This is a genomic window from Carboxylicivirga taeanensis, assembly GCF_051851475.1.
GTDB classification, from domain to species: domain Bacteria; phylum Bacteroidota; class Bacteroidia; order Bacteroidales; family Marinilabiliaceae; genus Carboxylicivirga; species Carboxylicivirga taeanensis.
The window spans coordinates 115,343-173,013 of the sequence record NZ_JBPUSJ010000010.1 but is presented as its reverse complement, the minus strand read 5'-3'; the positions used below and the strand labels follow the sequence as shown (position 1 = coordinate 173,013).

Here is a 57,671-nt window from a genome sequence, read left to right as displayed (position 1 = left end):
GTTGAGGGATGATGAAAATACTGGAACCATTATTGAGTACGAAGGAGATATCTAATGGTTCAATTTAGAAATAAAGAAAAGCAAACTGGAATAAGGTTAAATTATTATTTCATTTGCTTTTTTTTGTTTTTTAGTAGTACTCATATTTTTGCCTTTAGTAGTGATGTCAAAAAGGATGAGTTAAGTGGTTTAGCACAAAAATGTTTGGTATGTAATAATTCCAGTGAATTCAAGGAGAAAATTAATGCAGTTAAGGAGGAAGTTTCAAAACTGAGTGAGAAACAATTATTGATTGTTGGTATTGATTCCCCAAATGTCAATCTTGAGGAAGCCTTTATACTTCAATTCAGTTACTGTATTTATTTATATGAGCAAAAAGAATATGAGAAATCATTATCGCTCTTACCAATTGAGGTAAGTGGAATTCAACTGGATGATTGTGTTTTTGCCTACTATTATGAAATTAAGGGGAATCTATACAGATACACAAAACAGTATAAACAAGCATTAAATTGCTTCATTAGATCAATCGAATTTTATAATGGTTTGGAAGATGATATTGAATTGTCAAGGCTGCATTATAAGGCTGGTGTTTTAAATCTTGATGTAAAAAATTATATTCTCGCAAAAGATTATTTAGAGAAAGCCGTAGAATATGCAAAGTCCTCTCAGAATAAACGTTTAATTAAAACAACAACCAGTACACTAGCATCATATTTTCAGTCGCAAGGAGAAAATGACAAAGCTTTAGTTCTTTATGAAAAGGTTATAAATAACATGCCTATTAATACTAGAGATTCTGCTAGGCTATTAATGAATATTGGAACATTACATAAAGTTAAGAGAAATTTTAGTATTGCAAAGGAGAGTTATGCTGCCTCATTGGAATTGCGTTTAAGGCTTAATGATAGCATAGGAATCGCAAATGCATATAATAATATTGGTCAACTCTATATTGAGTTGAAGGACTACAAAACGGCTTTAGGATATTTAGATAAGGCATACGATTATGCTATAGAAAACGGGATAAAAAATATTTCACTATCTAGTTCTTTTAATTTGATTGAACTATATATGCAGTTAGGTCGGAAGGATTCTGCGATAGCTCTACTGCATAATTATATTAATTTAAGATCGGAGCTCGATAACAATAATATAAAGACTCAGTTAATTGAGTTAGATAAGAAATACAAAACCCTCGAAAAAGACACGCAAATTGCTCAATTGCAAAAAGAAGATGCCCTCAATCAGGCCCGCCTTAAGAATAAAAACATATTAATTATAGCCGCTTGCAGTTTTTTGTTACTGTTTTTAGTGGTTGCCTACCTCATAAACCGTCAGCGCAAAGAGCTGGTTCAATCGCGCAAGCGTCTGCTGCGGCAGAAAGAGGATATTACCGGCATGAACGAGCAGCTGCGGGTATCCAACCTGGCTAAAGACCGTATTCTCTCGGTTATTGGGCACGACCTGCGCGGACCCGTTGGTGGTTTAAAAGAATTGATTGAGCTTTACCTGGAGCTGCCCGAGTATGAACCTAACGATATTAAAAACCTGCTCACCACGGCCTGCGAAGCCTCTACCAGTACCTACCACCTGCTCGAAAACCTCTTGAGCTGGGCTAACTCGCAACGTGGCGATATTGAATTTAATCCAATGCTCACGCCCATAGTGCCGCTTATTAAGCAGAGTGTGCAGTTATTGGACCGTTCCATTAACGTGCGCAATGTGCGGTTCGAGTTTGATATACCTCAGGCTCTGGTGGCGCCTGTCGATGTTAATATGTTGCGCACAGTTATTCGTAACCTCGTGTCTAATGCATTAAAATACTCACCCGAAAATGGGCTGGTAAAAATTATTGGTGTAGAAGAAGACAAGTGGGTCAAATTAGGTATTTGCGACCAGGGTAAAGGAATGTCGGAAGGTGAGGCCCGGAACATTTTTAAAAAGAAAGAAACCTATTTTATTGGTTCAGAACTAACGGCCAAAGGCACCGGATTGGGGCTTATCCTCTGCAAGGAGTTTGTAGAGCGGCATGGCGGTACCATCTGGATTAACTCCGAAGAGGGTGTTGGTACCCAGGTTTGGTTCAGCATCCCGCAAAAAGGTGTGACAACAACCCAGATGGTTGAATTGCAGCAAACTGAAGTGCAATAAGCCATGGAATTACATAAAAAATATTTGTAATTTGAGGGCCCTTAGTGAGTTGGTATTTTAATCTATATCCCTATGTTAGCGGCCTGGAAAAAGTCTTTTTTACTGATTGTCTTCAGTTATTTAAGTAGTTACCTATGTGCTTCAGAGCAGGATTCTTTATCTGCCAGATATTTAAAGGCCAAGGATGATGGACTGGCTTTTATGGCTCAGATTGGTGGTCATCCCTTCGACACTCAGCTGGCTTTTTTAGATTCCGCGGTCAATCAAACAGATGATCTAAAGAAAGCGGCGTACCATATTCAGTTTGTTAAAAAGTACCTTAAGCGTCATGAAGCTGTTGACTCACTTCTACTCTTGGCAGAACAGCATTTACTGGCCCTCAACTGTCAGCGTGGTGCAGCAGAAGCAATGTTTTATAAAGGGCTTCGGGCCATGCAGAGCCATCAAACAGAGGTGGTGCACTCCGCACTAAACGAAGCAGCTCGTTTATTTAGATTGACCGACTATCCTGAAGGAGTATTCTATTCGTTTTCGCGGTTGGCCAATTACTATTCAAAACTGGATAATTTTCAGCTGGCCAATAAATACAACCGCGAAGTATTAAGCCTGGCTGATACAATAGGGGATGTTAATTTAAAGGAATCGGCCTATCTCAATGTAGCCAATTGTTACTCTGAGCAAGGCGCGGTGAACGAAGCCGTTATTTATTATAATTTATTGGAAAAGAGTCTTGAACAGAGCCACAATTCAAAACGCTACAAACCCCTGTACAATAACCTCGGCGTACTGTATATCCATCAGGAGAATTGGGAAAAAGCAAATGAATACCTGTTGAAATCTCTGGCAATAAAAGAGCAGGAAGGTGACTCATTGGGAATGTTTGGCAGCTATCAGAACTTGTTCAGAATTAGTTTGAAAACGCAGCAACTTAAAAATGCCACTTCGTACTATTCAAAGATGAATGCCTTGAAGCCTCGCCTGACTATACCTATAGATCAGCTTCTGACTTTTAAATATAATTCAACCATCTACCATATTTTAACCGATAACAAAACCAATGCAGTAGATGATTTTAAGCAGTACACATCAATTAAAGACTCCATAAATAATGCGGTATTTGCTAACGAACTGTTGTCGATAGAGGAGGGATATGAAATTGACAAACGCAACCAGACCATTGAACTATTGCAGCAAAAAGAGGCATTGCAGAATACACAAGTAGCCAATCTAAAAACAATCATTGGTATTGTTGTTGCCTTTCTTGTTGTTCTGTTAGTGAATGGGTTTTACATGAAACGTCAATGGGTAAAGCTTAACGAGGCTGATAAGCGCCTGCAGGAAAAGCAGGATGAGGTAATAATGGCGAACAAGCGACTGGAAACCCTTAATAAATCAAAAGATCGAATCTTATCAGTTATTGGCCATGATTTGCGGGGGCCTGTTGGTGGCTTAAAAGAATTGGTTGAGTTGTATATGGAGTTGCCCGAGTTGGAACCTCAAGATATTACCAACCTGCTCAAAACAGCTCGTGAATCATCAAGCGGTGCCTATTATTTGCTGGAAAACCTGTTGACCTGGGCCAATTCGCAACGCGGAGAAATTGAATTTAAAGCCATGCTTACGCCTGTTTATCCTGTTATCAGAAAGTCCATCGATTTATTGAATCAATCTATCAATACTAAGAACATAGGCTTCGAAATTAACATCCATCCAACATTATCGATACCAGTGGATGTAAATATGTTTAGAACCATTGTGCGGAACTTGGTATCCAATGCTATTAAGCATTCACATAAGAACGGGCTTGTGGAGGTTAATGCAGAAGCAAGGGATGGTGAGGTGCTGTTTAGTGTGGTTGATCACGGCCAAGGAATGACAGCTGATATGATAAGCCAGCTTTTTGCTAAAAAGGAGGCCTATTATATCAGTTCTGATGAGTCTGCCAACGGGACGGGCCTGGGTTTAATACTCTGTAAGGAGTTTGTTGAACGCCATGGAGGGCGTATTTGGGTTGATTCGGAAAAGGAGGTTGGTACGCGTGTTTGCTTTACTCTTCCGATGACCACGACCATGGCCTATTCAATAGAAAAGACCCGGGCATCAATGATTGGCTAAAAAAGTTGCTGCTTTTATAGTTAAGGTAGAAGTTAAAAGGCCTAAACAGGCCTTTTCTGTATTTACCACAATCGTTGTTTCTCACCGTTTAATCCGGCCCGGTAAAACTGGTTATCTTCAATGATAAGCAGTTCGCCATTTTCTCCAAGTTTAATGGAGGTATCAGCGGCTAAAATGCGCTGGTCAAATCGCACTTCTATCTGCTCCATCGACGTATGGCCTACCACAATGTGTTTCGCCTTAAAATGCTGCAGAATAGAGTCGATATGCGAGTTGGTTAGCGTAGTGTCTCTAAAATAGCCACGGTACCAAATAGGCCCTTTCGAACGCGCCAGTAATGACAGGTGCGCATTGGCACGTATGCTGTCGCGGTGATTGTCAATTATCTGCTCTGAAAAAGTAGTGTTGATTTGGTCAATCTGTTGATTCTGGTGCACTAAATCCATTGACAGACCGGCATGATTAAATACCACATCGTTAATGCGAAGGACCACCGGACAGGTGCGGAGCCATTGCCCCAGAAATGTTTCTTGGCCAAAGAGTTCGTCATAACTATGTCCGCTTAGCTGCTCCACTTGCTGGTATTTCTCATTAATGTAGCGCAAATCGGCATTTAATACCATAATGTCATGATTACCCAACAGGTAGTGAACCTGTCCGCCTGCCTTACTGGCTTGCTGGCTGAGTTTGATAATGTGCCAAAGGGTTTCGGTCACTTTATCGCCCCGGTCGAAGGCATCACCAATCACTACCAGATGGCCATTCTTAAAACTCCAATCGCCTTTATGATCGATAATTTGGTTGGCCGATAATAGCTTAATAAACAAATCGTATTGTCCGTGCACGTCACTTAGGGCGGCGATGCGTTCAATGTTATTGTACGAAGCCGGCTTTCGAAGGAGCAGCTGGTTGAGACCACTTAGTTTAAATTTGTAGTTAACAGGCTGATGTAACAGTACTCTATCCGCAAGCTTCATTTCGGTGGTATGCAGCGAATCGTTATTCACCCATTTTACACTGGCTGTTTCCCCGTTTAAGAAAATGTAAGGGCCATCGCTAATACCCTGCTCACCAGTGAGGTGTATTTCTGTGGCGGGGTTGAATTGTTCAAAATAGTAAATTGCTACAATTGAAACAGCTATAGTAATAATCACTGTTAATATAATTTTTGGGCGGGCTTGTTTAGTCATGTTTTTTTTCATAAAAATACAATGATATTTGGATTAGTGTTATTTTTTCCTGAAGTATTAACTCCATTCAACAGAATTAATTAGTCAGTTGAATGGATAGAAAGGGACTCTTTTCTTTCTTATTGGAAAAAATAAATGATTCAGGTTGTAGATGTGAACATTGTCATTTGACAGTGGGTTATAATTTTTTTAAATATTCTTAAACAAATTGTTCTTAGAAAAATGGGAGAATATGCGTATTTTAGTTGCAGCAGTAAATCCTTAAATATTGCAGTGATGAAAAATAAATCTGAACTGATTGAGCGCATTATTCGACTTTTGAATGATAACTTTGTTGTTTATATTCAGCGCGATACCAATAAAATTGTTGCGTTCCCTGAAATGGGCGAGGTGATGGATTTTATGGATTTTGGTGATGATAATTACGAATTGCTGTATCATGAAGTAGAGAGTCATCCCGATAACTTCTTTAAAATAGAGCCACTGACATCACGTGAGCTTTATAACGTAATGATGGATTTCGCAACAGAGCAGGAGCGGGTAGATAGTATTCGGCTGGTAAAAGCACTGCGAACCAAGACACCAATTCCTCAGTTCAACAATGAAGTTGTTAAGATGGGGCCTGAGATGCTTGCTTCCTGGCAGGATTATTACTCTGACCAGTTACGTATTATTCTTCGAAGCCGCTTTTGTAAAGAGCGCATTCATATCTTTTCCGAAAATTGTAATTGATAGGTAGTGATTGTTTTATGATGTGAGTTAGAGGTTTTAAGGTTTCTATCTATAGCTATTCATGAGTTGCATGGCGTGTGCTTTATAGGCAGAACCAAATAGGTTTAGGTGATTTAGTACATGATAAAGCATATAGATATTCTGCCGATTTTCATAGCCATCTTGAAGCGGATAGTGGTGGTGATAGCTGGTGTAAAATTCAGATGTAAAACCTCCAAATAGTTTGGTCATGGCTAAATCGGCTTCACGATGTCCATAGTATACCGCCGGATCTATTAATACGGGATGTCCATTTGAACTCACCATGTAGTTACCTGCCCATAAGTCGCCATGAAGCAGAGAGGGAGCCTCTGTAGTTTCACCAAGTATGCGGGGTAAAGAGTTTTCAATGTACTGAAAAGCTTTTTTAAATGCATCGTCGGTATACCCATTTTTTTCTGCCAATCGGTATTGATAGAGCAGTCGGTGAGTAAAATAAAATTCGACCCACGAGTTGCATTCTGTGTTAATTTGAGGGGTTGAGCCAATAAAGTTATCCTCACAAAAGCCAAAAGCCGTATGGGTATGTTTATGTAAATTGGCAAGCAAGGCGCCAAATGTTTCAAAGAAGTCTGACTTTTTGTTGCCTGATATAATGGCTTCGAGCAACAGAAAGTTATCAGTAACTAATATCACTTCGGGGACTCTGATAGCTGCCGCTTTTTTGAGTTCAATTAGCCCATTGGCTTCCTTTCGAAACATACAGCCATCATAACCTTGTTTGAGAAAGTAGTTGCGGCCATCATCAGTTTTTAAAAGTGAAGTTTGAGCAATGCAACCACCACCAATGATTTGTTCATTAGTGATGGAGCATTGCAAAATATCTTCTATTTGTTTAATTGTTGGGTGCTTCATCTTTCTCAATGTGAGTTAATAAGCCTTCGCAGGCATCTTCTAACAAATCAAGAACTAGTTCAAAGCCAGCTGCTCCACCATAGTACGGATCGGGCACCGACTCGTGTGGGTGGCGGCTACAATAATCGGTCATTTTGCTGATTTTCGTTGTAGCAGCTTCATTGGGCGATAAGCGGTAAAGGTCGTCCATGTTTTGCTCATCCATACCAATAATGTAGTCGAAGTATTCAAAATCGGCAGGGCTCTTAATTTGTCTGCTGATACTTGTCAGATGAATATTTCTATTGAGTGCATGCCGATGCATCCTTTGGTCTGCCGGTTCACCAGCATGGTAGCCGGTGATGCCGGCTGAATCAATTTCAAATCGTTCAGCTATTCCCCTTTGTTTGATTAGGCTATTCATAACTGCTTCAGCACTGGGGCTTCGGCAAATATTCCCCAGGCATACAAATAGTATCTTAGTTTTATCCATTTGAAAGATGATTACATGAAAGCAATGAAAATGCAATAAAGAAAGTAAACAAACTAATAAACTTGTTGTTTTTCTTACTGAAAAATGCTTTTTTCGCTCACTTGCTTAATATCTTTGAAAAAATCATAATAAAAGTCTTCGGACAGCTATAAAAATCGTATTTCGTTTATAATAATAAATCATGAGAAAAGTAATACTAGGCCTGTTTGTATTCGCATGCATTACGGCCAGTGCTCAGGAAGATTACAAAGATCTTCATACAAAACATGAGTATACCACAGAAGGGAAGCATGAGGTTTTAACCATCGATTATGATGATATTCGCTTTAAAAAGCGTCCCAGAAATATTATTCTGTTTATTGGTGATGGAATGGGAGTTGCTCAGGTATTTGCCGGTATCACTGCTAATAATGGACTAAATATCGAACAAATGCCTTTTGTTGGTTTTAGTAAAACCCAAAGTGCAGATAATTACGTCACTGATTCGGCTGCTGGCGGAACTGCTTTATCAACAGGTACCAGGACTTATAACGGTGCCATTGGAGTGGATGAAAATGGTGAAAAACTCACCACTATACTGGAATATGCGGAAAGAAATGGAAAATCGACCGGTTTGGTATCGACCTCTGCCATCACGCATGCCACACCAGCCTCATTTATTGCGCATCAGCCTAAACGGAGTATGTATGAAGAGATAGCGGCTGATTTTCTGAAAACCGACATTGACGTGTTCATTGGTGGTGGTGCCGATTTCTTTACTAAGCGTGCTGATGGCAGAAATCTCGTTTTGGAGTTAAATCAAAAAGGGTATAATGTTGGTTACGAAGTGGATGAAGTAGAAAACTATACAGAGGGTAAGCTGGCCGTGCTAACAGCCGTAGGGCACAATCCGGGTTATCGTGATCGGGGTGAAATGTTAACCAAGTCAACATCAAAAGCCATTGAAATATTGAGCAATGGTAGCCGAAAAGGGTTTTTTCTGATGGTGGAAGGTAGCCAGATTGATTGGGGAGGCCACCAGAACGATGCGTCTTATGTGACTGGCGAAGTGCTTGATTTGGATAAGGCGCTGGCCGAGGCCTTGAAGTTCGCTATGGAAGACCGCAGAACACTGGTGGTGGTTACAGCCGACCATGAAACCGGAGGCATGGCAGTGCTGGGTGGCGACACCAGTAAAGGACATGTTAAAACAGGTTTTACAACAGGTGATCATACCTCTGTTATGGTGCCGGTATTTGCATTTGGTGCCGGAGCCCAAGAGTTTGTAGGGGTTTATAATAATACCGAAATCTTTGAGAAGATGTACCAGCTCTTTAAGTTTAAAGAGGCTGATAAAGATAATTAAACAGCACCTGCTGTTTGTGCGCAGAGCTGCTCATTTAGAGCAGCTTTTTTTTGCACTTTAGTCAGCTTAATTGTTAAAATGTGTTGATTTCTGCATTTAATTTCTAATTTTATCAGGCAATTAAGTTTAAAAGTGAATCAAATCAAACCACCTCAAATCAATAACGGCAATATTGAGAGGCAAAAGGACGTGTATGAGTATTTGTTCAATCACTACTATGCCCGTTTGTGTGCCTATGCCCTGCGTTATGTCGAAAGAAAAGACTATGCTGAAGATGTTGTTTCAGATACTTTTTTTAAGATGTGGCAACGCGGAACGATAGAAATAAGCAGCACTGTTCAGGGATATCTTTTTCGGGCTGTTTACAATAACTGCATGGATTTTCTTCGTCACCGAAACAATCGTTTACATAAGCATCAGGTACTGCCTGTTGAGTTGGAGAACGATGCCTCAATGGCTTTGTTCAAGGACTTTTCCGAACAGGATAGTTTGATCATCAAAGAAATAGAAAAGGCTATTGAAGAAGCCATCAATAAGTTACCACCTCAAGCAAAAACTGTTTTTGTACTAAAACGGCATCACGGATTGAAGAACAAAGAGATTGCAGAACAACTTAATATTGCAGTTAAAACGGTTGAGATGCATATGAGCCGGGCCTTGGCATTTTTGCGAAATGAATTGAAAGAGTATTGCCCTTTCTTATTGGCCATCTGTCTGTTATGAAAGCAAGTCATTTTTTTTCATAAAAAACTAAAAAAGCATACAGGGTTTATTGGGGGTTGTGCATCCTTAAATAAAAGGAACACACAAATGAACCACACGCAAAAGGAGGCATTAGCTATAAAGTACCTTTCAGGTGAATCAACTCTTGCAGAACTTGAACAGCTCAAAGCCTTGCTTAAAGAGGATGCGGAGTTCCGAAAGCACTTTATTGAACTCCGTGATACATGGAATGCTGCCAATCCAGCTGAATTTAATAGTCGGGATGCCTTTGAAGTGTTTAAAAAGCGGATCGAGGGAAAAAAGGTACATCACCCTAAAAGTATCAAATTTGGTTGGTTAAAGTTCGCTGCAGCAGCTGTTATCGCAGCAACCTTATTGGTGGGAAAATTTATTCTTCCAGAAAGCAAATCTGAAATTCTTCATTATACCCATCAAACGGCTGCAGGGGAGCGCAAATCAATAGAATTACCTGATGGAACAAATGTGTGGCTTAATGGCAATACTGTTCTTTCTTACACCTCCGATTTTAACCAATTAGGCAGGAATGTTAAACTTAGCGGGGAAGCCTTTTTTGAGGTGCAGCACAATGCCAGTCAGCCATTCAAAGTGTATTCAGATAACCATGTTGTAGAGGTGTTGGGAACGCGTTTTAAGCTGGAGGCTCGCAAAGAGTTACCTGTTATTAAAACAGTGTTAGAGGAAGGGAAAGTGCAGGTAACAGTGCCGGCCAAACAGCAGTACTGCATTTTATTACCCGGCCAAAAATCGGAATACCACAAAGAGCGTAATGAACTTCAAAAGACCACAGCTGGCGAGATGGCGCAATATACAGCGCTCACTAAAGGGCAATTGGTATTTAAAGATGAGCCTTTGGGCAGTCTGGCAACTCGACTCGAAAACTGGTATGGAGTAAGCATTGAAGTCGATACGGCAATTGAAGGTTTGCGTTTTACCGGCACATTCGAAAACGAAAGTATACACGAGGTATTAAAAATATTGTCGATGCCTAATGGTTTAAAATACTCCATAACTAATAAGCAAGTAAAGATAAGCCCGGATTAGTGGAGTGCTGTTGAAGTAGAAAAGGTAAATAGTTAAACGAGTTCTATACCAGCTGCTTTTTGCTGATTAAGCGGGAGACAGTGAAGAGTCAATGCGGATACATACTGATAAAATAATAAGCACATGAGATAAGAACAAAAAACCGGAAAAGTGCTGCCACACCATCCGGTTAGTAAAAGTTATTCCTGTTTAAGTTGAACCTAAACATTACAAATCTATGAAATTAAAATTGGATCGTCATGCCATTTTTGAAAAGAGTGGTATGAGAAAACTGAACCGAATTATGAGACTAACCTGCCTGTTGTTTGTCATTGGTTTACTGCAAGTTTCGGCTGCTGGTTTTTCGCAAAAGAAAACTATCACCATTTCTTCAGCAAAAATTGAATTAGCGCAGCTTTTTCAGGAGCTTGAAAAGAGCACTGAGTACAAATTCTTTTTCAACAATGATGATGTTGATGCGAGCCTGACAACTCAAGTCAATGCTGCCGATGCAGACGTTTATCGGGTATTGGATGAAGCGTTCAAAGGCATGCCATACACCTATAAGATGCTCGATGATAATTTGATATTTGTGCATCGCAAATATTCCAATAGCTCTGCTGCCGTGCAGGTGCATAAAGTGACGGGCAAGGTGAGTGGTGTCAATGGAGAGCCTTTACCAGGTGTTAACGTATTTATTGAAGGAACCACATCGGGCACCATAACAAATGTTGATGGCGACTACGAGTTGGAACTTAATGGGGAGGAGGCTAAGCTTGTTTTCTCATTTATTGGCTTCGAATCTCAAACGATTGTTGTTAGCGGACGCTCAACCATCAATGTTACATTGGTTGAAGAGGTACATGACATTGAGCAGGTAATGGTAGTAGCTTATGGTACGGCCAAGAAAGAAACCTTTACCGGTTCTGCTGAAATTGTAAAAAAAGATGATCTACTAAAAACCAGCTCCAGTACCGTATCGAAAGCTTTGTTGGGGCGCGTGGCAGGCGTGCAGGTAGCCTCCTACAGTGCAGCAGCTGGCGACGGTGCCGAAATAAGGATACGGGGTATTGGTTCGGCCAATGCTGCCAGTGCTCCTTTATATGTTGTCGATGGCGTGGCCGGAGCACCGGTACCTCGCAATGAAGACATTGAAACGCTAACCATCTTAAAAGATGCGGCAGCTGCCTCTCTCTATGGCTCAAGGGCCGCTAATGGTGTAATAGTTATCACTACCAAGCAGGGAAAAGGCGATGCCCAGGTGAATATCAAATTTAATAAAACACTTGGCTGGCGTTCAAAAAGTAAGTTTGAGCTGATGGATGCCAATGAATACATGTCAAAGGCTTGGGAAGGTCTTTATAATGAACGTAAGTATTTTCCACTAAACGGTGATAATGCCGACCAAAGAGATCCGGTAACTTATGCACACCAGGAGCTGTTTAATACGGTGGGCTATAATCCCTACTACCGTCAATCGGGTGGCGCTCGAGAGGCTTACAATACCCCTTTTGATGATCAGGGAAACTTAAAGTCGGATGCTCAGTTACTGTATGATAATGACTGGCTCGATGCGGTCTACCGGACCAGCGATATCAATGATTTTCATGTGTCTGTTAGTCGTGGCAACGAGAAGGGAAATATGTACATGTCTTTGGCTTACTTCGATCAAAAAGGGATTTTAATCGGGAATGATTATCAAAAGATTAACTACACCCTCAATGCAAACAGTAAAATAGGCAATAAAATAGAGATTGGCTTAAATTCAAATGCCCGCTATTTTGAAGGGCGCGAGAACCGCTCTTTATGGGATGTGTACACGTTTAATAATGCCATTCCGATTTATGAAAGAGCTGGGGTTACCACGGCCGATTACGATGCCGCTGTTTACAATTATGGCGATATAATAAGGGATGCGTCAGGAAAAAATGTGTACCACTGGAACGAGGTGTATTATGGACTGGAACGCAACCCGCTTGCCGAAATAGAAAATTATGATGAAGGATATGATGGCTTTAATATTTTTGTATCTCCGTTTGTTCAATACACGCCCTTCCAGGGGTTGACCATTAAAGGACAGGCTTCGGCTAATCTAACAAAGCGCAGTGAGTCCTATTTCTATGATCCTGAGCACGGTGCTGGAGTAGGTGTTAATGGCTTTGGTGAGAAGTACGAACACACCTATAAAACCATCAATGCCTTTGCGCAAGCTACCTACGAAAAGAAAATAAATCAGCATAACTTAAAGGCTACGGCCGTATACGAAGTAGAGGAGTACGAATACAAGACTGTATCGGCGCGTGGAGAAGACTATTCCATGTGGGAAATTAATAAAGAGCTGAGTGCTGCCAACGAAAAAAAATGGATCAGCTCAGGAACGGCCGAAAATGCCCGTATATCTTATTTGGGGCAGTTGGAGTATGGACTGATGGATAAATACTACCTATCCGGCAGCTATCGTCGGGATGGTTCCAGCCGCTTCGGTCCTGAAAATCGCTGGGGAAACTTCTGGTCTGTTGGGGCAACCTGGCGTTTATCAGAAGAAGGATTTATCAAAAAACTAGGCTACATCAATAACCTTAAGTTGCGCGCCTCTTACGGGGTGAACGGTAACGATGCCATCGGTAATTACAAGTGGCAGAGTATTTATTCGGTAGATGGCGAGTATAATAATCAGAAGGCAGCCTACTTAAATCAGATTGGTAATCAAACGTTGGCTTGGGAAGGCAATAAAAATGCTAACATCGCTCTGGAGTACAAATTTTTTAACCGTTTATATGGTACCGTGGAGTACTACAACCGCATCTCTGATGCGCTTCTGCTATATAAATTAATTGGCTATTACACAGGTGCCAGAGGAGTAAATGGTAATGCCCGGATGGAGAATGTGGGTAAGATTAAAAATAATGGCTGGGAAATATCTGTTGGCGCCATGCTGATTGATAGACCTGATTTTAAATGGGATGCCAACATTACGTACACTGCTAACGACAATGAAATATTGGAGTGGTATGGTGATAACTGGTCGGGCGATGGTCAGACCTATCGTGATAAAGGCGGCTCAATGTATAACCTTCGCATGAAAAAGTGGGCCGGTGTGGATACGCAAACAGGAGGTCCACTCTGGTATAAAGAAGTATTGGATGCGAACGAAAATCCAACGGGCAAAACAACCGTAACCAACGATTGGGAGGATGGCTCTTATTATGATGTGGGTGATGCTGCCCCTGACTTCTTTGGAGCTTTTAATAATAACATGTCGTTTAGAAACTTCGATTTGTCCTTCATGTTTTATTATAGTGTAGGTAATTATGCCTATAACAATGTAAAAGGAATGGTTAATTCTGATGGTGCCCAACCACAGTTTAACCTCGAAAGAGAGGTCATTAATTCGTGGCAATCGCCTGGCGACAACTCTGAAAATCCTATGTATGTGCACAATGATGTTAGCCATGCCTGGTGGCGCTCAACCCGCTTTTTGCAGCGCTCCGATTTTCTGAAACTGAAACAGGTAACACTTGGCTATACTTTGCCAAAAAGGTGGTTAGATCAGGTGAACCTGAACAGTGTTCGTGTGTATGTGATGGGAGAAAATCTGTGGACTTTAACCGATTTTACCGGCTACGACCCTGAACTGGGACTTAACGGTGACACAAGCGGATGGGTTGTTCCGCCAATGACCTCAGTAACTTTTGGTGTTAACTTAAATTTCTAAAATCATGACAGTGAAAAATATAATTTTATTAGTGGTGTTGTTGGGCGGATTAATGAGCTGTTCGGATAGTTTTTTAGAACGAAACCCAACCGATAGTACTACAAGCGTTGTGTTACTTAACAGTCGCGAAGGCTGTGAGTTGGCTTTAAATGGAATATATGCCACAGCTATGTATTCATATGCTCAGTATTACGTTCCGTATTTTAATGAGGCACGTGCCGATAATATAAACTTCACCCAGGATGGTGCTTATACCTTTACTAATATTTTTAATTATAATCAGGGGCTGGCCGATAACAATGTAGCTTACAGTATCTGGCCCATGGCCTATCAAATTGTTGATGCAGCCAACCTGATTATTAACAATGAGTTAATAGGTATTTCCGACCAGGATGTGCGTGATGATTATATCGCACAGGCCAGAACAATGCGGGCTATGGCCTATCTGGATTTATTGAATGCCTTTAGTAAACCGGTGCATCTCAACGAAGGTAATAACCTTGGTGTTCCTCTTATAGTTACTACCAATTATGGGGATGTAGATGCTGCAAGGGCTTTGATCATTGAAAATTACCAATTGATATATCAAGATTTAATATTTGCTGCTGAGAATATCAGTACAGCCATGAACCCCGAAAGAGCTAATTTAGCGCTGGTTAATGGCCTGCTGGCACGCATGTATATGAATTTGGCCGGACCAATTGGCTCATCCCATACCTACCAGCTGGGCGAGGGCCTTACCATAACATCAGCTGCAGCACTTGAAAAAGCTGTTGATTATGCTGATAAGGTGTTGGACATGGTGCAACCAGCCGGAAACTTTGCTGAGCTCCAAAATGGTGTATCACGGGTGCTTTCTGAGTCAATTCTTGTGGCCCGAGCTATCAGCGACGAATACAGTGTTACGGGAACGCACTGTGCCCAGTGGGATTCTAATAATACGGCATCTAAAACTGTAAGAGTGTATAGTGAAGTGGCCGACTTGTTTGAAGCCGGTGACAAGCGTCTCAAGTACTTTTATGATTACAACAGCTGGGTCGCCAACTTTGATAAGTATACAGAGGCCGGTTATAACCATATTCAGGCATCGGCATTGGATATTATCAAAGGTCAGTTTGTTACCCTGCACGGACACCGCACTTTTGGCAAGTTTGCACCATCCGATTACTTTGTAGATGATTTGGATGCGTTGCTTACCAATGGTATTGGTAATGTGACTTATACCAATGGACTGGGTGATTTCAATATCATGCGAGCATCGGAAATTGCACTCTTAAAAGCAGAGGCTTGTAAACGCCTCAACCGACACGATGATGCGCTGGAGGCATTTGAATTAGTTAATAACAGGTATTTTGAAACTCCTGCACTCAGGGCCACTGTTTCCCTTGAAGAAATACAGCTCGAGAAGCGCCTTGAGCTTTTGGGTGAAGGCTTGCGTATGCGCGATTTATTACGTTGGGGCAACGATTTTTCGCGTCCTTCATCGACCTTGTCAACAGTTCAGGAAGTGGCGTTTGATGACTACCATATGCAGTTGCCAATTCCCGATGCTGAAATCAAAATTAATGATAACATAAAACAAAATCCCGGTTATGGAAAATAGACTAAAGCACTATCTATCGATATTATTTGCTGTTTTGATATTTGTTGGTTGCAGTGATGACGAGGATACTCCTGAACTTATTGCTTTAACCGATTCGACAATAGGTTTTGAAGTTGGTACTGTGGATGCAATGATTATTGGAGAAAGTACCGAACTAAAGACCATTCGTTTTACGATTGCAGCTGACTGGAATGTATCAGAAGCTACAAAAGTAAATCTTAGCCTCGATGGCTCAAGTGATGTGCCTACTGAGGCGTATAGCTATCCTACAGAGGTACCCTTTCGTAAGGGCTTGCAGTCGCATACCGTTGAGATGCCTTTGGATTGTTCCCTCATACCCTTCGATGATCAGGAACGTTACATTAAGCTGAATTTGGTGTCTGAAGAATGTCCTCTTGGAGAAATCAATCAGATAGCCATCAAGGTGTATCGCAATGTGCCTACTCCAAACATTGCTTATCAGCCTACCTTCTGGGGATGGGAAAATGGCGATTGGTATGAATGGGACGATGTAACCATGAAGCGTGGTGAGCGCAGCTGGATTGATTTGAACTTATGGTCTTGGGGCTGGTGTGGTCTATGGGATTTGGATGGTAGTGATATTATTTTGCACAGCATTGGCCACCCCATTGGAGCTGTAGCCGATGGTGAAGGCTATAAAGCTCTGGTATTGAAAGAGGGAGATGTTATTAACCAAACTGCCATTAGCTGGTTTGATAAGCGGGGAATGGCAGATAGCCGGGCATTATGGGATTTACAGCCGAAATTTAAGGATGAGTGGTTTGGACAAACGGCTTATCTGGCCATTCGTATGGTTGTTGACGACGTGGAAGTTAACGGTTGGATTCAGGTGGCAGTTAACGCCGATGGCTCTTCCGTTACACTGATCGATATGGCTTATGAAACGCAAGGACTAACTATTCTTGCCGGCCAAACCGAGTAAGTATTAACAGGCAAGGAGCCGACGGCTTCTTGCCATTTTTATGAACAATTCTTATAGGTTATCAGACAGTTGCTTGCTTCAATAATTAGAAATAATGTTGATGAATAGCTTATTATGGCATATGCTTATATTGAAAAAAATGGATACATGAAGAAATGGCTATTGATATACATGTTGTTTAGCTTAAGTGTGAGTCAGGCGCAACAAATTGCACCTCAGGTTATTTGTAGCACTAATGAGGTGTGTGTTATTGAGCCCGCTTTGCTTAAGGCTGCCTATAGCGAGCAGGTTTACCATGTTCCTATCGTTTTTCATGTTTTCGATCCATCTGACCCTCAAGAACGGTTATCCATTGAGAAGGCCAGGCGGGTTGTTGAACTGTTAAATATAAATTTCAGTGGTCAGCATCGCGATATCGAGCTGGTTCAATCCATCTTTAAAGCGCGTATTGCCGATTGCAGAATTGTTTTTCATCTGGCTAAAAAAGATCCTTATGGAAACACGATTGAAGGAGTAACTTACCATCGTCAAAATGTAAAAGGCGATAATCCGGGCAGTAATCAAACCCTCAAAAGAGCGATTAATTGGAATACAGGCAGCGATTACAATGGCCAACAAAGGTATTTGCAGGTGTGGGTCACCTACAATGTAAATGGCGATGAGCATGGCACGGGTTGGTGTTATTTGCCCGATACGGATAAGGGAGGGCGAATAGCTGGTCCGGTTTATAACTACAAATATTTGGGTGGAGGTACAGACTCGTCCAGTGATGATGTGTTGACGCATGAAATAGGACATTACCTGGGCTTAAGCCATACTTTTGGGCCTTCTTACACTCAGTGCGGCGATGATGGTGTGAATGATACGCCGGAAACACGGTGCCACACCTGGGAATGTAAACAAGGGAATTTATGCAATGACGGACTTGTAAATACAGAAAATTTCATGGACTACTCGGGCTGTGCCTCTATGTTTACGAGTGGCCAGGCAGAGGTAATGCGATATTGGCTGCATCACCGTTACCGTAGCAATTTATGGGCTGATGATAACCTCAAATTCACAGGCATTTACGATGAGGTGTATGTTGGCATGCAGGAGGCCCTTGAAAATTCAATAAAAGTATTTCCCAATCCATCAAAGGGGCAGATCCATGTATCCGGTTCTCAGAATTATTGTGCCGAACTTTTTGATATAAGAGGAGTACGTGTTTCGCACTCGGCTAATGCCCCCATCTACTGGAATGTGCCAGGGGTGTATTTTCTTAGAATCAGTATTGATAAAGCACGGTTCGTAACCAAAAAAGTAATTATTCAATAGGTATGCGTGTGTGATTTGGATTTATAGAGAGAGGAGTTTTGCTTGTTGCAAGCTCTTCTCTCAATACACGTCTTACAATAAAAGCAACAACTAATAATCCCAAATCATCTGTTTGGAGGTAGTTAAGCATCGCAAACGTGCGATGATACTATCTCAATTAATCTTTGACTAAAGGTTTAGAATATTCTGAGATGATTAATGGAAGGTGGCTTTCGGGCCACCTTTTTTATTTTTACATTCGCAGCTAAAACAGCAATTATGGCTAATAAATATGATTACGAGCTGGAATTTAAAGTGCGTGATTATGAGTGCGATTTACAGGGAATTGTAAATAATTCGGTCTATCAGAATTACCTGGAGCACACCCGGCACGAATTTCTCGACTCATTAGGGGTGAATTTTAAAGAACTCTTTGATAGAAATATTGTCGCAGTAGTTGCGCGTATCGACCTAGCATATAAAACACCTCTACAAAGTAATGATCGTTTTGTAGTGCGAACGAGGGTGGAGCACAAAGGTATTAAGTACATGTTTTATCAGGATATCTATCGCCTGCCCGACGAAAAGTTGTGTTTAAAAGGGGTTGTAACCACCACAACACTTATCGATGGCAAGCTGGCGGTGTGTAATGAGTTGGCAGAGGCGCTTGCTAAAGCGGGGACAGATAAATAATATCTTAGTGGATGCTCCTTTGTTCGACGATATGATGTAGCATCCACTAATTTATTTTGACTCAACTTACAATTCAACTCCAACCGGGCAATGGTCAGAACCCATAATCTCGTTGAGAATAAAGGCATCCTTTAGTTTAGGCAGAAAACTCTCGCTTGCCAGAAAATAGTCGATTCTCCAGCCTACATTCTTGCCACGTGCGCCGGCCCGGTAACTCCACCATGAATACTTATCGGTTACGTCGGGGTAAAAATGGCGGAATGTGTCCTTAAAGCCACCTTGTGTATAGCGATCCATGCCATCAATTTCTTCCTGCATGTAGCCAGCCGATTTATTATAGTTAGGTTTAGGGCGGGCCAAATCTATTTCGGTGTGCGCCACATTAAAGTCACCACATACTAAAACAGGTTTAGTGGCTTCCAGGTTTTTCAGGTAGTTAAAGAAATCCTGATCCCAGCTTTGTCGATAATCCAGTCGTTTCAGCTCGCTACCCGAGTTGGGCACATAAACGGTAACCAGATAAAAATCTTCATACTCTGCACACAGTACACGCCCTTCCTGGTCGTGTTCCTCAATGCCCATATCTTTTGTAATGCTCAGAGGCTCTTGTTTGCTGATGATTGCGGTACCCGAGTAGCCTTTTTTAAGGGCCGAATTGGAATAAATATGATAGTCCTTAAACTCGGCCAGGGCTTCGCTTACCTGATTATCCTGCGCTTTGGTTTCTTGCAGGCACAGTATATCGGCCTCCATGGAAGCGAACGATTCCACGAAGTCTTTTTTCAGAACCGCCCTGATACCATTGACGTTCCATGATACAATCTTCATAAAGTCTTTTCTTTTGGTTGATCTGCAAAATAGTGAATCTGCCCAAGGCTACAAAATGATATTATTCAGGCCGACTGTTCCGGGCGATGAAAGCGTTTCCCTCTCTTGAAAACCAATCGTTGTTCCAGCTCTGCTTTTTCATTTTCTGGCGCCAGGTAGTAGGTTTGGCAATCGTTGCCGCAACATCCGCTGTATTTTGATTGACAGCTTTCGCATTGGATAAACAGCAGGTTGCAGCGTTTGTTAGCACAGTTGGTGTGTGTGTCGCAGGGAGCGCCACACTGATGGCAGCGACTGATGATATCATCGCTAATGCGCTCACCCAGGCGATTGTCGAACACAAAATTTTTGCCTATAAATTTGTTTTCAATTTTTTCAGTTTCCACCTGTCGGCTGTAATCGATAATGCCGCCAAGTAGTTGATTGACATCGGAAAAGCCATGGTGTTTAAGGTAGGCGCTTGTTTTCTCACAGCGCACCCCGCCTGTGCAATACAGAAGTATTTTTTGGTCTTTATTTTCTTTTAATTTTTCAACCACTTCCGGTAATTCCTCCTTAAATGTTTCAGCCTCAGGAAGCAGGGCGCCTTCAAATCGACCTATTTCACTCTCGTAGTGGTTGCGCATATCTACCACAATAGCGCCCTCGTCAATGGCAGTGTTCCATTCTTTGGCTGTCAGGTGTTGTCCTACATTGGTTACATCGTACTCATCGGGTTTAAGGCCATCGGCTACAATCTGTTCACGTACTTTTATTTGTAATTTTAAAAAGGATTGGCCGTTATCCTCAACGGCTATTTTAAAGGGGACATCTTTAAATTGTGGGATGGTGTAGAGTTGCTCTTTAAATGTTTGCCAAAAATGGTCTGGCACACTCATTTGTGCATTAATTCCTTCGTGTGCAATATAAATGCGGCCATAGCACTGCAGCTGGCTCCACATTTCAAACAGCTGGTCGCGCATTTCTGCCGGATTATCGATAATTACGTATCGGTAAAAAGAAACGGTAGTGCGTTTAAACGTTTCATTGGCTAATCGTTCCTTTAGTTCTTGCGGGCTCAGGCGGTTTATCAGGTGTTTTTTACTGCTATTCGGATCCATAATTTCTAAATTAGAGCACAAAAATATAAAAATACCTTTAAGTCTGGAAATAACTATTTGTACAAAAAAGAAGAAGCTGCCTCTCTAGACAGCCTCTTTCATTAATCAGTTACGGGGATGGACTCTTTTGCAGAACCGATTTTTTATAGTCCACTAAAATCGATATCCTTAAATACCAGGGTCGGACTTAGAATGCTTGAGTACTGGTAAGGGTCGTTCCCTAATTCGGTCAGTTGTTTCCAGAATTCTTTCGCATTGCCTGAAATGTTCATTTCATTGACTGGCTTAACTATTTGACCACCTTCAACAAGAAAACCCGAAACACCAAAAGAAAAATCGCCGGTGGTTGGGTTGGAGTTACCTCCATTAAAAGAAGTAACAAAAATACCCTTGTTAATGTCTTTAACGATGGCATCAAAGCCGCGTGAACCCAAATCGAAGCGGATGTTGGATGTTGAGCCGCCATTTGGCGTTAAACCGAGCTTTTTACCATAGTAGTTATCCACATAGTACTCTTTCAGCACGCCTTTTTCAATCATGGTGCGCTGCCTGGCCGCAATGCCCTGTCCATCGTACAGTCTGGAGGCAAAACCACCTTCCATTAACGGATCGTCAATAACGGTTAATACGGGCGCAGCTATTTCTTTGCCCTGCATGCCATCGAGGTAGGAGCTTTTTTGCTGCAGTGCACGTGCCGACATGGGGCGGACAAACATGTACAACAAACGGCCTGCTGTTCGGTTTTCAATCAGCATGTCATATTTGCCTGATGCAATTTTGGTCTGTCCCATTTTACGGATGGCATTCTCCGCTGCTTTGCTTCCTAATTCCACGGCCGTGGGCATACTATTAAAATAGCGGCTGCCTCCCCAGTGATAGCCTTCTGGCCGGGCATTACCATCCTTTACGGTGACTTCTCCACCTGCCCAAAAGGATGTAGAGGCACGCTCGGCTACCAGCCCATTACTATGTACCAATACGCTTTCGGAGTAATCGTCGCTAAAACCTCCGGTGGCCGAAATAATTTTATCGCTTTGAGCGCGGGCTACCTGTTCAATTTCTTTGGCTATCTGAACCCGTTGCTCAGGGGCTACATTGCTGTAGCTTTTATCCTCAATTTTCAGGTCGTGATTTAAATTTGTGGGATAAAGGGACGGATCGGGTAACTCACGGAACTCATCCGCAGTCAGATACTTTGTTGCTTCAACGGCCTCCGTGATAAACTTCTCTAAATCTTTTTTATTCAGATTATTGGTTGAGTGACCGGAGTATTTATGATCGCGGTAGATATTCAGGGACAGACCATTTGTGGTCGACTCCTTGATTTTCTCAATTTTCTGTTCGCGTACTTCAATTTCAACCGAACGCGAGTTGCTGATAGATGCAGCGACTTCGCTGGCACCTTTTTGTTTGGCGAATTCAACGGCCCACATGGCCAGTTCTTTTCGTTCTTTATTGTTCATTGTTGTTCGTTTTTCGGGTTAGATAGATTAAGCATTGACGCCACCAACGGTGATTTTAGATACTTTTACAGTAGGTAAACCTTGCGATACAGGCACGCCCTGCCCGTTTTTACCGCAGGTCCAGCCGCCTTCAGCCATTTTCAAGTCATCTGCCACCATCTCGATATCGGCCAGTACTTTTGGTCCGTTACCTATGATGTTGATGTCTTTGATTGGGCGGGTGAGCTTGCCATCCTCAATGAGGTAACCCGATTTAACGTAGAAGGTGAAATCACCAGCGCCAATCATCACCTGACCATTGGAGAAGGTTTCGGCATACACGCCGTATTTTACACTTTCTATAATTTCTTCTTTTTTATGCGGACCGTTTTCCATGTAGGTATTGCGCATACGTGGCATTGGCATGTGTCGGAACGATTCGCGACGGCCATTACCGGTAGGTTTCACACCATAGTGTTTGGCGCTGATGCGGTCGTGCAGGTATGATTCCATTGTTCCACCGGCCACCAGATAGGTTTTCTCTGTGTTATTGCCTTCATCATCCACATTAATGGTGCCACGCACGTTAGGATTGGTTCCATCATCAACGATGGTTACAAAGTCGTTGGCTACCTTCTTACCAATTTTATCGCTAAAAATAGAGGTTTCCTTGCGGTTGAAGTCGGCCTCCATACCATGCCCGATGGCTTCGTGTAATAATATTCCGGAGCTGCCAGCTGCTAATACCACCGGTAGTTCGCCAGCTTTAGGCTTCACCGCATCAAACAGCGAAACAGTGCGCTGCACAGCTTCGGTGGCTAGTGTGTTTATTGCTTCAGGGGTAAAGAATTCAATGCCCCGGCGCCCTGAGTAATCGAAGTAATTTTGCTCCTTCTTTCCGTTTTGCTCGGCCGTTACACTTACAGACAGTTGGGCCATTGGCTGGTAGTCGCAGGTCATGCGCCCTTCGGAGTTGGCAAACAATACGTAGGAAGTTTCATCGTTAAACCACACATTGGATTTAATCACCCGGTTATCCATGGCAAATACCTTTTCGTTGACTTGTTGCAGGTAAGGTATTTTCTCATTGATGGATACTTCTTCCCAGGGAGTTTTTATCATGTAATAGCTGGGTAGCTTTGGGGACTCGAATGCAAGCGGTTCGACGGTGGCACTGCTGGTCGCAATATTGGCTGCTGTGCGAGCTGCTGATTTCATGGCTTGCAGGCTTACTTCTTCGCTAAAGGAGTAGCCGGTTTGATCGCCCTTTAAAACGCGAATACCTACACCAAAACTAACGTCGGAGTAGGCACGGTTAACAGCATTGTCTTCCAAACCAATGTAGTTAGCAATGCTGTGTTGAAAGAATAAATCGCAATAATCGCCGCCTTTTGAAAGGCCTTCTGCAATAATTTGTTGAATCATTTGTTCTGTAACACCAAAGTGCTCCAAATAGTCGTGAATAGTCATGTTACCTCCAATTTTGGCCGGTCCGGTTGTGCAACCGGAAAGAACGTGGGGAAGAACAGCCGCACCAACCGCTGTTACCGCTCCGGCTTTCAAGAAATCTCTTCGATTAATAATTGCTTTCATTTTCAAAGATTTTTGGGCAAAGCAACAGAAAAGCAAGGGTTACTTTACTCAGGGGTTTGTAGATAATAAGGTTATAAACTTCTGCTGCAAATGCGGGTATACATTTGCAGCAGAAATTAAAATAAGCTAATAAATGGGACCATTTAGCTTAATGTTTTTAAAGGTATTTTTTATTGGGGTGAAAAACAAGCTGATAAGCAATATTTTCGGGCAAAAAAACAATTGAGAATTTGCTTAGCGATGGAAGGTTTTGCCAATAAATTGAAGCCCATAAATGATGTTGTTTCGCCAATAGGTCCAGTTGTGAGCGCCTTCGCGAATACGAAATTCATGTTTAATATCTAAATCGCGCATTAACACATGCAAAGCGGCATTGCCTTTGTAAAGAAAGTCGTCATCGCCACAATCGATGTAAAAATTAACGCGCTTAATGTGGTCTGTCGGGTTATTTTTTAGGGTGTTGAGGATGTTATAGTTCATCCAATGTTGCGGCAATTTGCCAGTTTTAGTGAGTGAACCATAAATGGGCTCAAACCACGATTTGTTGCCTTTTGAGAGGTGGTATTCCATTTCCTCGTTGGTATAAACCGCAGCACTAAACGCGGCGCAGGCGCCAAACATTTCGGGATGCCTGATGGCATACATCAATGAGCCGTTGCCTCCCATGGATAAACCACTTATGGCTCTAAACTCTTTCTTGGAGCGGATGCGGTACTGCTTTTCTACCTGCGGAATAAATTCTTCAAAGAACATGTCTTCGTAGCGATCGCTGCCATCGAAATTGTTGACATACCAAGTAACCTTAGCATCAGGCATAATGATGATCATGGGTGGGATAAGGCCTTCTTCTATGGCTTTGTCGGCAGTGCGATTCACTTCGCCAAACTGGACCCAGGCAGTTTCGTTATCGCTGTAACCGTGCAGCAGGTACAATACCGGATAGGCGCGCTCGGAAGAATCGTAACAAGGTGGCAGATATACCGAGTAGTTTACATCGTAGCCGGTTATTTGACTGGGAATGGACTGGCCTTCGATAACTTTGCCCTGCGGTGTTTGAGCTGTCGCTAACAGACCGACGGACAAGCAAATAAATGCAATTAACGTTTTCATAGTTGATAATTTTGTGTGCTGATAATTTTCTAAAATTTTATTGAGTGCGCTGTTTTTAGGCAATATTTTAACCAAAAGCTGTTACTCCTTAGGGCGCAAAGAAAAACCATAATGGCCGGTGTGGACATGATTCTGGTAGAAGTCAACAATCATGGTGTCAGAATTGAGTTTTAACACTTCCCACTGGTAATGGTCTTTCCCAAATGAAGGAGTCAGCTTGATTTCTGTTGGCGGAACTATGAAGATTCGATTTTTATCGATGAGGTATTCTCTTTCAACAGTATAGGCTTGTTCCAGTTGCATCGTACCATCAGTTTCAGAATAATCATGCAGGGTTTTAACTAAAATGCCATTTTCCTGAAATTGATAAAAAACGGTGTCGATAAATGGTTGTATCAATTGACCATTGAAATCAAACGACTCTTCATTTGGATCTATAATTGTATAAGAAGGGAGTGCATCCAATGAAAGCGTATCGTCTTTGCTACAAGCCAATAATGTTAGGAGGATGAGAATCGATGTATATTTCATGACTATGTGGTTTGGAGCTTCTAAAATATAAAAAAGGCGCTTACCTGTTAGAGGAAGCGCCTAATAATATTTAATGTGTATTGTTTTTTACCACAGCTTTTCAGGATATTTGCCGTCGGCAATTAGCTGGTTCAGTTTTTCCTGTACCATTGGTTTATCCTCTTTATAGGTAACACCAAACCATTTAGAATCGGTGCGTATCACCTTTGTGCTAACTTCACCCTTTTTGATAAGTGCGTCAACTACTGCATTAAAGTAAAACTCCGACTTCATTTCTGTTCCTTTTTCTTTCAGGAACTCCACAAAAGCAGCTTCCAAATGCTGAAAATACTCCGGTTTAAAAGCCCAGAAATTCATTGATACAGCCTCTTGACCAGTTAGTTCTGTTTTGCTGGCCTCTTCGTAGAAAAATATTTTTTCGCCCTCATAGCCAATTTTGGTGCGCTCAGTGATGTTGATCAGGTTGCCTTTTTCATCGGCCTCACATACACCGCGTGATACTGTACCATGCTCCGAAAGGGTGTTATTCAGCGCATAGCCCACCATGGCATACTCATTGGCATCGGTACTTTGTGCCACAAAATCGAAAACTTGCTTGTATGCCTCACGTCCGTAAAAATCATCGGCATTCACAATAGCAAATGGCTCATTAATTACATCTTTTGCCATGAGGATGGCATGGCCTGTACCCCAAGGCTTTTCTCTTCCTTCAGGTAAGCTAAAACCTTCTGGCAAGTCGGTGAGTTCCTGAAAAACATACTCGGTTTTAATTTTACCAGCCAGGCGAGGCTCAAAGCGCTCTTTGAAGGCCTCAGCAAACGATTCGCGAATGACAAAAACTACTTTTTCAAATCCCGACTGTATTGCATCGTATACTGAGTAATCGATAATTGATTCGCCGTGCGGACCCAATTCATCCATTTGTTTAAGGCCGCCATAGCGACTTCCCATGCCTGCTGCTAAAATTAAAAGTGTTGGTTTCATGTGTATCCTATTTGCGTGTGTTAGTAATTTTTAATGAATAAAATTTAACGAAAGACAAAAATAAGTATTATTTCTTATTATTCCTTTCAAAATCTTTCTTTATTCCCTCGTATAACCAATTGGCCAAGGCTTGCCGGTTATCGGCGAGTATAAAGCGCTGTTGGTCGCGGTAGTTTTGAATATTACCTAATTCAATAAAAACGGCAGCCGGTGTTGTGTGGCGTAACAGGTAGAGGTTACGGGTGCTAACTGTTCCTGAAAATCCTCTGGATGGCTGGTGCTGTTTGTATTTTTCATCAAAGGTGTCGCGCAGCTCGTATGCCAGTTTTGTGCCACTCTTACTGTTTTTATGATGATAGAAAAATACATCAATTTGTCGGCGTTTACTGCGGCTGTCGAGGTGAATAATAATGCAACGCCGATAGCTTTCAGTGTCTTTTTTAAACAGGGTATTTACTTCTTTGGTGCGCTGCCTCAGGCGCTCCACCTGATCCAGAGGAATGACCTCTTCGCCACAGGTCTCATGGTTGTCGTATTGCAAAATCTGCTCATCCCGAATTCCATCATCATTATCTTGTACCACCAAGTGTATTTTAGCCCCATTTTCCATTAGTTTTTTGGCTAAACGAAGGGTTATGTCATAGGCATATTCATCTTCGTGAAGTTCATTACTGCCATAATTGCCAATCGCTCCAGGGTCGGGACCTCCGTGCCCGGCTACCAGGTAGAAGGCAGCCCCTTTCAGCTCTGCTGATTCCAGCGGAAAACGCTCACGTTCCTCACCGAAAAGGGGTTCGTAAAGTTCAGTGGTGGTTAAAGGCAGCCAATAGGTGTGATGGGCCAGCAGACTGTTGTTATCGCCAAACTTTCCCTGATTGAGTTCTATAAATTGTTGTTGATGCTCGGCGGGGGACAGCTTGTGCCGTATCAAAAAAGCATACATGCCTTCGCCAGCCATTGGCTTAGCCTCTTTCAGCTGGTCTTGCTCCTGAGTAAAAGCAAGAAAACTGAATAATAATAAAATACCTAGTGCTGAATAGCTTTTTATTTTTGCTCGACTCATGGGCAACAAAAATAATCGTTTTCATATTTTAGCCATAAATAAAAGAAGAACATGTCTGTTTTATTTGATAATTATCCGATTAAACTAATGAATTTTTACATCTTTGGTAATTGGCAGCTGTTCAAAAATAAAAAAGATCATGCACAAAGAGTCGTATTTAAAGAGCAAGAAAGAAGTAGCTAAATGGATGAGGCGCCTTTATAAAAAAGGATTAACCACCTCTTTAGGAGGGAACATTAGTTTGCGTTTGGATGCTAATCACATTGCCATTACGGCATCAGCAACCGATAAGGGACAAATCAGGAGTAAAGGGATTGCCATTGTGTCGATGGATGGACAGGTGGTTGATGCTCAGCTTAAAGTGAGCATGGAAACAGGCATGCACCTGGCCGTTTATAAAAGTCGGCCCGATGTTCAGGCAGTGGTGCACGCTCACGCCCCCATGGGTAGTTTATTTGCGACCACCAGCCATCGGATCAATACACATTTATTGGCTGAAGCTTATGCTATTATTGGAGAGCCTTGTACTGCTGGTTATGCGGCACCAGGTTCGGACTTGCTGGCCGCTAATGTTGCAGCCGCCTGTGCGCAAGCTAATGTTGTTTTAATGGCTAATCATGGCATATTAGCTTTAGGAGACACCCTGTTGCAGGCCTTTGATCGGGTTGAAGTGTTAGAGAATGCGGCTAAAATGACAGTGCTGACATCGCTGCTGGGTGATAAGTCGGAGTTAAACCAGGCTCAACTGAATGAGCTAAAGGCTTTATTTTAATCCATTAGTATCCAGAATTCTATTGTTTTTAGCAGGATCTCCTCCTGGCTAACTAAAAATTTCGTTTAATAACGAAAAAGATAGTTGATAAAACGAAATGAATAGTTATATTTGTTTTGTCAATACAATCATGGTACAAATTTTTTGAAGGCAGAATTATGATTTCTAAACGATTAACGAAACGCGAAGAGGATGTGATGAAGATATTGTGGGAGGCAGGTAAAGGCTTTGTAAAGGATTTGCTTAAGCAGCACCCCGAGCCCAAGCCGCATTATAATACTTTTAGCACCATTATTCGCGGCCTGGAAGAAAAAGGGTATGTGGCCCATAATTCTTATGGGAATTCACACGAATACTATCCGGCGGTTAGCAAGGAAATGTACCGTAAAATGTTCATTAAAAATGTAGTGTCTGATTATTTCGAATCCTCTTATAAAAATGTGGTATCTTTTTTTGTGAACGAGGATAAATTGAATGTGGAGGATTTAAAAGAGTTAATTGATTTAATTGAAAAGAAAAAACAGGAGTAATGGACACTTTTCTCGAACTGCAACTTAAGTCTGGTGGTATCATTGCGATTTCGGTAGTGATTTATCTGCTGTTTATGGCACGCGATAGCTTTTTTGTGCGCAATAGAGTATGGCTGTTAATAACCCTCTTTGTACCGTGGTTGTTGCCATTACTGGCCATGCCTGTTTGGCTGAAGGCACTGTTGTTTCGTCCCGATGCTGTGGCTGAGCCAATTGTACTTACGCTGGACGTGCCGGCTACTGAAGGAGTAGCAATCCCTGATGTTCCATCACTTAGTTGGATGCATTGGTTACTTGGTCTTTACGTTGTGGTAAGTTTAGTGTTGTTGCTGCGTTTGGTATGGGGCTATTATAGCATCAATCGTTTAAAACGAAAGGCCCGAATAGCTTCCTATAAAGGCTATCAGCTTGTGTTGATGGACGATGAGACTGTTAATCCTTTTTCATTTTTCAAAACCATTTTTATGCCCGCCCATTTGGAGAGAAATAAGTATGGGCAAATGATTTTGGAGCATGAGCGCACACATTGTGCGCAATTGCACTCAATTGATATATCGCTGGCGGAGTGGCTGTTGATTGTGCAATGGTGGAATCCGTTTGTTTGGTGGCTGCGTAAACTCATAGCCCAAAACCATGAATATTGTGTTGACAACGCAATGGTGCAGCAAACAAATGAACCACAGGCCTATCAATATTCGCTGCTCAATCTGTTAAAGAGCGACCGACGATTACAATTGGTAAATAACTTTAATCAAAGTTTAACTAAAAAACGAATTGTCATGATGAATAAGAAAAATACCAGCCTGATAGTTGGATGGATCAAGAACCTGCTTTTGGTTCCGCTGTTGGGCATGGCTTTACTGGCATTTACGAACCCTGATAAAACCGCAGTGAATGCATTTAATTCAACTGAAATTGGTGATACACAGGATTTGCGAAATGCCATAGCAAAGAGCATTAAGTATCCTTTGGAAGCGCGAGATGAAGGTATTGAAGCGACCGTAACTGCGAATTTCGATGTTGATAAAAAAGGTAAAGTTATTAATGTAAGGATTGGGAGTGACCCGGATGCCGTTCAGTTGGATAAGGTGGTAGTGATGGCCTATGCCGGTGAGGCCGGTCAAGAAAAACAAGGCAGTAGTGCCTTGGAAGCTGCGAAAAATGCTTTGGAAAAAGAAGTGGTTAGGGTTGTGGAAAAACTGCCTGTGATAGAAGATAAAGCACTTGTTGGTAAAACTCTGCAGATGGATTTTGAGTTTAAACTGCAAAAATCAGCCAGTGAAATGGGAAGAAGTCTGGCTAATGGATGGGAGGGGCGCACAACAAAGGTGGTGAACTCCAAGGGTGAAGAGTTTTCGTTAGTGGTAGCGGATGGCCGCATACATCTAAAGGGACCAAAAAATAACCAGCCAGCTTTAGTGCTGGATGGCAAAGAAGTGACCGTGAGTGAATTAACAACATTGAATATCAGTGAAGTAAAAGCCATTGGACATTCGCCAGCAGGCAACCCGCTTAAGTTTCTTTCGACAACACCCGAAAATGGTGCTTTTATCATTCACACCGAAGCTTTTTTGTTGGATAAACTCAAAAATGGAAGGGCCTTTGCTCCTGAAAAACCTTCGCTAGTGATGGTGGATGGACAAGAATACTCTGGTGAAATAAATGATATTTCTCCGGATGATATTTTAAATATGAATGTATTGAAAGGTGATGCTGCTGCCAAAAAGTATGGTGAAAAGGCTAAAGGGGGAGTGATTGAAATCACAACTAAAGGCAACGCAGATGCTGTGCAGCTCTTTAAATCATCAGATAAGGTACAGATTAGCGCAATGAACGTGAAGGTGACAGCTGATAATGGCGAAACTCCATTGTTTGTTGTCGATGGCAAAAAGCAGGAAAGGAGTGAGGTTGATGAACAAGATATAGAGTTTGTTTCGGTACTTAAAGGGCAGGAAGCCATTGAACAATACGGTGAGGATGGAAAAAACGGTGTGGTTATTATCAACACTAAAAAGGGCGAAGTAACCCATGGTAACGCCACTCTGGTTGCCGAAACGATAGAAATTTCATCGAATAAAGCCGATGCAGTGAGTTTTGAGGGCGACGCAGAACACCGACCATATGTACTTTATGATGGGGAAGTTTACGAAGGTGAAATAAAGGCTTTGGATGCATCCAAAATTGAATCTATCAATGTTTTAAAGGGCGACGCAGCGACCCAAAAATTTGGCGATAAAGGCAAGAATGGGGTCATCATCATCCAATCCAAAAAATAAACGTGAAGTTAGAAACTGCCAGGCGTATTGAACCTGGCAGCTTTTTTTTATTCTTCTTCTACCTGAATGCTTTTTTCATCGTATGACCAGGCTCGGAAGTAACCTAATACTTCAGTTCCCATATTGGATGAAGGATTAAAAGGAGTTGTGGCTCCCTGGTAATCAATTATCTCATCGAGTTGGGAGTAGTAATCATAGGTACCTTCGTCAATCGAGTAGGCGCGGACGGTCACAACATCATCTTTAGTAAACAAAAAGTGCATGGGAGAAAACTGAATGGTGTCATCTTTTGAAAAGAACTCGTGCGACCACACGCTGTATGTTTCTTCCTTATCCTTATCGTTCAGGTAGTATTTGATTAAAAAATAGTTGTCTTCCTGCGGGTTGTTTTTTAGCACAATGTCCAGAGTGTATTCATCCGACCCGTGTGAACTGCCAAAGCGATCGAATTTGGAATAGTCCAGACGAATAATTTCCGTAGGTGTCATCAGTTTGCTCCGACCAATATAGGTATCGTCACCAACACTCACCGATAGTTCATATTCAACGCCCACTCTGCCCGTTAGGCGCTGTCCAGCATATACCCCATTATCCAACTGCTGAAGGGTTTCGATATTGCCAAGTTGGTCGCTGATAGTTACAATGGCATTGGTTTCGTACACCGGTTTTTCATCCGAAAAGTAGCTGCTGGTATAGCTGATTGTAACAGTGGCAGGCTGATTTTGGAGGATAGATGCATCAATGGCCAGTTGTGGAGACGAATCGTTCAGGTCAATTTCAATAACTTCCTCACAGGAATACAACAGGGTGCTTGAAATTATGAGCACGTAAATTTGACCGAGTATGGGTTTGATAATATCGCGTTTCATAGTCTTAGTATTAAAATTTAAAATTCCAGGTTACTGAAGGTACGATGCCAAATAGGCTGACCTTCACGGCCTCGGTGACCTTGGGGTTGTTTTCATTCTCCCGGAAATTAATCATATAGGCATTCATGCGATTGTACACATTGTAAAGCGAAAAATCCCAGCTGGAGCGTATGCGGCGTTTTCCTTTCCCTTCGAGGTGAAGATTGATGTCCAAACGGTGGTAGTCGGGCATTCGGTAGCCATTGCGTTCGGTGTAATAGGGCACTTGGTTGCCATCAAATTCATATTTGCCGCTGGGAAATGTAACCGCATTACCGGTATAGAAAATCCAGTTGGCCGAAAGTGACAGGCGGCTAGAGAGCTGATAGCTGGAAACGACGGATACATCGTGTGTTTTATCGTACGATGAGTTATACCATTGGCCCTGATTAATGCCCTCAATTTTATTCTCTGTTTTAGAGGCCGTATAGCTTATCCAACCTGTAAACTGACCATACTTCTTTTTAATGTATAGTTCCAGTCCATAGCTGCGTCCCTCTCCCTGAAGGACATAGGATTCGATGTCTTCGTTCAGCATAATCTGGGTACCATCTTTAAAATCGCTGATGTTAGACATGGATTTGTAGTAGGATTCAATTGAAAACTCAAAGGTGTTATCCCTGAAATTTCGGAACAGGCCCAATGAATATTGATTGACGCTGGTGGGTGCTATGTTGAAGGTACTTGGTGTCCAGAAATCATTAGGCTGGCCAGAGGTACTGTTCGACATTAAATGTAGGTATTGAAGCATCCGGTTATACGACGCTTTCAGCGAGCTTTGAGGGTTGAGACGATAGGTCATGCCCAGCCTTGGCTCCAAACCATAATAGCTCTTCATCAGCTTTCCTTTCCCAAAAACTTCTTTATCCACAATGTTGTTGTCATCATCGTAGGTAATGTTTTCACCTTTGCCCAACTGGTTAAACATTGAGGCTCTGAGTCCGTAATCGAGAATGATGTTTTGGCCTATTTTATGCTCGTTACTTAAGTAGATTGATGATTCAAGCGCCTGCTTTTCGGCCACTTTAATGTCGGATATCGTTTGGTCTTCAAAAGAAAACTTGCCTGGATAAAAAGTGTGGTAGGTAGCGTTAAACCCGTATTTAAGCGTATTGTTCGGATTGTAATACCAGGTGAAATCCTGTTTGATACTAATATCTTCTATGCCTGATTGCATATCTCCGTTATCACCAAACTTAAAGCCATATTTGTACTTGCTGTACAGGGCTGTCGTGTTGGCAAATAATTTTGAGCTAAAAAGGTGGTTCCAGCGTATGGTCGCTGTTGTATTGCCCCAATTAATGCCCATGTCATCAAAGCCAAAATCGTCTCTGCCAAAATAGCCGGAGGCAAACAGGCGGTTGTTATCATTAATTTTGTAGTTTAACTTGGCATTGAGGTCGTAAAAATACATTTTGGTGCCACTCTCAATTTGTCCGGCGGCTTTGGCCATCAGATCGGCATAGCTGCGTCGGCCGGAGAGGATGAAGGACATTCGGTCTTTAATAACTGGCCCTTCAAGGGTGAGGCGCGAAGCCAGCAGCCCAATGCCTCCCGACCCTTGGACTTGTTTCATATTCCCATCCTTCATGGTAATATCCAAAACAGAGGCGGCGCGACCTCCGTAATTTGCTGGGATTCCGCTTTTATAAACGGTCATGCCTTTTATCGCATCGGCATTAAAAACGGAGAAGAAACCCATGAGGTGCGAAGCGCTATACACAGGTGCTTCGTCCAGCAGGATAAGGTTTTGATCGATGGAGCCGCCCCTCACACTAAAGCCGTTCCCACCTTCAGACACAGTGCTGATACCCGGTAACAGTTGAATGGTTTTAAGCACATCTCTTTCGCCAAAAAGGACGGGGAGCTTATCGATCGTTTTCATGTCCAGCTTTTCGCCGGCCATTTGTGTTGAGGTAATGTTCTTGTCTTTTTTTTCAGCTTTTACCACCACTTCGCTTAAAGCAGTTTCGTTGGTTTGTAATTCTATTTTGATGGTTTGGTTGGCCTCCAGGTTGAGCGACCTGTCTTGGGTTGAGTAGCCAACAAAGCTGTATTTAATGGTATGTTGTCCGCTTGGTAAGGTCAGCGAATAAAAGCCATAGGTATTAGTCATGGTGCCGGTTTGTTTATCAGCTGTATAAATGGTGACTCCAATAAGAGCTTCTCCTGTTTGAGAGTCGGTTACAGTGCCGCTGATGGTGTAATTATTTTGTGCTGTGGCTAGCAGAACACATAGCCAATAAACAGCTGTTATTGGGCCTATACGTTTTAAAAGATTCATTGATAAGATTTAGGTTAAATTGTATTGTGTTTATTTAAACTTGCTTTCTAAAGGCAAGGTGTAAAGTATTGCTTGAAACGGTGTACAACATTTCACTTGTGCCAAATATCACCATTTTTGATTCATAATGGATTGAATGGCCGGTTCATTAATAAAAAAACAGGGATGAACCTGTTGAGCCGATGATGTAGTTGGTGCTGTATTTAAAGCTCAGCCCATATTCTGGCCAGAGAGAATCCCGGGGCATCAATTTTTAAATCCAGAAAATAGCCAAAAGGAGTTTGTGCCACATCATAGTCAGCGTTCTCCAAACGGGTTTGGGCTTCATCAAATAGCTGTTTTGTAAAATCAACCGATGCTTTTGAGTCGGATAGATGGGCAAAAGAGTGAAGAACCACTTTATTGGTGTTGTTTTTTCGTGCTGCCCATTTCAGGTGATTAACCAGTTTCTTTTCACGGCTTCTAAGGCCTTTTTCTTCATCATCTTGCTCTATTTGTATGCAGGCCAGTAAACAATTGCTGAATGATTTTGGCCCTCCGGGATCGGGAGCATCTTCCAGATTCTTTTCTGCGGGATGGTACCCAAATTCTTTGGTGTAAAAAATTAGTACTTTCATGATTTGTTAGTAGTTATGAGCTCAAAAATAGGAAAAAGTTCAGTGTTGTCCCATTTTGATGTATTATCATTACGTTAAGTTTTATTAAGCCTCAATCATTAACTGTCCATCCTGTCAGGTAATCGCTAATGACAAAGCTACACCGCTTCTTTTATGTGATAAATTAAAGGCTTTGTTAGAGCAAACATGGTTTGTCAAGTAGTATTTTATCTCAATAAAATCACATACATTATTGTTAATAAAAAACGAATGATAATAATTGTTATTGAAAAATGCTAGTGTAACACACCTTATTAACCACTTAAAATATATAATTTTAAAACAACTTTAACTATTAACGATAAATTATGAGCTATAGGAAATTACTCCTCTTGCCATTGGTCACATTTTTCATGCTGGCCTGTAAACGCGAAAAGGCGCCCGATTACCCGACTGTGGTTATTGCACCTGTTGAAAAAGATAATGTTAAACTCTTTGGCGAATATGTTGGCCATATAAGGGCTTATCGTTATGTGGAAGTACGTGCAAGAGTAGAAGGTTATCTGAATCAGATGATGTTTGAGGAAGGAAAGCGAGTGGAGCAGGGAGAGGTTTTGTTCTTAATTGATCCAGCTCAGTACAAGGCACGTATGGATAAGGCTGAAGCTCAGCTAAAGCGTGATATCGCTTCATTTAATAAGGCAAAGCGTGATTTGGAAAGACTCAAGCCCCTATACGAACAAAATGCTGCCAGCCGTCTTGATTTGGATAATGCAATAGCTGCCTACGAAAGTGCCGAAGCCAATGTGGCAATGAGCAAAGCCGATTTGGCACAATATAAGTTACAATACGATTTTACTACTGTTCGAGCACCGTTACATGGCATTATTAGCGAACGATACGTTGATATAGGGACATTGGTTGGGCCGGGTAACAACTCCCTTCTGGCGACGGTCGTTCAGAGCGATACGGTTTGGGTTGATTTCAAAATGACCGCACTCGATTATCTTCGCAGCCGTGAACGAAATGTTAACATAGGACAAACAGATAGCACCCGCTCGTGGCAGCCAACGGTAAGTGTTACTTTGGCCGACAATAGTGACTATCCTTTGGAAGGAATAGTTGATTTTGCTGATCCTCAAGTGGATCCTAAAACAGGTACTTTTGGCGTGCGGGCTGTCCTGGCTAATCCTAAGCAAGTGCTTTTGCCTGGGCAGTTCACTAAGGTCAATTTTCTACTGGATGTTCTTGAAGGTGCAGTTGTGGTGCCTCGCAAATCACTCATTATTGAAAAGGGAGGTAGTTTTGTGTATGTAATGAGGCGCGATAGTGTGGCTGAGAAGCGCTTTGTTGAAACGGGGCCTGAGATTGAAAATAGCGTTGTCATAGAGCGTGGTCTGGGCGATAATGAGAATATAATTATTGAAGGTCAGCATAAGGTCAATCCTGGGGTTAAAGTTAATCCGGTTGCACCTTCAGCGGTTGATAGTACTAATGCGGATAAGATTAAGGCATGATGAAATCAGGATTTTTTATTGAACGACCAGTCTTTTCTTCCGTTATTTCAATTTTTATTGTTTTGTTGGGTCTTATTGGCTTAATGTTTCTGCCAATCGATCAATACCCAAAGATTACACCACCCGTTGTTAAAATCAGTGGCTCATATCCGGGGGCAAGTGCAATTACAGTATCTCAGGCTGTATCTACGCCTATTGAGCAAGAGCTTAACGGAACGCCGGGGATGATTTATATGGAGTCCAGTAGTTCTAATTCGGGCAGTGTTTCCATTAATGTAACATTTGATGTTGGTGTTGACCCAGACCTGGCCGCTGTGGAGATTCAAAATCGGGTTAAGCTCGCAGAGTCGAGGTTGCCAGCCGAGGTGGTTCAAAATGGCTTAAAGGTTGAAAAACAATCCTCCAGCCAGTTGATGACGCTCTGCTTGGTGTCGGACGAACCAAAGTTTGACGAGATTTACCTCAGTAATTTTGCAACTATTAATGTGCTGGATGTATTACGGCGAATACCTGGTGTAGGGCGTGTATCTAACCGCGGAAGCCGCTATTATGGTATGCGTATTTGGGTAATGCCCGACAGGTTGGCTAGCTTTGGGTTAACTGTAAAAGATTTACAGAATGCCTTGAAGGATCAAAACCGCGAATCGGCAGCGGGTGAGCTGGGGTTGCAGCCCATGGATGGCATCGATGTAAGTATGCCTATTTCTACGAAAGGTCGGTTAGAGACAGCTGCAGAATTTGAACAGATTGTAGTTAAAGCCAACAGTGATGGGACGATGATCAGGATGCGTGATGTGGCCAGAGTGTCGCTGGAGTCTTCATCTTATTCACAGGAGAGCGCAATTAATGGCGGGAATGCTGCTATGTTGGCAATTTACCTGCTGCCAGGTGCTAATGCAGTTGAAGTAGCTGAGAACGTGCGTGCAACCATGGATGAAATCAGCCGAAACTTTCCAGAAGGTTTAGACTACCTCATTCCATTTGATATGACGGATTATATTACCCAGTCGATTAAAGAAGTATATGTCACCTTGTTTCAGGCGTTGCTGCTTGTAGTCATTGTTGTGTTTCTATCACTTCAGAATTGGCGGGCAACAGTCATTCCCGTAGTTGCTGTCCCAATTTCTCTAATTGGTACTTTTGGGTTTATGATGGCTATGGGTTTTTCGCTTAACATGCTTACACTACTGGGACTTATTTTGGCTATAGGGATTGTTGTGGATGATGCGATTGTTGTAGTGGAAAATGTTGAGCGCATCATGGAAGAAGAAAAGATTGGTGCACGAGAAGCGACTCATAAAGCCATGAAAGATCTTTCTGGAGCGCTTATTGCGACATCGATGGTGTTGGCGGCAGTATTTATTCCAGTAAGCTTTTTAAGCGGTATTACCGGGGAATTATATCGTCAGTTTTCGGTAACCATTGTTGTTTCAGTGCTAATTTCAACTGTGGTGGCCTTAACTTTGAGTCCGGCCATGTGTGCCATCACTTTAAAACCTGGAGGTGCCAAAAAGAATATTGTTTTCAGAACAATAAACCGTTGGCTTGATTCAACAAACAGTAAATATCAGCAAATTCTCAGTAAAGCCATTGGCAATTCTAAGCGGATGCTAGTTGGTTTCGCAATGGCCCTTGTATTTATTTTTGTGTTGGCTAAAATGATACCAACATCCTTCATCCCCGAAGAGGATCAAGGGTTCTTTACGGTGGAGATAGAATTGAATGAAGGAGCCACGCTTGAACGGACGCGCGTGATAACTGGTATAGTATCAGACTATTTTCAAAAACAGGAGGCTGTAGAATTTGTTCAGAGTATTTCAGGAACAAGTCCACGTGTGGGGACTAACCAATCACGAGCCGAACTGATAGTCACTCTTAAGTCTTGGGATGAGCGAGAGGATGATGATTTAAGTTTACAGAGTGTCATCGATAAGGCCCAAAAAGATCTTCATGATATTCCAGAGGCTCGTTTCTTCTTTAATAAACCGCCCGTAATCCCAGGTTTGGGCACTTCCGGAGGATTTGAGTTGCAGCTGCAAGCTAAAGCGGATGCCACTTGGGAAAACTTGGTTGATGCCACGGATACCCTATTGTATTATGCTGAACAACGCAAAGAGCTTAATAATATCTCATCGGCTTTACAGGCCGATATCCCGCAGCTTTATTTTGATGTTAATCGCGATAGGGTAAAACTATTGGGCATACCGCTTTCCGATGTCTTTTCCACTATGAAAGCATTCTTGGGATCGGTTTATGTGAATGATTTCAATATGTTTAACCGTATCTACAAAGTGTATATTCAAGCGGAAGCTCCATATCGAGCTAATAAAAATACGCTTGGTTTATTCTTTGTTAAAGGAGATAATGGCGCCATGGTGCCGCTTACAGCCATAGGCAATACTTCCTATACAACAGGGCCTGGTAATATTAAGCGTTTTAACATGTTTTCATCGGCTGTAGTAAGAGGTACACCGGCAAGTGGATACAGCTCGGGGCAGGCCATGGAGGTAATTGAGACAATCGTACGTGAGAAATTACCTGATAACATTGGCATAGACTGGAGTGGTTTATCATACCAAGAGAAACAAGCTGGTGGACAAACCGGGATTATCATGGCGCTGGTGTTTTTATTTGTTTTTCTGTTTCTGGCAGCGCAATACGAAAGCTGGCTCGTACCGATAGCAGTTCTGTTATCCTTGCCAATTGCCGCTTTGGGTGCTTTTGGAGGTATTTGGGTAACTGGGTTGGAAAATGATATCTATTTTCAGATCGGATTGGTGACTTTGATAGGTTTGGCTGCAAAAAATGCCATTTTGATTGTTGAGTTTGCCAAGGTTGAGGTGGATAAAGGTATGGATGTGGTGCAAGCTGCCCTGTTAGCTGGAAAGTTGAGATTCAGGCCGATTGTGATGACCTCACTTGCATTTGTTTTAGGCATGTTGCCTATGGTACTTGCTACCGGGCCAGGCTCTGCTGGGCGGCATTCCATCGGGACAGGAGTGTTTTTTGGCATGTTAGCAGCTATTACGTTTGGTATCGTGTTAGTGCCATTCTTTTTTGTTGTGACTTATAAAGTGAAAGAATTATTTGCTCAGAAATTTAATCAAGCAAGGGGTAATGAAGAATAATAGACTGTTTTACACTATGCATCAGAAGGTAGTTATTACGTTGCTAATTGGGCTAATAGCACTAGCTTCTTCATGTAAGGTGGGGAAGAAGTATGTGAAACCCGAACTGAATCTGCCGGATAAGTTGGAGGTGATGAGTATTGACTCTACTACTATTGATGATTTGCAGTGGTGGGAATTATATACCGATACTGTGTTACAGGATTTGGTCTATGAGGCACTCGAAAATAATAAAGATGTATTAATTGCCAGTGCAAGATTAAAGCAATATATGGCGGCCAAGCGGATTGCTTCGGCTGATTTATTTCCTCATCTGGGAGCTGATTTTAATTCTGAACGTGAGATGGAAAACTATGGAGGCGATAATCAGAGTGCTACAACTGAATTGGAGTTAAGTACATCGTTAACCTGGGAGATTGATTTGTGGGGTAATATTCGGTGGGGCCGAGAAGCGGCTATTGCAGAATACCTCGCCACAAAAGAAGCGAAGCGGGCATTACAATTGTCTATTGTTGCAGAAGTTGCTCAAACATATTTCACATTGATTGCGCTCTACGATGAGCTGGAAATTGTCCAACAAACCTTACAGGCTCGGCAGGAAGGTGTTCGCCTGGCTGATTTACGTTTTCATGGTGGATTAACTTCCGAAACATCTGTTCAGCAAGCAGAGGTAGAACTTGCTAAAACAATGACCTTAGTGCCCGTGCTAGAAAGAAAGATACGTATCCACAAAAATAGCCTGGCACTACTGTTGGGCGCTTATAAAAGTGAGTGGGTAAAAGGCAAAGGGCTTGATGAACAGTTTGTGCCTGATGCACTGCCGGCAGGCTTGCCTTCAGAATTACTGGTGCGTCGGCCGGATGTTAAGGCTGCAGAACAAAGTGTAGTGGCTGCCAACGCAATGGTAGGAGTAGCAACATCTAATCGTTTTCCAAGCCTTTCTCTTACCGGACGATTTGGCCTTGAAAATGATGAGCTAGGCGATTTTCTTAAGTCGCCATATTGGTTTGTTGCTGGTGATGTACTGGCACCAATATTTCAGGCTGGTAAACTTAAAGCTCGACAAAAAGCCACCGAGGCAATGCTTGAGCAGGAGGTGTATACCTATCAACGAGCTGTTTTGAAGGCGTTTCAGGAAGCTAATACGGCAATTATGACGTTTCGAAAGGCCAAAGAGGTTTACAATGCACAATCGAATCTCGAAGCGGCTACTCGTAAGTATCAGAGATTGGCTGAGTTGCAGTATCTGAATGGAGTTATTAGTTATTTAGATCTGTTAGATGCTCAGCGAAGTTTGTTTGATGCAGAAATTAAGCGTAACAATGCCAAGCGAGATGAGCTGCTCTCCATGGTATATCTGTATAAAGCTTTAGGTGGGGGATGGACTTTGTAATTATTTGTTTGAATAGTTTTAACGATGATTTATTTCTATTGATGTATAGGTAAGTTTATATCTGATTTGGAAATTTGTTTCTAAAAATGTGCAAAACTGAAAGGCACTTTAGCGCACTTATGTGCTTTTCCTTAAGTGGTATCATCGTTGTGAGTCAAAATAATATCAGTGGATGAATAGCTTTGCCAGGCGCTTAAGATTTTCTTTCAAACTTGAAAGTGACTGATTTTCATCCGATATTGAAGACAGAATAAAATAACAGCTATGCCAAAAAAGATTTCAACAGCACAGGTGAAAGATTTATTGTACGATGAGAACGTAATGCTTATCGACACCAGGCCGGTGGATGCCTATAATGGCTGGACATTGCAAAATGAAGCGCGAGGCGGGCATATTCCCGGCGCCAGGTCTTTGCCCTTTAAATGGAGTTTATATATTGATTGGATCGAGATAGTGCGACACAAGGGGATTGCTCCTCATCACACAATAGTGGTGTATGGCTATCAGCTCAAACATATTCAGGATGTGGCTGAGCTCTTTGAAAAAGCCGGGTATGAGGAGGTGTTTACTTACTCCTTTTTTATCGAAGAATGGGTCAATAGTTCATTGCCTCTGCATGTGCTTGAAAGGTTTGATAAGCTAGTGCATCCGGAATGGGTCAATCGGCTATTGAAGGCGGAGGAACCAATGCTGCACATTGGCAAGAAAGTAGTAATTATTCATGCCCATTATCGCAATCGTAATGCCTATCTCAGTGGGCATATTCCTGGAGCTGTTGATATGGATACATGTGCGCTGGAGTCTACGGAGACCTGGAATCGCCGTTCTCCCCAAGAGTTGAAAGTGGCATTGCAGCAGCATGGCATCACCAGCGATACACTGGTTGTGCTTTATGGAAAATTCCAGCACCCCGATAATGCAGATGCCTTTCCCGGAAGTGCTGCCGGCCAACTTGGAGCAATGCGCTGTGCCGCTATTATGCTCTATGCCGGGGTTAAAGATGTAAGGGTGTTGAATGGCGGTTTCCAGAGCTGGAAAGAGGCCGGCTATGAAATAAGCAAGCGAGACGAGCCCAAGCAGCCTGTCCTCGACTTTGGAGTCGATATTCCAGCTCTACCTCATTTATTCGTTGATATGGATGAGGCCAGGCGTATGCTGGCATCAAGCAATGCCGAGCTGGTATCGGTGCGCTCGTGGGCCGAATATCTTGGGGAGGTGAGTGGCTATAATTACATAGAGAAAAAGGGACGAATTCCCGGATCAGTGTTTGGTAATTGTGGTACTGATGCCTACCACATGGAAAATTACAGAAATCCGGACCATACAATCAGAGAAGCCCAGGAAATTGAAGAGCTTTGGCGGCAGGCTAATATTACACCTAATAAACACCTGGCTTTTTATTGTGGAACTGGTTGGCGGGGGAGTGAAGCTTTTTTCAATGCCTGGCTGATGGGGTGGCCAAATGTTTCTATCTACGACGGAGGTTGGTTTGAGTGGAGCCAGCATTCGAATAACCCTATAGAAAAGGGAGAGCCGATATTAGATAATGCTTAGTTCAGAGGTATATTGTGCGTGGTCCGGTATAATTGGGTTTCCATAGTGTGTTAAATATCAAAAGCCTCTTGCTTATAAAAAGTAAGAGGCTTTTTTGGTGACTCAGCAGGGATTCGAACCCTGGACCCACGCCTTAAAAGGGCGTTGCTCTACCAGCTGAGCTACTGAGTCATCATATACCGAATTTCTCGGTTTTCATAAAAAAGACCTCTCGTTTAGAGGTCTGAAAGTGGTGACTCAGCAGGGATTCGAACCCTGGACCCACGCCTTAAAAGGGCGTTGCTCTACCAGCTGAGCTACTGAGTCATCATATACCGAATTCTTCGGTTTTCATAAAAAAGACCTCTCGTTTAGAGGTCTGAAGGTGGTGACTCAGCAGGGATTCGAACCCTGGACCCACGCCTTAAAAGGGCGTTGCTCTACCAGCTGAGCTACTGAGTCATCCTTGTTTTTCTCAATTGCGGTGCAAAGATAGGTGCTTTTCTTTTTATTGCAAATTTTGATTGCAAAAAAAGTTGGAAAAAATACATTAAAAGGGTGATGTAGGTGGCGGAATGCAGAGCTTGTTGATTGGTTTTCAGTTGGTGTAAAAGATGCTTAACTTTATTGAATATTTTTGAAAAAAAAGATGAGAAGGAAAGCAGCAGTAGCAGGTAGTTTTTATCCGGGAGAACAAAGTCATCTTCAAAAGCAGGTTGAAGAGTTGATGCTCGATGCGACATCGGAAAAGGTATATGATGAAGTTCGTGCGCTAATTGTACCTCATGCCGGGTATGTTTACTCAGGAAGTGTGGCAGCTGCTGCCTACCATCAGGTGGCAGGTAACCGCTATGATAGCATATTTCTGTTGGGAACGAGTCATAAGCTAGGCTTTAAGGGCGCAGCAGTTCCCAGTTATTCTGCTTTTGAAACCCCATTGGGGAGTATGCAGGTGAACAGAACCATTGTAGATAGCTTAGCGGAAGAGCCATCGTTTTTTATCAGTGATGAAGTGCACGAGGATGAGCATACTCTGGAAGTTCAGTTGCCTTTTATTCAGAATCAGGTAGGTTGTTCCAATGGAATTGTTCCAATTATTGTGGGCACTAAAGCTGAGGGATTAAAAAGCATTGCTCAAGCACTGAAGCCTTTTTTTAATGCTTCCAATCTATTTATCGTGAGTACAGATTTTTCACATTATCCGCCTGCTCAACTGGCCGAACAAGAGGATAAGCGCACCGCTGATATCATCTGCTTAAATGATTATGAGCTGTTACTTCGTTATTTAACATTGCAAAAGCAAAAAAGGCTGCCTCAGCTGTTAACAGGCTTGTGTGGGGGCACTGCAGTATTAACTATGCTCGCAACCGGACAAGGACATGTATTGGAGTTTCATCAGCTACTGTATCAACATTCGGGAATGAAGCTTTATAAGGATGAAAAAAAGGTAGTAGGTTATCAGGCCATAGCGGTGTGCGAAAAAGCGCAACAAGGCGAATTAAGCTCCAAAGGTCAGGCATTGCTGCTAATTGAGGCACATCAGGCTATTGAAAATTATTTGGCGGGTAAGGTTAAAAGGTTAGAGCAATCGCCAGATGTTGAGTTAGTTGGTTCGGGTGTGTTTGTGTCGGTTTATGTTGAAGGGCAACTGCGGGGTTGCGTTGGGCAGTTTACTGGCGATGCGCCTCTTACGACCTTAGTCAAAGAACAGGCGGTCAACGCAGCGTTTTTTGATTCTCGATTTCCTGCTGTGCAGTCCGAAGAGTTGGATGGTCTCAAGGTCGAAATATCAATATTAACCCCAATGCGACAAATTGCTGAGGTGAGCGAAATTAATATGGGACAACATGGGATATACATAAAAAAAGGCAGCCAGCATGGTACTTTTTTGCCACAGGTAGGAGCGCGAAATGATTGGAGTGTGGAAGAGTATTTGGGGCATTGTTCGCGCGATAAAGCAGGTATTGGTTGGGATGGCTGGCGAGACGCCGAGGTTTATGTTTATGAAGCAATAATTATATCAGATAAAGATGATTAACAGAAGGCAGTTTATTCAAACCAGTTCCTGGGTAGCTGGTGGACTTGTATTATCCCCATTTTTGAGTGGATGCGGAGCCGGTGAGTTGGCCTTCGGATGGGTCACCGACATCCATTATGCTCAGGCCCCCGTTAAATGGGACCGTTATTTTTCTGAGAGCAGGGAGAAGCTTGCCGAAGCGATGCTTTTGTATAACGATGGTCAAATGGATTTTGTGATTGAAACGGGAGATTTTAAAGATGAAGAGCCCATACCAATTAAGGAAAATACCTTGCAGTATCTTAGGGATATTGAAGCGGTTTTTAAACACTTTACGGGGCCGCGTTATCATGTGCTGGGCAATCATGATGTAGATAGTATTTCTAAAACCGAATTTCAAAGTGTGATTCGAAATACTGGCATTTCGCCTGATAAAACTTACTATTCGTTTGTGCAGAAGAATTGGCGCTTTATTGTGTTAGATGCCTGTTTCAGAGCCGATGGAGTGCCTTATGATACCAATAATTTCAAATGGTATGACACTTCCATCCCAGAGGAACAGTTGCAGTGGCTTGAAATGGAGCTTGCTCGCAGTAAAGAACCGGTTTGCGTCTTTGTTCATCAGCCATTGGATGGTGAGGGAAAACTGTTTGTTAACAATGCGGAGCAGGTGAGACAGGTGTTAGAAGGTTCTGGTAAGGTGACAGCTGTTTTTCAGGGGCATCGCCACGAGGGAGATTATAAGGTGATTAATGGGATTCACTACATTACCCAAAAGGCTATGGTCGATTTTTCGGGCATGACCAATAGCAGTTATTCAGTGGTGCGTTTATCCCCAGAGGGACTGGTAACAATACAAGGCTACCGAAGAGCCGCTTCCAGAATTTTAGAAAGGGGCACGGCGGCAGAGTGGGTTAAAACTGTTTAAAACGGATTAAGATAGTACAGCTATGCACGAAGCACTTTATTACCGGGTAAAAGATGATGTGGTTATCTGTGAATTGTGTCCCCATATGTGCCGTTTGAACGATGGTGATGTCGGGCGCTGTCAAACTCGTGTGAACAGTGACGGAAAGCTTTATAGTCTGGCATATGCCAATCTATGTGCTGTCCACGTCGACCCTGTTGAAAAGAAACCTTTGTATCATTTTTTACCGGCTTCCCAAACACTCTCCATCGCCACATCGGGTTGTAATTTAAAGTGCCTCAATTGCCAAAACTCCAGTATTTCTCAAATCGCCCCAAAGCGATCAGAGGAGCACCGCCTGATGCCTGATGAGTTAGTTCATATGGCGCTTCAGCAGGGGTGTACTTCCATTTCTTATACGTATACAGACCCGACTGTTTATTATGAATACATGTTGGAGACTGCGCAATTGGCGCATAAACAGGGGCTTAAAAATATTATGGTGTCGGCCGGTTACATCAATCCGGCACCTCTTTCGGAGCTGATAGGGTTCATAGATGCAGTTAATATCGATCTTAAATGCTTCGATAATGAAGTATATAAGGAGCTGTGTGGCATCACGCTTAAACCCGTTCTGAATACTCTAATAGCCTTGAAAAAGGCAGGTGTCTGGCTGGAAATTACAAACCTGGTCGTGCCCGAATATAGCGATGATATGCAGATGATTGATCGGATGTTAGACTGGTTAATCGCCAATGGCTTTGAAGATGTACCCATCCATTTTAACAGGTTTCTTCCTGCCTATCGACTGATGCATGTACCTGCTACATCACCAGAGCTATTGCAAAATATAGCTGAGTTGGCTCGAGTTAAAGGGATGCGTTACGTGTATGTAGGTAATATTGGCACTAATGCCTATCGGCATACGTATTGTTTTAGTTGCGGTCAGGTGCTGATAAAGCGAATAGGCTATCAGGTGGAAAAACATAAATTCTCTGAAGGCAGATGTGCTGTTTGCGGGAGTTTCCTGCCAGGTTTTTGGCTTAAGTAGCGGTTTTCCAGTGTTATATCATATTTTTAAAAAGGGCAAGCTTCACGAGCCGGTGAAGGATTCTGAAAATTATAAAGCAGCTGTTGCTTATTGTAAGAGATTTTTTTGTTGCTAATTGCTTAAGGATTCATTGATGTTTGATAAGCATTATATAAATATGAAAGTATTTTAATTCGTTCAATTTATGATTGAAAGTTGAGCCTTAATTTCTTTCTATGGAGCTTGATAGGAGTGCTGTTTGTGCGATTAAAAGCTTATTTTTGTGCTTCTCAACATTTAACCATGCAAGGATTTTTAAAACCAAATAGAAAAGTTAGTTACGGATTAGATCTTAACCGGGTATCAATTGGACAAGAAATAATAAGTCATTTTAATGTTACGGTTGACGAGTCCGTTCATAGTTTGTGGAGTGGCCTGATGCCCACGTCTTCATATCCGGAGAATAGTAGGGAGTTCGCCAGTATACTTGGGTTTCACGAAATGTTTTTACCCTATGGTTTCTTGCTCAACCTCACCCTCAGTCTTGGAGTAGAAAGTTTTGCGCATTCGAGCCTGCTTCACCTGGAAGTGCGTAAGGCCCTTTACCTGAATCCAGCCTTTGCCGGAGATACGTTTTCGTGCGCCATCCTTATTAAGGAAATCAAGGATACCTCAAACGGCAACTATTCTACGATTGTTTCAGAGCATGTATTATCTAATCAAAAAGGAGAGCCAGTTTTTTCTTTGGAGCGGGTAACCTTATTTCCTAAAATTAACAATGCTGAAAAACAGAAGACAGATTTTATTGAGCCGTTAAAAAATCACCATTTCAAGGAAAAGATTTTGGCGCGGGTGCGTGGCATTGCCATTGAGAACAAGATCAACGATTTTCGCGAAGGCGATTTGCTATTACACCCATTTGTTAGGCCGGTAGGTAAGAGCGAGAACTTATTTTGGGCGACTTATTTTAAGAATTCACACCCGATCCACTTTAATTACCAGCGTTATAAACCAGGTGAAATCATTATTTCCGGGGGAATTGTGTTATCAATGGTGTTAGGTATTTCAGGTAGGGAATTCAGGCAATTGCTATTGCCACAGGTAGATAGAGCCTTTCATGTTGTGCCGGTTGTAGCTGAAGATCGGTTAGGGGCATTTAGCTATGTGAAGAGTAGTGAGCAAATTATGCCAGGGTTTGAGGAGTTGGATGTACGAACCTTTGGCTTGCGTAATGTCGATACTGAATTGGAACTGTCAGATGCCGATTTTCCGGTTGAGCTGTTCAATGGCTTAGACCGTCCTGCTGATGTAGAGCGTGTGCTCGAAGAAAAGTGCCCCGCTCTGAAAGGGAAAATATGTTGTGTGGCCGACTGGAAAGCCCTCCGAAAAGCGGAGTAAACGTCTCATCTCTATAAAAATATAAGTTTAGCTGCTTTGATCCTAAGAGCAGCTATTTTTTTGCAAAAAAGTCAGTTAGAACTTCCGCATTACCTGTTGCTCAATGAAACCAGGCGGGCATGTTGAAAAGGTAAGTTAGAGGGTGAAAAGTAATGGATTAAGGTACCTGCTCGCGTAAAGATTCAATTATTCTCGATTAGAATATGGTTTCTCTAGCTTAATTTTCTAACCAAATTTTGACATTAACGGTGCAGTGGAATTATGCGTTCAAATCTTTTTTTTTCTGTAGTTGGTCTTATAAAGTACGCTGACAATAGTATTTAAATTATACATTACGATAAGTAATGGATTCTCCGAAATGTGTGCTTTGAAAAATTTGTTCCATACCGTTTCTATGTTGTTTGTCTAGAGGTGGCTCTTTTTGGCATTTAATTTAGTATTTCGTTTGTCACCAAATTCCGAACAATCATCAAAGTAATACTGTTATTAGTAATTTTTCGCGTTACTTTTATTAGGACATTGCGTACCACATTACAATAGTAGGAGGGAATCATGAATGTTAAAACCATTCATAAAGAAATGTAAAAAATCACTTATCAGGATTAGCGAAATGAATAGTATTTATGTGAAGTTAGTATTGATTGTAGTTGCGATGATAGCAACGTGCAAAGTTAATGCTGCTGATAAAGATGTAGCAGCTGATTTAACAGAGACGGGACCAAAAAGTTATGATGCGTTACACGTTATTGATAATGGACTGCCATCTGATACAGTACGTTATGTGGTGGATGGCTTCCTTTTTTGCGACAACTTAATCGTGGATGAGAACACCATTATGGTGGTTTATGGTGACTTAACAGTTGGGACAACAGATTTGAATAATGTTGATTTTATGCTACATGGTACTCTGGTTGTTACCGGAGATCTAAACGTTTTAGGTAAAAATTCATTAGAACTCAATATTATTAATACAGGAGTTTTAGTAGTTGGTGGAAGTTATGATTATGAAGGTAAAAATGGAGGCGCAGAAGAAGATAATGCTGGGCAAATTTATATGAGTGATCCAGATGACTTCACTGGTGATAGTTCAGGTGGTTTGGAAGGTGATATAGGTGATTTAATTGAAAGTGGTATTCTCCCAGACGATATTGAAGACTCGTTTATTGATAAAGTTGATGAAGAGAAATTCACAACAGTAGTTTGGACTGGAGGTAGTATTCAATGGGATGCAGAAGGTAATTGGTCTAATACTACTATTCCTACAACTGGAGAAAATGTTTTAATTGAGTCTGGTAAATCATTTTATCCGAAAATTTGTAATGACTATGCGTATTACATGTGGAATTTGGAATTGGAGACTGGAGCAGAATTGTTTATACCCGCAGGTTGTAAAGTCACCGTATTAGGTGATATTATTATTGGACCAGGGGCTACTTTGACAGTTGAAAATTCCAACACTAAGCCAACCTCCTTCATTGTTTATGGTCAAGTAAGCGGTGATATTACGTTCCGATGGACACTGGGAGCTTTAAACTATTGGTTTATCGGACATCCCATTTCCAATCCGTCGATGAGTGTATATCGCAATATTCATAACGATCCAGATAATAAATGTGTACTGTATGATTATACAAGCGCAGGAACGTTAGTTAACCGAGTGGCAGATGCAGGGTTTGAATTTTCTGCTAATGAAGAACTGCGTGGTTATCAAGTGAAAGTATTGAATGCTACAACGATAGAGCAGACTGGAATAATCAATAATAAAGCATCTTATGCCATAAATATAAACCCTAATGGGGGGTGGCAAATTATTGCCAATCCATACCCGGCTTATTATAAATTGCCCGTTGATAATGGTGATTTTGATGCGACAGAAGGAACGGTATATGTTGCAACAGGCACCAGCAATGCGGATAAGAAGTATTATGCCTTCAATACTTCATCCGGAATAGAAACCCCAATAAACCCAGCAGACAAAGTGTCAGGAGGAATTATTGCTCCGGGGCAGGCTTTTTATATCAAATCAAAAGCAGATGCTCTTGGCAGTGAAAAGATTTATATGAAAGCTCAACATCTAGTTCACGCACCAACGGTAACTTTAAAATCCTCTGGCGAGAAGAAAGAGGAGAATGTACTAAGGATTAAATTGAAAAATGAGTCGGGACTGACGGATGAGGCAGTTATCGCTTTGTTCCCGAATGGTAGTTTTGAGCAAACGCGCTTGGATTCAGAGCAGCTTTTTTATAATAAGACGGATTACTCTTATATCTTTTCTCAGGAGAATGATACAAAATCGGTAATAAAGGTATTGCCTGAACGTATTTGGGGGCATGAGCAAAAACTTGGGATTAAGGCGAAGGCCGGACGTCAGCTCCTAAGTATTAGTGGGATTGATAACCTGAAAGAGAGCTATGAGTTGGTGCTCTATGATAGGATTGCTAATGTATCAACAATAATGGATAGCGAAACAGTCTATGAATTCGACTTAAGGGAAGATGTTGAGGAAGATAGGTTTGTGTTGCAGTTTAACCAGCCACAAGATCAAATAGCCACTGATGTTGATGAGATTGAAGTGAATGGGGACGTTGATATTTTTGTGCAAACAACAAATTATTTGAATGTTGTTTGTAATTTGGAAGCAATAAATAAAATCGTGAGGGTCTACTCATTGACTGGCAGTGAGCTATTTAATCAATCTTTCACAGCTAGCCGCTTCGGAACACAACTTAATCTTCCATCCGGGGTCTATATTGTTAAAGTTACATCGGGTAGTGCGCATTTTGAAAAGAAAATAGTGGTGAAATAATATCTAATATTATTCATGTTTAAAGGCTGTCTGTTTAGGCAGCCTTTTTTTGTCTTAATAATTGATTTATTCATTGGTTAGTATTTATTATTATGTATTAATATTCTGCGTAATACAAATAAAGATTAAATAATTTGAGTTGGTTGGCAATGAATGAAACAAATGAAAGACCATACTATTTTACATTAATTATACTGCTAATACATTGCCAACGTTTTATCACTAAAAGCATTCAGCTTATCAAACTTTTTAGTCGCTTAGTCGATGAATTAGTATGTTTGTACGCTATTAACAGGTTATGAGTGCGTGGACTTAGCACTTTAAGAGTACATGAATAAGCTATCATTGTAAAAGATTATTCATACTTCACCCGGAGATAAAAACTTGAAATATGAAATATAATTACATTGTTTTAATCCTGACAATGATCCTGTTAGGTACAGGAGTTAATGCGCAATCTTATAATGATGGTGATGTTTTTAATGGTGACGAAACGACCACTGGAAATTGGAATATTAAGAGTGGATTCAATGTTACCATTGAAGGCAATTTTAATTCGCTTACGGATGGTCTAATAAGAGGTGGTAATTTGACTATTCGTAAAAATTATAATCATACAGGTTGGAGTCGCGATGACATTGAAAATGGTTCCAGGGTTGAAGTATTTGGAAATCTTAATTCGACACAGTCATTTTATGTGCGTGAGGGAGCAACGGTTATTGTTCATGGCGACTATACTGATAGAGGTGGCTCTTCATATATTCGAGGAATATTAATTGTTCTTGGCAGTGTTGATTTAAGAGGCGTTAACATTTCTGGTAGTGGTAAACTAATTGTTGGGAAAGGTGGGATAATACGCAACGCCGGGGGCGACTACAGAGGTGATGTCTATGATATGAGTGGAACTCTAGCTGCTGATAAAAATGCGCCTGTTCCATCCAAAGGTTTTGCAGATAAGGACCAATTTCTAATTGACGAAGTTAACAATGATGAGTTGAATAGAATTCTAGGAGATTTGGGACTATTATCCAATGTAGAGGTCCCAACAGGATTTACTTATACCAATTTATCTGGTTCGACTATTGATTTAAAGTGGAAGCTTAATGCAAATAGTGATGATGTAATGATAGCCTGGTCAAATAGTGACTTAAACGACAGACCTGTTGATGGGTCTAACTATGCTCTGGGTGCGATCTTAGATGCCGGCTCTGAAATTATCTATAAGGGTAAATTGGAGGCTTGGTCCTACAATGGTTTAACCCCCGGAGAGATTGCCTACTTGCGTATTTGGTCATACACAACTCCAGGTAATGAGTACTCCATGCCGGTTAAATTAAAAGTAGAGCCACTTAGTTCGAATACCATTTTTTACGATGGTTTCGAAGGTACTCAAAGTGGTGAAGGTAGTGGAAGTTGGAGTGAGACACCTGGTGTTAGTAGATATTATATCCCCTTTTTGGGGTGGCTAAAAGAATACTCAAATAATGATTGGACGTTTGGTGCTAAAGAAAAATATGCTGGTCGCAATTCAAAGTACATTTCAAAAAATGCAGATGATGCAAGCTATAATACCGAGCTGAGGTATACCGGTCAAAATTACATAAGTGATATGCGCCTGACTTTATCTGGCATTGATACTAAACATAAGAGTGTTGAACTATCTTTCTATTGGAAGTGTGTGGGCGAACCAACGCGCGATGAAGGAGCGCTATCGATCAATGGGACCTGGTATGATGGTTATGCCGGACAGGGAGTATGGATACAAGAAACCATTGATATTACAGATGCGGTGAGCAATGGACGTGCAACTGTTGATTTTAGATTTACCACGAACCATCAGGGGGGAGTCGATCCGGGGTTTTGTATCGACGAGGTACGTGTGATTGGAAGTGAGGTAGCGCGTGTTCGTGATTTTAAGGGGACTGCATTGTCATCGGAAGAAGTGGCTCTGGAGTGGACGAAAAACGCCCCTGAAGATAACGTGCTGATTGCCTATTCTCCGTGCGGAAGTATTGGGCGGCCGCAAGATGGGAAAAGCTACTCGTCCGGCGACTTCTTGCCCGATGGAGGCGTGGTGGTGTATTCAGGGGCGGCTGAAAATTATACCCATACAGGTAACTTTAGCGGCCAGTTAACCTATAAAATTTGGACCAAAAAAGGAGGCGCGTATTCTAGTGCGAAAGCCATCAAAGTGCGTATGCCCGTGGCACTGCCATTTGTAGAGGATTTTGAAGAGTCCGTGGATGCCTGGAGCTTTGGTGATGGGGCCAATAAATGGGTGCATGGTGCGGCAACAGCAAATCAAGGTAGTGGCAAATCAGCCTATATCTCCAATGATATGGGTGTAACCGCTGGCTATGATGCAGCAAGTTCTGCTGATACATATCTGGAACTGGAAGTTGATTTGAGGAATTATGAATCTGCAAGCTTGGATTTTGAGTGGAGAGTAAAAGGTGATTATTGGACAGGTTGGGGTGAGGTTCTGGTTGATGGTAATAGACGACAAAGTACGGAGGGTAGGGAATACTATTATGATGTAAATGATTGGAATAAAGAAACTATTTCTTTAAACAGCTTTATAAATGGGATTCATACTGTTCAGTTTAGGTGGAGAAATCATGATTTTGGGAGTCCTAGTAATCCCGGCTTTTGTATCGATGATGTTAAAATAACCGGTACCATTGCCGAGCCCAAATCATTTGCAGCTACTAACCCCAATGATGTTTTAAATAATCTAACCTGGGAGAAAAATGCCTATAATGACGATGTACTAATTCTATATTCGGAATCGACCATAACTGACTCTCCACAAAATGAAACTTTATACGAGGTGGGTGATGTGTTACCTAACGGGAGCATAGTGCTTTATCATGGCGATTTATTGGCAACCGGAGCTGCGCCTTTCGAGCACGCCCCATTAAAGTATGGGACCATTTATAATTACCGGGCCTTTTCATCGCGTAACGGCATTTATTCAAAAGGGATTGATGCCAGTGCCAATACCCCGGCAAAAGTAACAGTCCTATTCGAGGATTGGGAGGATTCAAATACCTATAGTAAATGGACAGTCAATACGCCAAATAAACCTAATAATTGGCTGATAGGTGGGCGTGATACGTTTTCGGAAGGAACAAAGTCGGCCTATATTAGAAATAATAATAGCACAACAGCTGGTTACAATATAAGCAATGCCTCAGAATCGTGGCTGGAAGTTGAAGTGGATTTAGAAGATTTAAATACCGCCAGTTTGTCATTTGATTGGAAATGTGATGGCGAAGCAGGGAGTGGTACAGTTTATGATTATGGAGAGGTTTATATAAATACTGGGAGTAACGATATTTTGTTAAGTGATGCAAAAGAATTTTATGGTTCTGGCTCGTGGCAACAAAGGGATATTGACCTAAGTAAGCATTTAGGCAATTTAGCAACGATTAAATTCAAATGGTATAATGATCGTTCTACAGGTGGTCCGTTAGGTTTTTGCATCGACAATATAGAAGTGGGCGGTATTTACGATCCAACATCTACAGTTTCCAATGGGGTTGCTGAAGTGGTCTCGATTTCATCCATTATTAATACCCCGGCCGAGCAACTTTCTGTGTTCTCCTTTAACCTGAACGATAATGGGTCGAGATATGCTGAGACGCGTACCTTGGTGCAGCAATTGGTCATCAGTCAAGAGGATGGAAATAATACGATTGATAAGTGGAGCGATGCCATTGCTGGTGCTGTTTTATATGGAACAGGGCTTCCGGGTGAAGGAGTGGCAGGAAGTATTACTAGTTCGTCCATCACGTTTACCGGCACTGATATGATTGAGCTGGAAGAATCAACTCAACCTTCAGGTAATTACAGCTTAAGCATTTGGTTGAAGTCTGATTTAAATGCATCGGGCATTTACGAGGGAGATGCTTTCGGCTTTGTTGTTAAAGGAAGCGATATTGTTACCGGTAAAGGCGATGATTTTATTAAAGTCACTGAGGCGGTGAGCGGAGCCATCAGACTATCTGTTGAAGCTACCGAGTTGCGCTTTACACAGCAACCTCCGGCTTATGCATCAGTTAATACGCCATTAAGCCAATTTGTTGAAGTGTCTGCAACCGATGCTAATGGTAATGTTGATAAGGATTATAATAAAAGTATTATTTTAAGTAATGATGGTCCTTCTGGTCCATTGACGATGGATTATGTCTCAGAGCATGCTGGGGCGGGAAGTGCTACCTTCGATGGATTAATATTTACACAAAAAGGTACAACTACTTTAAGCGCAACGTCAGGTACTAACCCGGATATTATTGCTACTAACAATGTATCCGATGAGGTGGAAGTAACTAATTACTGTACACCAATTAGTAGTACCTCGGCCAACCGTTGGATTACTCTGGTGAATGTTGGTACAATTAATAACTTTTCCGGCAACGATAACGGTTATGGCGACTACCTCAGCCACAAAACAACATTAATTCCAAGTAAAGAGTACGATATTACAGTTGGTGTTAGTAATAACGGCAGTGAGGCTTATGGTTATGTGTGGGTTGATTGGAATGGTGATGAAGTTTTTGCAGATAACGAACGTTATAGTCTGGGAAGCACAACTCGAAACGGAATTACATCTTTAACCGGTACGATTAATAATATTCCAGCGGATGCAAAAGTGGGTTCAACGCGTATGCGTGTGCGCTTTTCAACAGATATTGGAAATACCCCATGTAATGATGTAAACGGAGAAGTGGAAGATTATACCATAATTATTGCATCGAATGGCTGGTTGGGCCAAAATCAGCAATGGGATGCCACCAGTAACTGGATGGCTGGGGTTTTGCCAGATAGCAATACGGATGTACATATCCCTGAGTACCCATACTATAACAAGGTTTATCCTGTTATTACACCCGCAAGTGGTGAAGCTTTTATGAAAAATCTGGAAATTGACAACAATGCTTCTCTTACTATCAAGCCGGGAGCCCTGGTGAATATTGCTGGAAACATTACTAATAGCGGTGATTTAGTGATTGAGAACACCATTCCGGAACCAGCTTCTGTGATCACGAATCCGGCGAAAACCATAATAGGTGAGGCGACTATAAGGTGGACCTATGGAAATTTATTTTATTGGTTTATTGGCCATAGTATCAGTAATCCTTCCATGGTGGCTTACCGGAATATTTTAAATGATCCAAATCAGCGTTACGTTTTGTATGACTATAAGGAATCCGGAGATATAATTAATATGGGGAGAGTGGCTGGCTTTGAGTTTGCAAGTGGAGCGCAAGATCCGGAACGTCTGCGAGGATACCAATTAAAGGTGTTAAATCCAGCAACTATAGAACATAAAGGTCAGTTAAATAATGAGCCATATTATCAGAAGCCTGTCTATACAGGTACTGGCTGGCAGATTATTGCGAATCCATATCCGGCCTATTATAAGCTGCCGTTTGGGACAGATGATTTTGCGGCTACCGATGGGAGTGTGTATATTACAAAGGGGACACACAATGCTAATAAAAGCTTCGAAATCTACAACACGGTTTCGGAAGTGGCCACTCCAAAGGATTTTGACGGGGTGATTGCGCCCACTCAGGCCTTTTATATTAAAACGCTCAACTCAGCTCCGGCAGGCGCCCAAATTACCATGAGAGCAAGTCAGTGCACAAATGTTTTATCGACTCCAACCCTTAAGTCTGGAGGGAACTCAGATAAGCAGCTGCTGCGTTTGTATTTATCGAATGAATATGGCTTAACCGATGAGGCTGTTATAGGTCTCTATACCAATGGAGAGCTGGGCATCAACCGTCAGGATTCAGAACAGCGCATGTACAGCAAAACAAACTATTCGTACATTTATTCAGTGGTTGATCAGCAAAAAATGGCCATTAACATATTGCCACAGCTTGTCAGTGAATATCAGCAAGTATTGGGTGTCCAAACTAAGCCTGGGAAGCAAAAGTTGCGAATAAGTGGTTTGCAGCAACTCGATGGTGCCTATGAAGTGATACTCGAAGACAAGGCCACCCAACCATCTACCCTGACGCTAATGAATAATGAGATAGAGTATGAATTTACGGCTGAAGAAGGCGTGTTTCACGACCGTTTTGTACTGCATTTCAAACCTGGCAAAGCGGAGGTGCCTACAGATATTGATGATGTGGCTGATGAAAGTGCATCTGTAAGCGTTTATGTGCATAATGATGCAACCCTTAAGGTCAACTGTAAATGGGAGATTGAACGCAAGACGGTAGAGGTTTATACTATCTCCGGTTCGTTACTGCTTAATGACGTATTTGAAGGCGAAGTTTTTACTACAGATTTATCTGTTAGTCCGGGAGTGTATATTGTTAAAGTGAGAGGTGAAGAGCAGAGCTATGAACAAAAGCTATTTATAAGATAGAATAAAGTATACCAATACAATTCAATAGAGCCCGGTTGTTAAAAGCCGGGCTTTGTTATGTATTGTCATAAATAATTGTTTTTAAAGTGGTAAAACCTTTATGGCCTCTTTGAACTCCTCTAAAATGAGTGGTTTCTTCAGGAAGGCTTTAGCGCCATAATACTGGCAGGCATCAATGGTTTCAGCATCGGTGTCGCCCGACACAACAATCACGGGTATGCCCAGCCATTCTTCTTCTAAATCTTCGAGAATAGAGAAGCCATCCTTGTTGGGCATGTGTAAGTCCAATAATATCAAATCGGGTTGTTTGGCCACAATCATTCTCCAGCCTTCAACGCCGTCTTTGGCTTCCAATACTTCAACCTCGTAGTGTTGTAGCATCATTTTTAAAAGAGAGCGGCTGTCCGCTGCATCATCCACAATTAGAACTTTTTTCATGTGTCTTAAATTTGGGTTTAATTGCCACATGTAAGTCTTCAAACGGTTCTTTAGCTGAGCAAGAAATCATGTTATTCGACTTGTTTCACCATGATGGGGTGATAGTACCCCTGTTAATAACGTTTTTGTGGTAGCAAAGTTGCGCTGAACAGGATGGAAGGTGTTGCTTATTAGGGGACTGGG

General features: G+C 41.9%; 40 protein-coding genes and 3 tRNA genes (1 of these 43 cut by a window edge). 25 read left to right on the top strand and 18 right to left on the bottom strand.

The window, feature by feature from the left end:
* From ACSX1H_RS14775 to ACSX1H_RS14765, 3 genes are all read left to right on the top strand, one after another.
* Nucleotides 1-55: the 3' end of a hypothetical protein gene (locus ACSX1H_RS14775; protein WP_439184996.1), read on the top strand. 311 nt of this gene lie to the left of the window's left edge; 55 of the gene's 366 nt are visible here — the last part of the coding sequence; the start codon falls outside the window, past its left edge; it ends in the stop codon at nucleotides 53-55.
* A gap of 68 nt (nucleotides 56-123) precedes the next feature.
* Nucleotides 124-2,154 carry an ATP-binding protein gene (locus ACSX1H_RS14770; protein WP_439184995.1) on the top strand — a complete coding sequence of 677 codons (2,031 nt, stop codon included), beginning with the start codon at nucleotides 124-126 and terminating at the stop codon, nucleotides 2,152-2,154.
* Nucleotides 2,155-2,226: 72 nt separating this feature from the next.
* Nucleotides 2,227-4,269 carry a tetratricopeptide repeat-containing sensor histidine kinase gene (locus ACSX1H_RS14765; RefSeq protein WP_439184994.1) on the top strand — a complete coding sequence of 681 codons (2,043 nt, stop codon included), beginning with the start codon at nucleotides 2,227-2,229 and terminating at the stop codon, nucleotides 4,267-4,269.
* 62 nt (nucleotides 4,270-4,331) lie between these two features.
* Here ACSX1H_RS14765 and ACSX1H_RS14760 read toward each other — a convergent pair whose 3' ends face one another.
* Nucleotides 4,332-5,459 carry a metallophosphoesterase gene (locus tag ACSX1H_RS14760; RefSeq protein ID WP_439184993.1) on the bottom strand — a complete coding sequence of 376 codons (1,128 nt, stop codon included), beginning with the start codon at nucleotides 5,457-5,459 and terminating at the stop codon, nucleotides 4,332-4,334.
* 276 nt (nucleotides 5,460-5,735) lie between these two features.
* Between ACSX1H_RS14760 and ACSX1H_RS14755 the strand changes: the two genes are divergently transcribed.
* Nucleotides 5,736-6,191: a UPF0158 family protein gene (locus tag ACSX1H_RS14755; RefSeq protein WP_439184992.1), complete on the top strand. Its 456-nt coding sequence runs from the start codon at nucleotides 5,736-5,738 to the stop codon at nucleotides 6,189-6,191.
* 45 nt (nucleotides 6,192-6,236) lie between these two features.
* Here the strand turns inward: ACSX1H_RS14755 and ACSX1H_RS14750 are convergent, their stop codons facing one another.
* Both ACSX1H_RS14750 and ACSX1H_RS14745 read right to left on the bottom strand, forming a co-directional pair.
* Nucleotides 6,237-7,085 (bottom strand): fructosamine kinase family protein, encoded by an 849-nt coding sequence (locus tag ACSX1H_RS14750; protein ID WP_439184991.1) that lies wholly within the window; start codon nucleotides 7,083-7,085, stop codon nucleotides 6,237-6,239.
* A complete protein-coding gene (locus tag ACSX1H_RS14745; RefSeq protein ID WP_439184990.1) occupies nucleotides 7,066-7,557 on the bottom strand; it encodes a low molecular weight protein-tyrosine-phosphatase in 492 nt (163 codons plus the stop codon). Before ACSX1H_RS14745 ends, ACSX1H_RS14750 begins: the two co-directional genes overlap by 20 nt.
* 181 nt (nucleotides 7,558-7,738) lie before the next feature.
* Here ACSX1H_RS14745 and ACSX1H_RS14740 point away from each other — a divergent pair, with 181 nt between their 5' ends.
* From ACSX1H_RS14740 to ACSX1H_RS14705, 8 genes are all read left to right on the top strand, one after another.
* On the top strand, nucleotides 7,739-8,902 hold the full coding sequence (locus ACSX1H_RS14740) for an alkaline phosphatase (protein WP_439184989.1): 1,164 nt from the start codon (nucleotides 7,739-7,741) through the stop codon (nucleotides 8,900-8,902).
* Nucleotides 8,903-9,034: 132 nt separating this feature from the next.
* Nucleotides 9,035-9,625, top strand: a complete 591-nt coding sequence (locus tag ACSX1H_RS14735; RefSeq protein WP_439184988.1) for an RNA polymerase sigma-70 factor — start codon at nucleotides 9,035-9,037, stop codon at nucleotides 9,623-9,625.
* A gap of 87 nt (nucleotides 9,626-9,712) precedes the next feature.
* On the top strand, nucleotides 9,713-10,687 hold the full coding sequence (locus ACSX1H_RS14730; RefSeq protein WP_439184987.1) for a FecR family protein: 975 nt from the start codon (nucleotides 9,713-9,715) through the stop codon (nucleotides 10,685-10,687).
* Nucleotides 10,688-10,904: 217 nt separating this feature from the next.
* Nucleotides 10,905-14,381: a SusC/RagA family TonB-linked outer membrane protein gene (locus ACSX1H_RS14725; protein ID WP_439184986.1), complete on the top strand. Its 3,477-nt coding sequence runs from the start codon at nucleotides 10,905-10,907 to the stop codon at nucleotides 14,379-14,381.
* A 10-nt stretch (nucleotides 14,382-14,391) separates the two neighbouring features.
* Nucleotides 14,392-15,984, top strand: coding sequence for a RagB/SusD family nutrient uptake outer membrane protein (locus ACSX1H_RS14720; RefSeq protein WP_439184985.1), 1,593 nt, complete (start codon nucleotides 14,392-14,394; stop codon nucleotides 15,982-15,984).
* Nucleotides 15,974-16,927, top strand: a complete 954-nt coding sequence (locus tag ACSX1H_RS14715) for a hypothetical protein (protein WP_439184984.1) — start codon at nucleotides 15,974-15,976, stop codon at nucleotides 16,925-16,927. Before ACSX1H_RS14720 ends, ACSX1H_RS14715 begins: the two co-directional genes overlap by 11 nt.
* A gap of 147 nt (nucleotides 16,928-17,074) precedes the next feature.
* Entirely contained in the window at nucleotides 17,075-18,244 is a 1,170-nt protein-coding gene (locus ACSX1H_RS14710; protein ID WP_439184983.1) for a M43 family zinc metalloprotease, read from the top strand.
* 258 nt (nucleotides 18,245-18,502) lie between these two features.
* Nucleotides 18,503-18,916: an acyl-CoA thioesterase gene (locus tag ACSX1H_RS14705; protein WP_439184982.1), complete on the top strand. Its 414-nt coding sequence runs from the start codon at nucleotides 18,503-18,505 to the stop codon at nucleotides 18,914-18,916.
* 66 nt (nucleotides 18,917-18,982) lie between these two features.
* Here the strand turns inward: ACSX1H_RS14705 and ACSX1H_RS14700 are convergent, their stop codons facing one another.
* The 8 genes from ACSX1H_RS14700 to ACSX1H_RS14665 form a co-directional block, all read right to left on the bottom strand.
* Entirely contained in the window at nucleotides 18,983-19,744 is a 762-nt protein-coding gene (locus ACSX1H_RS14700) for an exodeoxyribonuclease III (protein WP_439184981.1), read from the bottom strand.
* Between the two features lie 65 nt (nucleotides 19,745-19,809).
* Nucleotides 19,810-20,844: an oxygen-dependent tRNA uridine(34) hydroxylase TrhO gene (gene trhO, locus ACSX1H_RS14695; RefSeq protein ID WP_439184980.1), complete on the bottom strand. Its 1,035-nt coding sequence runs from the start codon at nucleotides 20,842-20,844 to the stop codon at nucleotides 19,810-19,812.
* 143 nt (nucleotides 20,845-20,987) lie between these two features.
* Entirely contained in the window at nucleotides 20,988-22,307 is a 1,320-nt protein-coding gene (locus ACSX1H_RS14690) for a TldD/PmbA family protein (protein WP_439184979.1), read from the bottom strand.
* Nucleotides 22,308-22,334: 27 nt separating this feature from the next.
* Nucleotides 22,335-23,879 (bottom strand): TldD/PmbA family protein, encoded by a 1,545-nt coding sequence (locus ACSX1H_RS14685; RefSeq protein WP_439184978.1) that lies wholly within the window; start codon nucleotides 23,877-23,879, stop codon nucleotides 22,335-22,337.
* A gap of 234 nt (nucleotides 23,880-24,113) precedes the next feature.
* A complete protein-coding gene (locus ACSX1H_RS14680; RefSeq protein WP_439184977.1) occupies nucleotides 24,114-24,989 on the bottom strand; it encodes an alpha/beta hydrolase in 876 nt (291 codons plus the stop codon).
* An 81-nt stretch (nucleotides 24,990-25,070) separates the two neighbouring features.
* Nucleotides 25,071-25,520 (bottom strand): hypothetical protein, encoded by a 450-nt coding sequence (locus tag ACSX1H_RS14675; protein ID WP_439184976.1) that lies wholly within the window; start codon nucleotides 25,518-25,520, stop codon nucleotides 25,071-25,073.
* 87 nt (nucleotides 25,521-25,607) lie between these two features.
* Entirely contained in the window at nucleotides 25,608-26,504 is an 897-nt protein-coding gene (locus tag ACSX1H_RS14670) for a nucleotidyltransferase family protein (RefSeq protein WP_439184975.1), read from the bottom strand.
* A 67-nt stretch (nucleotides 26,505-26,571) separates the two neighbouring features.
* Nucleotides 26,572-27,567 carry an N-acetylmuramoyl-L-alanine amidase family protein gene (locus ACSX1H_RS14665; protein ID WP_439184974.1) on the bottom strand — a complete coding sequence of 332 codons (996 nt, stop codon included), beginning with the start codon at nucleotides 27,565-27,567 and terminating at the stop codon, nucleotides 26,572-26,574.
* A gap of 139 nt (nucleotides 27,568-27,706) precedes the next feature.
* Here ACSX1H_RS14665 and ACSX1H_RS14660 point away from each other — a divergent pair, with 139 nt between their 5' ends.
* The 3 genes from ACSX1H_RS14660 to ACSX1H_RS14650 all read left to right on the top strand — a co-directional run bounded on the left by ACSX1H_RS14660 (nucleotide 27,707) and on the right by ACSX1H_RS14650 (nucleotide 31,145).
* Entirely contained in the window at nucleotides 27,707-28,339 is a 633-nt protein-coding gene (locus ACSX1H_RS14660) for a class II aldolase/adducin family protein (RefSeq protein ID WP_439184973.1), read from the top strand.
* Between the two features lie 158 nt (nucleotides 28,340-28,497).
* Nucleotides 28,498-28,869, top strand: a complete 372-nt coding sequence (locus tag ACSX1H_RS14655; protein ID WP_439184972.1) for a BlaI/MecI/CopY family transcriptional regulator — start codon at nucleotides 28,498-28,500, stop codon at nucleotides 28,867-28,869.
* On the top strand, nucleotides 28,869-31,145 hold the full coding sequence (locus tag ACSX1H_RS14650; protein WP_439184971.1) for a M56 family metallopeptidase: 2,277 nt from the start codon (nucleotides 28,869-28,871) through the stop codon (nucleotides 31,143-31,145). Before ACSX1H_RS14655 ends, ACSX1H_RS14650 begins: the two co-directional genes overlap by 1 nt.
* A 47-nt stretch (nucleotides 31,146-31,192) precedes the next feature.
* On the opposite strand, the gene ACSX1H_RS14645 is transcribed toward ACSX1H_RS14650, so the two are convergent.
* The 3 genes from ACSX1H_RS14645 to ACSX1H_RS14635 form a co-directional block, all read right to left on the bottom strand.
* Nucleotides 31,193-32,014 (bottom strand): DUF4249 domain-containing protein, encoded by an 822-nt coding sequence (locus ACSX1H_RS14645; protein WP_439184970.1) that lies wholly within the window; start codon nucleotides 32,012-32,014, stop codon nucleotides 31,193-31,195.
* A 10-nt stretch (nucleotides 32,015-32,024) separates the two neighbouring features.
* Nucleotides 32,025-34,337 (bottom strand): TonB-dependent receptor, encoded by a 2,313-nt coding sequence (locus tag ACSX1H_RS14640; protein ID WP_439184969.1) that lies wholly within the window; start codon nucleotides 34,335-34,337, stop codon nucleotides 32,025-32,027.
* 203 nt (nucleotides 34,338-34,540) lie between these two features.
* Entirely contained in the window at nucleotides 34,541-34,954 is a 414-nt protein-coding gene (locus ACSX1H_RS14635) for a threonyl-tRNA synthetase editing domain-containing protein (RefSeq protein ID WP_439184968.1), read from the bottom strand.
* A gap of 347 nt (nucleotides 34,955-35,301) precedes the next feature.
* Here ACSX1H_RS14635 and ACSX1H_RS14630 point away from each other — a divergent pair, with 347 nt between their 5' ends.
* The 4 genes from ACSX1H_RS14630 (at nucleotide 35,302) to ACSX1H_RS14615 (ending at nucleotide 42,525) form a co-directional block, all read left to right on the top strand.
* A complete protein-coding gene (locus ACSX1H_RS14630; RefSeq protein WP_439184967.1) occupies nucleotides 35,302-36,450 on the top strand; it encodes an efflux RND transporter periplasmic adaptor subunit in 1,149 nt (382 codons plus the stop codon).
* Entirely contained in the window at nucleotides 36,447-39,578 is a 3,132-nt protein-coding gene (locus ACSX1H_RS14625; protein WP_439184966.1) for an efflux RND transporter permease subunit, read from the top strand. The genes ACSX1H_RS14630 and ACSX1H_RS14625 overlap by 4 nt, the downstream gene beginning before the upstream one ends.
* Complete coding sequence (locus tag ACSX1H_RS14620) at nucleotides 39,568-40,971, top strand: efflux transporter outer membrane subunit (RefSeq protein ID WP_439184965.1); 1,404 nt, start codon at nucleotides 39,568-39,570, stop codon at nucleotides 40,969-40,971. Before ACSX1H_RS14625 ends, ACSX1H_RS14620 begins: the two co-directional genes overlap by 11 nt.
* Before the next feature lie 264 nt (nucleotides 40,972-41,235).
* Nucleotides 41,236-42,525, top strand: a complete 1,290-nt coding sequence (locus ACSX1H_RS14615; protein WP_439184964.1) for a rhodanese-like domain-containing protein — start codon at nucleotides 41,236-41,238, stop codon at nucleotides 42,523-42,525.
* Between the two features lie 95 nt (nucleotides 42,526-42,620).
* Here ACSX1H_RS14615 and ACSX1H_RS14610 read toward each other — a convergent pair.
* The 3 genes from ACSX1H_RS14610 to ACSX1H_RS14600 form a co-directional block, all read right to left on the bottom strand.
* A tRNA-Lys gene (locus tag ACSX1H_RS14610) sits at nucleotides 42,621-42,696 on the bottom strand.
* Nucleotides 42,697-42,755: 59 nt separating this feature from the next.
* A tRNA-Lys gene (locus ACSX1H_RS14605) sits at nucleotides 42,756-42,831 on the bottom strand.
* A gap of 59 nt (nucleotides 42,832-42,890) precedes the next feature.
* Nucleotides 42,891-42,966: transfer RNA gene (locus tag ACSX1H_RS14600), tRNA-Lys, on the bottom strand.
* A 187-nt stretch (nucleotides 42,967-43,153) separates the two neighbouring features.
* Between ACSX1H_RS14600 and amrB the strand changes: the two genes are divergently transcribed.
* From amrB to ACSX1H_RS14570, 6 genes are all read left to right on the top strand, one after another.
* Nucleotides 43,154-44,542, top strand: coding sequence for an AmmeMemoRadiSam system protein B (gene amrB, locus ACSX1H_RS14595; protein ID WP_439184963.1), 1,389 nt, complete (start codon nucleotides 43,154-43,156; stop codon nucleotides 44,540-44,542).
* Nucleotides 44,535-45,449 carry a metallophosphoesterase gene (locus ACSX1H_RS14590; protein WP_439184962.1) on the top strand — a complete coding sequence of 305 codons (915 nt, stop codon included), beginning with the start codon at nucleotides 44,535-44,537 and terminating at the stop codon, nucleotides 45,447-45,449. Before amrB ends, ACSX1H_RS14590 begins: the two co-directional genes overlap by 8 nt.
* A 22-nt stretch (nucleotides 45,450-45,471) precedes the next feature.
* Complete coding sequence (gene amrS / locus ACSX1H_RS14585) at nucleotides 45,472-46,479, top strand: AmmeMemoRadiSam system radical SAM enzyme (RefSeq protein WP_439184961.1); 1,008 nt, start codon at nucleotides 45,472-45,474, stop codon at nucleotides 46,477-46,479.
* Between the two features lie 282 nt (nucleotides 46,480-46,761).
* Entirely contained in the window at nucleotides 46,762-47,856 is a 1,095-nt protein-coding gene (locus ACSX1H_RS14580; RefSeq protein ID WP_439184960.1) for an FAS1-like dehydratase domain-containing protein, read from the top strand.
* Nucleotides 47,857-48,481: 625 nt separating this feature from the next.
* The gene (locus ACSX1H_RS14575; RefSeq protein WP_439184959.1) at nucleotides 48,482-50,662 is read left to right on the top strand and encodes a DUF8693 domain-containing protein; all 2,181 of its coding nucleotides are present in this window, start codon (nucleotides 48,482-48,484) and stop codon (nucleotides 50,660-50,662) included.
* Nucleotides 50,663-51,053: 391 nt separating this feature from the next.
* Nucleotides 51,054-57,050 carry a DUF8693 domain-containing protein gene (locus ACSX1H_RS14570; RefSeq protein ID WP_439184958.1) on the top strand — a complete coding sequence of 1,999 codons (5,997 nt, stop codon included), beginning with the start codon at nucleotides 51,054-51,056 and terminating at the stop codon, nucleotides 57,048-57,050.
* 81 nt (nucleotides 57,051-57,131) lie between these two features.
* Here ACSX1H_RS14570 and ACSX1H_RS14565 read toward each other — a convergent pair whose 3' ends face one another.
* A complete protein-coding gene (locus ACSX1H_RS14565; RefSeq protein ID WP_439184957.1) occupies nucleotides 57,132-57,488 on the bottom strand; it encodes a response regulator in 357 nt (118 codons plus the stop codon).
* Nucleotides 57,489-57,671 lie beyond the last annotated feature (183 nt).

What these genes read in the sequence shown, in the direction of transcription:
- ACSX1H_RS14680 (WP_439184977.1), bottom strand. Translation starts at nt 24,989, where the DNA reads ATGAAAACGTTAATTGCATTTATTTGCTTGTCCGTCGGTCTGTTAGCG.
- ACSX1H_RS14650 (WP_439184971.1), top strand. Translation starts at nt 28,869, where the DNA reads ATGGACACTTTTCTCGAACTGCAACTTAAGTCTGGTGGTATCATTGCG.
- ACSX1H_RS14570 (WP_439184958.1), top strand. Translation starts at nt 51,054, where the DNA reads ATGAAATATAATTACATTGTTTTAATCCTGACAATGATCCTGTTAGGT.
- ACSX1H_RS14685 (WP_439184978.1), bottom strand. Translation starts at nt 23,879, where the DNA reads ATGAAAGCAATTATTAATCGAAGAGATTTCTTGAAAGCCGGAGCGGTA.
- ACSX1H_RS14725 (WP_439184986.1), top strand. Translation starts at nt 10,905, where the DNA reads ATGAAATTAAAATTGGATCGTCATGCCATTTTTGAAAAGAGTGGTATG.
- amrB (WP_439184963.1), top strand. Translation starts at nt 43,154, where the DNA reads ATGAGAAGGAAAGCAGCAGTAGCAGGTAGTTTTTATCCGGGAGAACAA.
- amrS (WP_439184961.1), top strand. Translation starts at nt 45,472, where the DNA reads ATGCACGAAGCACTTTATTACCGGGTAAAAGATGATGTGGTTATCTGT.
- ACSX1H_RS14580 (WP_439184960.1), top strand. Translation starts at nt 46,762, where the DNA reads ATGCAAGGATTTTTAAAACCAAATAGAAAAGTTAGTTACGGATTAGAT.
- ACSX1H_RS14740 (WP_439184989.1), top strand. Translation starts at nt 7,739, where the DNA reads ATGAGAAAAGTAATACTAGGCCTGTTTGTATTCGCATGCATTACGGCC.
- ACSX1H_RS14640 (WP_439184969.1), bottom strand. Translation starts at nt 34,337, where the DNA reads ATGAATCTTTTAAAACGTATAGGCCCAATAACAGCTGTTTATTGGCTA.
- ACSX1H_RS14730 (WP_439184987.1), top strand. Translation starts at nt 9,713, where the DNA reads ATGAACCACACGCAAAAGGAGGCATTAGCTATAAAGTACCTTTCAGGT.
- ACSX1H_RS14645 (WP_439184970.1), bottom strand. Translation starts at nt 32,014, where the DNA reads ATGAAACGCGATATTATCAAACCCATACTCGGTCAAATTTACGTGCTC.
- ACSX1H_RS14745 (WP_439184990.1), bottom strand. Translation starts at nt 7,557, where the DNA reads ATGGATAAAACTAAGATACTATTTGTATGCCTGGGGAATATTTGCCGA.
- ACSX1H_RS14630 (WP_439184967.1), top strand. Translation starts at nt 35,302, where the DNA reads ATGAGCTATAGGAAATTACTCCTCTTGCCATTGGTCACATTTTTCATG.
- ACSX1H_RS14625 (WP_439184966.1), top strand. Translation starts at nt 36,447, where the DNA reads ATGATGAAATCAGGATTTTTTATTGAACGACCAGTCTTTTCTTCCGTT.
- ACSX1H_RS14655 (WP_439184972.1), top strand. Translation starts at nt 28,498, where the DNA reads ATGATTTCTAAACGATTAACGAAACGCGAAGAGGATGTGATGAAGATA.
- ACSX1H_RS14670 (WP_439184975.1), bottom strand. Translation starts at nt 26,504, where the DNA reads ATGAAACCAACACTTTTAATTTTAGCAGCAGGCATGGGAAGTCGCTAT.
- ACSX1H_RS14590 (WP_439184962.1), top strand. Translation starts at nt 44,535, where the DNA reads ATGATTAACAGAAGGCAGTTTATTCAAACCAGTTCCTGGGTAGCTGGT.
- ACSX1H_RS14755 (WP_439184992.1), top strand. Translation starts at nt 5,736, where the DNA reads ATGAAAAATAAATCTGAACTGATTGAGCGCATTATTCGACTTTTGAAT.
- ACSX1H_RS14700 (WP_439184981.1), bottom strand. Translation starts at nt 19,744, where the DNA reads ATGAAGATTGTATCATGGAACGTCAATGGTATCAGGGCGGTTCTGAAA.
- ACSX1H_RS14565 (WP_439184957.1), bottom strand. Translation starts at nt 57,488, where the DNA reads ATGAAAAAAGTTCTAATTGTGGATGATGCAGCGGACAGCCGCTCTCTT.
- ACSX1H_RS14760 (WP_439184993.1), bottom strand. Translation starts at nt 5,459, where the DNA reads ATGACTAAACAAGCCCGCCCAAAAATTATATTAACAGTGATTATTACT.
- ACSX1H_RS14675 (WP_439184976.1), bottom strand. Translation starts at nt 25,520, where the DNA reads ATGAAATATACATCGATTCTCATCCTCCTAACATTATTGGCTTGTAGC.
- ACSX1H_RS14615 (WP_439184964.1), top strand. Translation starts at nt 41,236, where the DNA reads ATGCCAAAAAAGATTTCAACAGCACAGGTGAAAGATTTATTGTACGAT.
- ACSX1H_RS14705 (WP_439184982.1), top strand. Translation starts at nt 18,503, where the DNA reads ATGGCTAATAAATATGATTACGAGCTGGAATTTAAAGTGCGTGATTAT.
- ACSX1H_RS14635 (WP_439184968.1), bottom strand. Translation starts at nt 34,954, where the DNA reads ATGAAAGTACTAATTTTTTACACCAAAGAATTTGGGTACCATCCCGCA.
- ACSX1H_RS14765 (WP_439184994.1), top strand. Translation starts at nt 2,227, where the DNA reads ATGTTAGCGGCCTGGAAAAAGTCTTTTTTACTGATTGTCTTCAGTTAT.
- ACSX1H_RS14750 (WP_439184991.1), bottom strand. Translation starts at nt 7,085, where the DNA reads ATGAAGCACCCAACAATTAAACAAATAGAAGATATTTTGCAATGCTCC.
- ACSX1H_RS14620 (WP_439184965.1), top strand. Translation starts at nt 39,568, where the DNA reads ATGAAGAATAATAGACTGTTTTACACTATGCATCAGAAGGTAGTTATT.
- ACSX1H_RS14710 (WP_439184983.1), top strand. Translation starts at nt 17,075, where the DNA reads ATGAAGAAATGGCTATTGATATACATGTTGTTTAGCTTAAGTGTGAGT.
- ACSX1H_RS14665 (WP_439184974.1), bottom strand. Translation starts at nt 27,567, where the DNA reads ATGAGTCGAGCAAAAATAAAAAGCTATTCAGCACTAGGTATTTTATTA.
- trhO (WP_439184980.1), bottom strand. Translation starts at nt 20,844, where the DNA reads ATGGATCCGAATAGCAGTAAAAAACACCTGATAAACCGCCTGAGCCCG.
- ACSX1H_RS14690 (WP_439184979.1), bottom strand. Translation starts at nt 22,307, where the DNA reads ATGAACAATAAAGAACGAAAAGAACTGGCCATGTGGGCCGTTGAATTC.
- ACSX1H_RS14715 (WP_439184984.1), top strand. Translation starts at nt 15,974, where the DNA reads ATGGAAAATAGACTAAAGCACTATCTATCGATATTATTTGCTGTTTTG.
- ACSX1H_RS14660 (WP_439184973.1), top strand. Translation starts at nt 27,707, where the DNA reads ATGCACAAAGAGTCGTATTTAAAGAGCAAGAAAGAAGTAGCTAAATGG.